The sequence below is a fragment of the Amycolatopsis japonica genome, from assembly GCF_000732925.1.
Lineage (GTDB): Bacteria > Actinomycetota > Actinomycetes > Mycobacteriales > Pseudonocardiaceae > Amycolatopsis > Amycolatopsis japonica.
In genome coordinates this window covers 1128664-1185159 of sequence record NZ_CP008953.1, presented here as the reverse complement: position 1 = coordinate 1185159, position 56496 = coordinate 1128664, and the positions used below count along the sequence as shown (strand labels likewise).

57 protein-coding genes and 1 pseudogene (2 of these 58 cut by a window edge) are annotated in these 56496 nt (G+C 68.6%); 34 read left to right on the top strand and 24 right to left on the bottom strand.

All coding sequences use genetic code 11. The features are described from left to right. The 7 genes from AJAP_RS05875 to AJAP_RS05845 all read left to right on the top strand — a co-directional run. Positions 1–236: the final stretch of a cation:proton antiporter domain-containing protein gene (locus AJAP_RS05875; protein WP_038508871.1), read on the top strand. It extends 1165 nt beyond the left edge of the window; the window shows 236 of its 1401 coding nt (coding positions 1166–1401); the start codon falls outside the window, past its left edge; it ends in the stop codon at positions 234–236. Between the two features lie 76 nt (positions 237–312). Then, complete coding sequence (locus AJAP_RS05870; protein WP_038508869.1) at positions 313–1482, top strand: acyl-CoA dehydrogenase family protein; 1170 nt, start codon at positions 313–315, stop codon at positions 1480–1482. A 12-nt stretch (positions 1483–1494) separates the two neighbouring features. After that, positions 1495–1932, top strand: a complete 438-nt coding sequence (locus tag AJAP_RS05865) for an SgcJ/EcaC family oxidoreductase (protein ID WP_038508868.1) — start codon at positions 1495–1497, stop codon at positions 1930–1932. Between the two features lie 125 nt (positions 1933–2057). Further along, the gene (locus tag AJAP_RS05860) at positions 2058–4367 is read left to right on the top strand and encodes an ATP-binding cassette domain-containing protein (RefSeq protein WP_228694867.1); all 2310 of its coding nucleotides are present in this window, start codon (positions 2058–2060) and stop codon (positions 4365–4367) included. Positions 4368–4459: 92 nt separating this feature from the next. Next, positions 4460–4741, top strand: coding sequence for a DUF6235 family protein (locus AJAP_RS05855; protein ID WP_038508866.1), 282 nt, complete (start codon positions 4460–4462; stop codon positions 4739–4741). Between the two features lie 153 nt (positions 4742–4894). Next, on the top strand, positions 4895–5503 hold the full coding sequence (locus AJAP_RS05850; RefSeq protein WP_267284135.1) for a response regulator transcription factor: 609 nt from the start codon (positions 4895–4897) through the stop codon (positions 5501–5503). 448 nt (positions 5504–5951) lie between these two features. Then, positions 5952–6569 carry an SRPBCC family protein gene (locus AJAP_RS05845; RefSeq protein WP_038508864.1) on the top strand — a complete coding sequence of 206 codons (618 nt, stop codon included), beginning with the start codon at positions 5952–5954 and terminating at the stop codon, positions 6567–6569. Between the two features lie 26 nt (positions 6570–6595). Here AJAP_RS05845 and AJAP_RS05840 read toward each other — a convergent pair whose 3' ends face one another. After that, the gene (locus AJAP_RS05840) at positions 6596–7057 is read right to left on the bottom strand and encodes a GNAT family N-acetyltransferase (protein ID WP_038508862.1); all 462 of its coding nucleotides are present in this window, start codon (positions 7055–7057) and stop codon (positions 6596–6598) included. Positions 7058–7208: 151 nt separating this feature from the next. Here AJAP_RS05840 and AJAP_RS05835 point away from each other — a divergent pair, with 151 nt between their 5' ends. Genes AJAP_RS05835 through AJAP_RS05820 form a run of 4 tightly spaced genes read left to right on the top strand, consistent with a single transcriptional unit; the run spans position 7209 to position 9805 of the window. After that, entirely contained in the window at positions 7209–7784 is a 576-nt protein-coding gene (locus AJAP_RS05835; RefSeq protein WP_038508860.1) for a YbaB/EbfC family nucleoid-associated protein, read from the top strand. Next, positions 7778–8113 carry a type VII secretion target gene (locus AJAP_RS05830; protein ID WP_037341293.1) on the top strand — a complete coding sequence of 112 codons (336 nt, stop codon included), beginning with the start codon at positions 7778–7780 and terminating at the stop codon, positions 8111–8113. The genes AJAP_RS05835 and AJAP_RS05830 overlap by 7 nt, the downstream gene beginning before the upstream one ends. Next, positions 8110–9369, top strand: a complete 1260-nt coding sequence (locus tag AJAP_RS05825; protein WP_038508859.1) for a hypothetical protein — start codon at positions 8110–8112, stop codon at positions 9367–9369. Before AJAP_RS05830 ends, AJAP_RS05825 begins: the two co-directional genes overlap by 4 nt. Positions 9370–9427: 58 nt before the next feature. Further along, entirely contained in the window at positions 9428–9805 is a 378-nt protein-coding gene (locus AJAP_RS05820; protein WP_037341290.1) for a RidA family protein, read from the top strand. Here the strand turns inward: AJAP_RS05820 and AJAP_RS05815 are convergent, their stop codons facing one another. Further along, positions 9806–10510, bottom strand: coding sequence for an SDR family NAD(P)-dependent oxidoreductase (locus AJAP_RS05815; protein ID WP_038508856.1), 705 nt, complete (start codon positions 10508–10510; stop codon positions 9806–9808). A gap of 90 nt (positions 10511–10600) precedes the next feature. Here AJAP_RS05815 and AJAP_RS05810 point away from each other — a divergent pair, with 90 nt between their 5' ends. Both AJAP_RS05810 and AJAP_RS05805 read left to right on the top strand, forming a co-directional pair. Further along, a complete protein-coding gene (locus tag AJAP_RS05810; RefSeq protein ID WP_038508854.1) occupies positions 10601–11218 on the top strand; it encodes a TetR/AcrR family transcriptional regulator in 618 nt (205 codons plus the stop codon). Positions 11219–11266: 48 nt separating this feature from the next. Beyond that, positions 11267–11845 (top strand): hypothetical protein, encoded by a 579-nt coding sequence (locus tag AJAP_RS05805; RefSeq protein ID WP_038508852.1) that lies wholly within the window; start codon positions 11267–11269, stop codon positions 11843–11845. Positions 11846–11918: 73 nt separating this feature from the next. Here AJAP_RS05805 and AJAP_RS05800 read toward each other — a convergent pair whose 3' ends face one another. The 7 genes from AJAP_RS05800 to AJAP_RS05770 form a co-directional block, all read right to left on the bottom strand. Next, positions 11919–13109 (bottom strand): ATP-grasp domain-containing protein, encoded by a 1191-nt coding sequence (locus AJAP_RS05800; RefSeq protein ID WP_038508851.1) that lies wholly within the window; start codon positions 13107–13109, stop codon positions 11919–11921. Then, positions 13106–14161 (bottom strand): cysteine synthase family protein, encoded by a 1056-nt coding sequence (locus tag AJAP_RS05795; protein ID WP_038508849.1) that lies wholly within the window; start codon positions 14159–14161, stop codon positions 13106–13108. The genes AJAP_RS05800 and AJAP_RS05795 overlap by 4 nt, the downstream gene beginning before the upstream one ends. Next, positions 14158–15141 carry an ABC transporter substrate-binding protein gene (locus AJAP_RS05790; protein ID WP_038508847.1) on the bottom strand — a complete coding sequence of 328 codons (984 nt, stop codon included), beginning with the start codon at positions 15139–15141 and terminating at the stop codon, positions 14158–14160. Before AJAP_RS05790 ends, AJAP_RS05795 begins: the two co-directional genes overlap by 4 nt. Beyond that, entirely contained in the window at positions 15138–15926 is a 789-nt protein-coding gene (locus AJAP_RS05785) for an ABC transporter ATP-binding protein (RefSeq protein ID WP_083650094.1), read from the bottom strand. The genes AJAP_RS05790 and AJAP_RS05785 overlap by 4 nt, the downstream gene beginning before the upstream one ends. Then, complete coding sequence (locus AJAP_RS05780) at positions 15926–17017, bottom strand: FecCD family ABC transporter permease (protein WP_038508845.1); 1092 nt, start codon at positions 17015–17017, stop codon at positions 15926–15928. Before AJAP_RS05780 ends, AJAP_RS05785 begins: the two co-directional genes overlap by 1 nt. Next, positions 17001–17738: a class I SAM-dependent methyltransferase gene (locus AJAP_RS05775; RefSeq protein ID WP_038522435.1), complete on the bottom strand. Its 738-nt coding sequence runs from the start codon at positions 17736–17738 to the stop codon at positions 17001–17003. The genes AJAP_RS05780 and AJAP_RS05775 overlap by 17 nt, the downstream gene beginning before the upstream one ends. Positions 17739–18103: 365 nt before the next feature. Beyond that, positions 18104–19099 carry an XRE family transcriptional regulator gene (locus AJAP_RS05770; protein WP_228694866.1) on the bottom strand — a complete coding sequence of 332 codons (996 nt, stop codon included), beginning with the start codon at positions 19097–19099 and terminating at the stop codon, positions 18104–18106. A 574-nt stretch (positions 19100–19673) separates the two neighbouring features. On the opposite strand from AJAP_RS05770, the gene AJAP_RS05765 reads away from it, so the two are divergent. The 8 genes from AJAP_RS05765 (at position 19674) to AJAP_RS05730 (ending at position 29196) form a co-directional block, all read left to right on the top strand. Continuing rightward, positions 19674–21116: an FAD-dependent oxidoreductase gene (locus tag AJAP_RS05765; RefSeq protein WP_073848308.1), complete on the top strand. Its 1443-nt coding sequence runs from the start codon at positions 19674–19676 to the stop codon at positions 21114–21116. After that, positions 21094–22191 (top strand): Gfo/Idh/MocA family oxidoreductase, encoded by a 1098-nt coding sequence (locus tag AJAP_RS05760; RefSeq protein WP_038508840.1) that lies wholly within the window; start codon positions 21094–21096, stop codon positions 22189–22191. Before AJAP_RS05765 ends, AJAP_RS05760 begins: the two co-directional genes overlap by 23 nt. Further along, complete coding sequence (locus AJAP_RS05755; RefSeq protein ID WP_038508838.1) at positions 22188–23378, top strand: hypothetical protein; 1191 nt, start codon at positions 22188–22190, stop codon at positions 23376–23378. The genes AJAP_RS05760 and AJAP_RS05755 overlap by 4 nt, the downstream gene beginning before the upstream one ends. Positions 23379–23479: 101 nt before the next feature. After that, positions 23480–24829: a UDP-glucose dehydrogenase family protein gene (locus AJAP_RS05750; RefSeq protein WP_038508836.1), complete on the top strand. Its 1350-nt coding sequence runs from the start codon at positions 23480–23482 to the stop codon at positions 24827–24829. Between the two features lie 69 nt (positions 24830–24898). Continuing rightward, positions 24899–26476, top strand: a complete 1578-nt coding sequence (locus AJAP_RS05745; protein WP_084098040.1) for an MDR family MFS transporter — start codon at positions 24899–24901, stop codon at positions 26474–26476. 31 nt (positions 26477–26507) lie between these two features. Next, positions 26508–27500 (top strand): isopenicillin N synthase family dioxygenase, encoded by a 993-nt coding sequence (locus AJAP_RS05740; protein ID WP_038508834.1) that lies wholly within the window; start codon positions 26508–26510, stop codon positions 27498–27500. 106 nt (positions 27501–27606) lie between these two features. Then, a complete protein-coding gene (locus tag AJAP_RS05735; RefSeq protein ID WP_228694994.1) occupies positions 27607–27999 on the top strand; it encodes a YciI family protein in 393 nt (130 codons plus the stop codon). Beyond that, a complete protein-coding gene (locus AJAP_RS05730; RefSeq protein ID WP_038508830.1) occupies positions 28000–29196 on the top strand; it encodes an RNA polymerase sigma factor in 1197 nt (398 codons plus the stop codon). A gap of 45 nt (positions 29197–29241) precedes the next feature. Here the strand turns inward: AJAP_RS05730 and AJAP_RS05725 are convergent, their stop codons facing one another. Together AJAP_RS05725 and AJAP_RS05720 are read right to left on the bottom strand one after the other, a co-directional pair. Then, positions 29242–30057 (bottom strand): DUF11 domain-containing protein, encoded by an 816-nt coding sequence (locus AJAP_RS05725; RefSeq protein ID WP_148311453.1) that lies wholly within the window; start codon positions 30055–30057, stop codon positions 29242–29244. A 154-nt stretch (positions 30058–30211) separates the two neighbouring features. Beyond that, the gene (locus tag AJAP_RS05720) at positions 30212–30883 is read right to left on the bottom strand and encodes a nitroreductase/quinone reductase family protein (protein WP_038508827.1); all 672 of its coding nucleotides are present in this window, start codon (positions 30881–30883) and stop codon (positions 30212–30214) included. 110 nt (positions 30884–30993) lie between these two features. Between AJAP_RS05720 and AJAP_RS05715 the strand changes: the two genes are divergently transcribed. Next, a complete protein-coding gene (locus tag AJAP_RS05715) occupies positions 30994–31428 on the top strand; it encodes a MarR family winged helix-turn-helix transcriptional regulator (protein ID WP_038508825.1) in 435 nt (144 codons plus the stop codon). An 8-nt stretch (positions 31429–31436) separates the two neighbouring features. Then, the gene (locus AJAP_RS05710; protein WP_038508823.1) at positions 31437–31763 is read left to right on the top strand and encodes a YciI family protein; all 327 of its coding nucleotides are present in this window, start codon (positions 31437–31439) and stop codon (positions 31761–31763) included. Here AJAP_RS05710 and AJAP_RS05705 read toward each other — a convergent pair. Next, positions 31760–32584, bottom strand: coding sequence for a class I SAM-dependent methyltransferase (locus AJAP_RS05705; protein ID WP_228694865.1), 825 nt, complete (start codon positions 32582–32584; stop codon positions 31760–31762). The two genes, AJAP_RS05710 and AJAP_RS05705, sit on opposite strands and share 4 nt — an antisense overlap. Before the next feature lie 141 nt (positions 32585–32725). Here AJAP_RS05705 and AJAP_RS05700 point away from each other — a divergent pair, with 141 nt between their 5' ends. Next, complete coding sequence (locus AJAP_RS05700; protein ID WP_083650097.1) at positions 32726–33379, top strand: NAD(P)-dependent oxidoreductase; 654 nt, start codon at positions 32726–32728, stop codon at positions 33377–33379. A 402-nt stretch (positions 33380–33781) separates the two neighbouring features. Here the strand turns inward: AJAP_RS05700 and AJAP_RS05695 are convergent, their stop codons facing one another. Further along, positions 33782–34702 (bottom strand): proteasome assembly chaperone family protein, encoded by a 921-nt coding sequence (locus AJAP_RS05695; protein ID WP_038508819.1) that lies wholly within the window; start codon positions 34700–34702, stop codon positions 33782–33784. A gap of 105 nt (positions 34703–34807) precedes the next feature. Between AJAP_RS05695 and AJAP_RS05690 the strand changes: the two are divergent. Further along, positions 34808–35339: pseudogene (locus AJAP_RS05690) on the top strand (PH domain-containing protein). After that, the gene (locus AJAP_RS05685; RefSeq protein ID WP_038508817.1) at positions 35336–36856 is read left to right on the top strand and encodes a PH domain-containing protein; all 1521 of its coding nucleotides are present in this window, start codon (positions 35336–35338) and stop codon (positions 36854–36856) included. Before AJAP_RS05690 ends, AJAP_RS05685 begins: the two are co-directional and overlap by 4 nt. On the opposite strand, the gene AJAP_RS05680 is transcribed toward AJAP_RS05685, so the two are convergent. Next, a complete protein-coding gene (locus tag AJAP_RS05680) occupies positions 36847–37755 on the bottom strand; it encodes an SDR family oxidoreductase (RefSeq protein WP_038508815.1) in 909 nt (302 codons plus the stop codon). The genes AJAP_RS05685 and AJAP_RS05680 overlap by 10 nt on opposite strands. Positions 37756–37866: 111 nt before the next feature. On the opposite strand from AJAP_RS05680, the gene AJAP_RS05675 reads away from it, so the two are divergent. The 4 genes from AJAP_RS05675 to AJAP_RS05660 all read left to right on the top strand — a co-directional run bounded on the left by AJAP_RS05675 (position 37867) and on the right by AJAP_RS05660 (position 39888). Next, positions 37867–38646, top strand: a complete 780-nt coding sequence (locus AJAP_RS05675; RefSeq protein WP_038508814.1) for an IclR family transcriptional regulator — start codon at positions 37867–37869, stop codon at positions 38644–38646. A 41-nt stretch (positions 38647–38687) separates the two neighbouring features. Next, complete coding sequence (locus AJAP_RS05670; RefSeq protein WP_038508812.1) at positions 38688–39182, top strand: GNAT family N-acetyltransferase; 495 nt, start codon at positions 38688–38690, stop codon at positions 39180–39182. 110 nt (positions 39183–39292) lie between these two features. Continuing rightward, positions 39293–39487, top strand: a complete 195-nt coding sequence (locus tag AJAP_RS05665) for a hypothetical protein (protein ID WP_007028443.1) — start codon at positions 39293–39295, stop codon at positions 39485–39487. After that, a complete protein-coding gene (locus tag AJAP_RS05660; RefSeq protein WP_038508810.1) occupies positions 39466–39888 on the top strand; it encodes a VOC family protein in 423 nt (140 codons plus the stop codon). The genes AJAP_RS05665 and AJAP_RS05660 overlap by 22 nt, the downstream gene beginning before the upstream one ends. A gap of 152 nt (positions 39889–40040) precedes the next feature. On the opposite strand, the gene AJAP_RS05655 is transcribed toward AJAP_RS05660, so the two are convergent. After that, on the bottom strand, positions 40041–41312 hold the full coding sequence (locus tag AJAP_RS05655) for an aminotransferase family protein (protein ID WP_038508808.1): 1272 nt from the start codon (positions 41310–41312) through the stop codon (positions 40041–40043). 216 nt (positions 41313–41528) lie between these two features. Between AJAP_RS05655 and AJAP_RS05650 the strand changes: the two genes are divergently transcribed. Then, entirely contained in the window at positions 41529–43481 is a 1953-nt protein-coding gene (locus AJAP_RS05650) for an NPCBM/NEW2 domain-containing protein (protein WP_038508807.1), read from the top strand. Positions 43482–43653: 172 nt separating this feature from the next. Here the strand turns inward: AJAP_RS05650 and AJAP_RS05645 are convergent, their stop codons facing one another. From AJAP_RS05645 to AJAP_RS05610, 8 genes are read right to left on the bottom strand one after another with little or no spacing between them, the layout of a single operon-like run. Then, positions 43654–44349, bottom strand: a complete 696-nt coding sequence (locus AJAP_RS05645; protein ID WP_038508806.1) for a GntR family transcriptional regulator — start codon at positions 44347–44349, stop codon at positions 43654–43656. Between the two features lie 4 nt (positions 44350–44353). Next, the gene (locus AJAP_RS05640; RefSeq protein ID WP_038508804.1) at positions 44354–45139 is read right to left on the bottom strand and encodes an SDR family NAD(P)-dependent oxidoreductase; all 786 of its coding nucleotides are present in this window, start codon (positions 45137–45139) and stop codon (positions 44354–44356) included. A 2-nt stretch (positions 45140–45141) separates the two neighbouring features. Further along, positions 45142–46839: a hydantoinase B/oxoprolinase family protein gene (locus AJAP_RS05635; protein WP_038508802.1), complete on the bottom strand. Its 1698-nt coding sequence runs from the start codon at positions 46837–46839 to the stop codon at positions 45142–45144. Next, positions 46836–48890 (bottom strand): hydantoinase/oxoprolinase family protein, encoded by a 2055-nt coding sequence (locus AJAP_RS05630; protein WP_038508800.1) that lies wholly within the window; start codon positions 48888–48890, stop codon positions 46836–46838. The genes AJAP_RS05635 and AJAP_RS05630 overlap by 4 nt, the downstream gene beginning before the upstream one ends. Further along, complete coding sequence (locus tag AJAP_RS05625) at positions 48887–50518, bottom strand: thiamine pyrophosphate-binding protein (protein ID WP_038508799.1); 1632 nt, start codon at positions 50516–50518, stop codon at positions 48887–48889. The genes AJAP_RS05630 and AJAP_RS05625 overlap by 4 nt, the downstream gene beginning before the upstream one ends. Before the next feature lie 51 nt (positions 50519–50569). Continuing rightward, positions 50570–51196 (bottom strand): pyridoxamine 5'-phosphate oxidase family protein, encoded by a 627-nt coding sequence (locus AJAP_RS05620; protein ID WP_038508797.1) that lies wholly within the window; start codon positions 51194–51196, stop codon positions 50570–50572. Further along, the gene (locus AJAP_RS05615; RefSeq protein ID WP_038508796.1) at positions 51186–52343 is read right to left on the bottom strand and encodes an NAD(P)/FAD-dependent oxidoreductase; all 1158 of its coding nucleotides are present in this window, start codon (positions 52341–52343) and stop codon (positions 51186–51188) included. The genes AJAP_RS05620 and AJAP_RS05615 overlap by 11 nt, the downstream gene beginning before the upstream one ends. Beyond that, positions 52327–53340, bottom strand: a complete 1014-nt coding sequence (locus tag AJAP_RS05610) for a glutathione S-transferase family protein (protein WP_038508794.1) — start codon at positions 53338–53340, stop codon at positions 52327–52329. The genes AJAP_RS05615 and AJAP_RS05610 overlap by 17 nt, the downstream gene beginning before the upstream one ends. 96 nt (positions 53341–53436) lie before the next feature. Between AJAP_RS05610 and AJAP_RS05605 the strand changes: the two genes are divergently transcribed. Continuing rightward, positions 53437–54813 (top strand): WS/DGAT/MGAT family O-acyltransferase, encoded by a 1377-nt coding sequence (locus AJAP_RS05605; RefSeq protein WP_038508792.1) that lies wholly within the window; start codon positions 53437–53439, stop codon positions 54811–54813. A 51-nt stretch (positions 54814–54864) separates the two neighbouring features. Here the strand turns inward: AJAP_RS05605 and AJAP_RS05600 are convergent, their stop codons facing one another. Then, positions 54865–55851, bottom strand: a complete 987-nt coding sequence (locus AJAP_RS05600) for a PQQ-dependent sugar dehydrogenase (RefSeq protein ID WP_038508791.1) — start codon at positions 55849–55851, stop codon at positions 54865–54867. Between the two features lie 254 nt (positions 55852–56105). Here AJAP_RS05600 and pqqA point away from each other — a divergent pair, with 254 nt between their 5' ends. Further along, a complete protein-coding gene (gene pqqA / locus AJAP_RS05595) occupies positions 56106–56201 on the top strand; it encodes a pyrroloquinoline quinone precursor peptide PqqA (RefSeq protein ID WP_007033797.1) in 96 nt (31 codons plus the stop codon). A gap of 76 nt (positions 56202–56277) precedes the next feature. Continuing rightward, on the top strand, positions 56278–56496 hold the start of the coding sequence (gene pqqC, locus AJAP_RS05590; RefSeq protein ID WP_038508790.1) for a pyrroloquinoline-quinone synthase PqqC. The gene runs 471 nt beyond the window's last position; 219 of the gene's 690 nt are visible here — the first part of the coding sequence; the start codon lies at positions 56278–56280; its stop codon lies beyond the right edge, outside the window.

Below are 56496 nucleotides of genomic sequence, written 5' to 3'. Positions count from 1 at the left end.
GGAATCGGTCGCTGCAGGTGGGCGCGCTGATGAACTGCCGCGGCCTGACCGAACTGGTGGTGCTCAACATCGGGCTCGATCTCGGCGTGCTCTCCCCGACGCTGTTCACCATGCTGGTGATCATGGCGCTGGTCTCGACCGCGATGGCGGCGCCGATGGCGACCTGGTTCGCCCGCCGCGACGGCCAGAACGTGGTGGATTTCCTCGGCCGCACCTCCGAACGTGCGGCAGCTTGACGCACCGGCAAGCGGGAAGACGTCTCGGCGTCCGTCCGCTGCGAAGCTGGACCAGTCGACGATCTAGGAGGTCAAGGTGTCGAGCACCGATGTTCCGACGCGGGAGGAACTGGTTCGCCGCGTGGCCGAACTGGCACCCGCACTGAAGAAGCACTCGGCCTGGCAGGAACAGAACCGGCGGGTGCACGAGGAATCCATCGAAGCACTGGCCGAGGCCGGAGTCTTCAAGCTGCGCCGCCCCAAGCGTTACGGCGGCTACGAGGCCGACACCCGCACCCTGGTCGACGTCGCCACCGAGATCGGCCGGGCCGACGGCTCGACCTCCTGGGTGGCCTCGGTGTACTGGATCCCGACCTGGATGGCCTGCCAGTTCCCGGAGGCGGTGCAGGACGAGGTGTTCGCCACCCCGGACGTGCGCGTCTGCGGCACGCTGAGCCCGTCCGCGATGGCCGCGCCGGTCGACGGCGGGGTCGTGGTGAACGGCAAATGGGGCTTCATCAGCGGGGCCCTGCACGCGCAGTGGCAGGAGATCATCGCGATCCTCGTGCCGCCGGAGGGCGAGCCGTACCCGATCATGGCGCTGGTGCCGATCTCGGATCTGCTGGTCGTGGACGACTGGGACACCTCGGGTCTGCGCGGCACCGGCAGCGTGTCCACGGTGGCGCAGGACGTCTTCATCCCGGCGGAGCGTGTGCTCCCACTGCCTGCGGTATTGGAAGGCCAGGGCGGGGCTTCGGCCTCGATCTACCGGGCGCCGCTGCTGCCGGTCGCCTCGGCGTCGTCGGTGGGCACGCTGGTCGGGATGGCGCGGGGCGCGCAGGAAACCTTCCTCAAGCGCCTGCCGGACCGCAAGATCACTTACACCGCCTACGAATCCCAGCGCGAGGCCCCGATCACGCACCACCAGGTGGCCGAAGCCGCGCTGAAGATCGACGAGGCCGGGTTCCACGCGCACCGTCTGTCCACTTTGGTCGACACGAAGACCGCGGACGGCAGCCCGTGGAAACTCGAGGAACGCGCGATCGCGCGGGCCGACCTCGGCGCCGTGGTCCGCCGGGCCAAGGAAGGCATCGACATCCTCGCGGCCGCCTCCGGTGGCTCGTCGATCTACCACGGCATCCCGATCCAGCGCATCGCCCGCGACGTCGCCGCGGTCAACCTCCACGCGCTGATGCACCCCAACACCAACACCGAGCTGTACGGCCGCGTGCTCTGCGGGCTCGAGCCCAACACCCTCTACATCTAGGAGGATCCTCCGATGACCACGACCGAAACCGGCACGGCAGCCGACCAGGCGGCGATCGCGGCGCTGACCCAGAAGGTGATCGCCGCGTGGGCGTACCACGACGCCGACGCCTTCGCCGGTGTCTTCACCGAGGACGGCACGATGATCCTCCCCGGTGTGTTCAGGAAGGGCCGCGACGACATCCGGGCGTTCCTCGTGGAATCGTTCGCGGGCAACTACAAGGGAACCCAGGTCACCGGCCGTCCGCTCGAGATCCGCTTCTTCACCCCGGACTCCGGTGTCCTGATCACCCAGGGCGGGGTGCTCGGCCCCGGCGAGACCGAGGTCGCGGACTCGCAGTCGATCCGTGCGTCGTGGACGGTCGTCAAACGGGACGGCGCCTGGCAGCTGGCGTCCTATCAGAACACGCCCGCCAAGCAGCAGCTGCCGAAGCCGGGCACGGCCGCCTGAACCCTCCACATCGGAACCCGGGCCTTCCCTCCTCAGGGCCCGGGTTCCGCCCTGCCTGTCCGCTTGACCTCTTCCGAAGTGCTCGATCCTTTGGAGCGTCGCGCGCGGAGGTGGGAAAGTGAATCATGCGCGAAATCGCCGCCGGATTGTTCATGTCCCTGGACGCCGCGGGTGGGGGAATCCGCGTCACCGGCGCTCACGAGAACAACCTGAAGGACATCTCGCTCGAGATCCCGAAGAACCAGATCACGGTTTTCGTCGGGGTTTCGGGTTCCGGGAAGTCCTCCGTGGTGTTCGACACGATCGCCGTCGAGGCGCAGCGCCAGCTGAACGCCACCTTCCCTTGGTTCATCCGCAACCAGTTGCCCAAGCACGAACGCCCGCACGTGGACGGCATCGAGAACCTGACCACCCCGGTCGTCGTCGACCAGCGCCCGCTCGGCGGGAACGCGCGCTCGACGGTCGGCACGGTCGCCGACATCCATCCGCTGCTGCGAGTGTTGTTCTCCCGGCAGGGAAAGCCCAGCGCGGGCAATCCATCGCTGTACTCGTTCAACGACCCCAACGGGATGTGCCCCGACTGCGAGGGCATCGGCCGCGCGCTGCGCCCGGACCCCGAGCTGATGCTCGACAGGACGAAATCGCTCGACGAGGGCGCGATCCTGGTGCCGGGCTACCCGGTCGGCAGCCCCGGCTGGCAGTTCTACGCCAACCACGACGCCATCGACCCGGCCAAGAAGCTCGGCAAGTACACCGCGAAGGAGATGGACACCCTTCTGCACGGAAAGGAGGGCAAGGTCCAGCTCACCTTCAAGAACGGCAAGACGCAGACGCTGACGTTCGAAGGCCTGGTCGCGAATTTCACCCGCCGCCACCTCAAACGCGACACCGGATCGATGAGCGAGAAGACCCGCGCCCAGGCGGAGAAGTTCATCACCGAGGGACCATGCCCGGCCTGCCGCGGCGGACGGCTGAGCGAAGCCGCGCTGGCGACCGAACTGGCGGGCAAGAACATCGCGCAGTGGTGCGAACTGCAGATCACCGATCTGATCGAGCTGATCAAGTCCGTCAAGGACGAGCAGACCGCCGCGATGGCGCAGGGCGTGCTGGCCGCGCTCGAACGCATCGAAGCGATCGGCCTCGGCTACCTTTCACTGGACCGGGCGACGACTTCGCTGTCCGGCGGTGAGGGACAGCGGCTCAAGCTGGTCAAGCACCTGGGCAGCGACCTGACCGGGCTGACCTACTTCTTCGACGAGCCCAACGTCGGCCTGCACCCCCGCGACGTCGGACGGCTCAACGAGCTGCTGCGGGCGTTGCGGGACAAGGGAAACACGATCCTCGTGGTCGAACACGACCCGGACGTCATCGAGATCGCCGACCATGTCGTCGAGATCGGGCCGCGTGCGGGCGTGCACGGCGGCGAGGTCGTCTTCCAGGGGACGTACCGGCAGCTGCGCGCCGGCAAGACGTTGACCGGGGCCGGGCTGGCACGCTCGGGTGCCGTCAAGGAGGATCCGCGTCAGGCCAAGGGAAAGCTTTCGATCAAGCGAGCCTCGCTGCACAACCTGAAGAACGTGTCGGTCGACATCCCGGCCGGTGTGCTCACCACCGTCACCGGTGTCGCGGGTTCGGGCAAGAGCTCGTTGATCTCCGGTGTCTTCCGCGAGGCGCATCCGGACGCGATCTTCGTGGACCAGACGCCGATCGCGGCGTCGTCCCGCTCGACTCCGGCGACGTACCTCGGCCTGATGGACCCGGTGCGCAAGCTCTTCGCGAAGGCGAGCGGCGCGAACGCGGCGTTGTTCAGCTTCAACTCCCAAGGCGCCTGCGAGGAATGCCAGGGCCGCGGCGTGCTGATCACCGAAGTGTCCTATATGGACCCGATCACGAAGCGCTGCGAGAGCTGCGACGGGCGCCGGTTCTCCGGCGAGGTGCTCGCGCACAAGCTGCGGGGCAAGTCGATCGCCGACGTGCTGGACCTGTCCGCGGAACAGGCGGCGGAGTACTTCACCGAGGCCCCGGTGCTGGCGAAGGTGAACGCGCTGATCGAGACCGGGCTCGGGTATCTCGGGCTGGGTCAGGCGCTGAGCACGCTGTCCGGCGGTGAACGTCAGCGGATCAAGCTGGCGGACCGGCTTTCGGGCGGCGGCGGCAACGTCTACATCCTCGACGAACCGACCACCGGTCTGCACCTGACCGACATCGACCTGTTGCTGGGCCTGCTCAACGGCATGGTCGACGCGGGCAACACGGTGGTGGTGATCGAGCACGACCTGGCGGTGATCGAACAGGCGGACTGGGTCATCGACCTCGGGCCCGGTGGCGGCAAGAACGGCGGCGAGATCGTCTTCACCGGCCCGCCCGAGAAGCTCCTGACCGCGGAAAGCTCGGTGACCGGCGAGTACCTCAAGCGCTACCGGCAGGCGGGCTGAGCAGTCCCCGCACCGCGTTCGGCGCAGGAGACGAGACGCCCCACGCCCTCGGTGGCGGCCATACTGTAAGCCGGTGCGGCGAGGAGGCACGGATGACGGTGCGGCTGGTGCTGACCGGCGGGATGGAATGGCTGGATTCGATTCCGGAAAGCGAACGCGCGACGGTTTTCACCGCGTTGTTCGCCGTCTGCGACGGATCCGCGTTCCTGACCTACGGGGTTTTCAAACTCGGCGGTGGTCCCGGCCGATTCCTGCTGACCGTGGCGCCCGCGCTGGCGATCCGGGTGCGGATCGATTGGGTGCGTTCGGAGTACGAGTTGCTGGGGCTCAGCAGGGAACCCGTCGAGTGGCCGCGAGAGCTGGACGTACTCTGAAGCGCTTTCCCTTGCGGCATCCGGCCGCGGGCGCTGGCGCGACCGGCCTATGCCGTTCGCATGATCGGAAAGCGTATTCTTCGATATCACCGCATGGGGTGAGAATCCCGTAGGATGACGGCGGAGCCACTGAACTGGGGTGCGAGGTGCTTCGTGGTGATCAAAGTGCTGCTTGCCGAAGATATGCACATGGTTCGCGGGGCGCTCGTCGCCCTGCTGAACATGGAATCCGATATAGAAGTGGTCGCCCAAGTCGCCGCGGGTGACCAGATCCTTCCGACGGCGAAATCCGTCCGGCCCGACGTCGCGGTCATCGACATCGATCTGCCGGGCAAAGACGGTCTGACCGCGGCCATGGAGCTCCGCGAAAGCCTGCCCGGCTGTCATACGCTGATCCTCACCAGCCTCGGCCGTCCCGGCACGGTCCGGCGCGCGCTGGACGCGAAGGTCAACGGCTTCATGCTCAAGGACGCGCCGTCGGACAGGCTGGCCAACGCGGTGCGGTCGGTCGCGATCGGACGACGGGTGATCGACAGCGAATTGGCGCTCGCCGCTTGGGAAACCGACGACTGCCCGCTGACCACACGCGAGGTCGAGATCCTGCGGGTGACCGCGCGCGGGCGCACCGTCGCCGACATCGCGGCCGAACTGTTCCTGTCGCCCGGCACGGTCCGGAACTATCTGGCCGCGATCGTCACGAAGCTCAACGCGCGCAACCGGGTGCACGCGATCCGCATCGCGACGGAGGCGGAATGGCTGTGACTTCTCGTTGAAGTAGCGAAGAGCCCACTGCGGCCAACCCTTACGCCGCGCCGATACCGTGGTCCGTGGTCCGTGGTCCCTCAAGGGGCCCTTCACGGACCTCTGCCCACGCGAGTTATTGAGGGGTAAGGCAAACGTGTCGCGGTGGCGGACGGGTCGATGATGGAGCGAAGGCTCCCTTCACCGCGTCTACTGCGGTGAAGGGAGCCTTCACCTCGGTCACTCACCCGCCGCGGCCACTTCGCCGCCGGCGCCTGTGTCGCGAAAGCCACTTCCGCGACGCTAGATGTCTCGAAAGTGGCTTTCGCGACACGTTCGACACGCGGAAAGCCGGCGAAGACTTACCCTCGTTAGACCTTCTCACTTCCGCTCTTGACGTTCACGGCAGCTTCGCTATAGCTTCTAACTATCGCGACAAGCGATAACAACTGGAGTGAAGGAGAAGCCCATGTCCGGCAAGCGCGCGGCCCTGCTCACGATCCCACTGGCCATCGCCGGCGTCCTCGGCGTCACAGCACCGGCCCAGGCCGCCCCCACCCACCACACCAAACCGGCTTCGCTTACCTGCCAAGGAAAAGGCATCGACCGGTCGGCCAAGGTGCACTACCGGACCGAGACCTTCGTCAAGGCGCCGCTGCGCACCATCTGGAACCTGCAGACCGACGTGGAGGCCTGGCCGTCCTGGCAGAACCCGGCCATCCCCGTCACCATGAAACGGCTGGACGACGGCCCGCTGCGCAAGCATTCCCGCTTCCAGTGGACCATCCCCGTCCCGCCCGGCATGCCGTACCCGCCCGGCGACGTGACCATCGTTTCGACCGTCCGCCAACTCCAGCCCGGCAAATGCCTCCGCTGGACCGGCCCGCTCGACGGTCCCGGCGGTATGCACATCGACGGCGTCCACGTCTGGAACTTCGTCAAGGTGCCCGGCGGGGTCATCGTCCGCACCGAAGAGAGCCACACCGGTCCGCAGGTCGACAAGGACGTGCCCGGCTCCACCGCGATGCTCGGGCAGGGCCTCGAAATCTGGCTGAAGGACCTCAAGAAGGCCGCCGAACACCGGTAACGGGGACGTCCGGGCGGGGGCCGGGCTCACCTTCCCCGGACCCGCCGGACGACGCCACTCGGCTCCACCCGCTCCACCGTGAAACCTTCGCGCTCGAAGTAGGCGCCCGCGCGTTCGTCCGCCACCAGATGCTCGGCGTACACCCGCCCGGCGTCTGCGGGCAACCGTCCGATGAGGACTTCGAGCAACCGCGAGCCCAACCCGCGATACCGAGGAAGCGTGTACAGCTTGCGGATCACGTGCTCGCCGCCGTCGAGACCACGCTGCCCGACACCGGCCGGCCGCCCGCCGTCCTCGGCGATCACGACCTCGCCGAGGGCGACGGCCCCGGCGATGTTCGCCGTGTTCCACCACATCCGCACTTGCCGGGCAGCCTCTTCGTCGCCGATCAACGGCGCGTAGTGGGCCCGGACGTGCTCTTCGCCGAAACGGCAGATGGCCATGACGTCGTCGCGATCCGCGTCCCGCACGATCGGTCCGCTTTCCATGGCCTGCCCCGATCCGCCACCCCTGAGGCACTTTCGGGCACTCTCTGATCATCGGGCTTGTCCGACCGTCCGCCCGGTGGTAACGATACGGGCGATCCACCTCGCGACCTCTCGCATTTTCGTGCCCATCCCCCTCGAGCCAAGGCGACGCATGCAACCCAATTTCGACGCAGGTGAGGACTTCGCACTCCTTCTGGAGCGAGAGGCCAAGAAACTCGAGGAAAAAGCCCAGGCCCTGACGGCCGCGTTCACCGCCTCGGCGTCCACGGTGACCTCTCCCGACGGCTCGGTGACGGTGACGGTCGAGGCCAACGGCTCGCTGAGCGCCATCGAGTTCGGCAACCGGGCCACCTCGCTGGGACCGGCGCGGCTCTCCTCTCTGGTCATGCAGACGGTGCGCCAGGCCCAGCGCAAGACCGTCGAGAAGGTCACGGAGTCCTACACCGAGATCAACGGCGAAGACGAAGCCGCGCAGTTGGTCCGCACGTTCCTGCCGAAGGTGGAGGACGAGGAAGGCGCCCCGGAGAACCCGGAGCAGGACAAGTGGGCCCCCGAGGCGCACAACGAGCCGCCGCGTCCTCAGGCTGGGTACCGGCCGCCGCCACCTCCGCAGGCGGGTCCCCCGATGCCGCCGCAGCCCGGCCGTCCCGTGCGGCCCCCGAACCCCCCGGCGCCGCGAACCCGGCGACCGGCCTCCCCCGACGACGACGAAATGAGCCCGTGGTGACCGGATTCGGTGTCAAGACGGAGACCATGACCGAGTTCGCCGGTCACCTCGACAGACTCGAGGACGAGCTGCGCAAGAGCGCCGACATGGTGGGCAGTTGCGTGGCGGATCCCGGCATCTTCGGCATCTTCGGCGGCCAGATCTACGGCGCCGGCGCGAGCATGCACTGCGGGAAGGCGCGGGACCAGCTGAACAAGTACTCGGAGAACGTGCAGGAGTTCTCGGACAGGTTGCGTGAGGCGGCGAAGCAGTACAACGCCAACGAGCAGGAGACCGAGAGGCTGATCACCGAAGCCGGCAAGGGGATCGACGAGGTGAAGGTCAAGTGAGCGACGAGTACCACCGCGGCGATTTCGGGAACAACACCGGCACCAAGGCCAGCGACTTCAAGGACGAGAAGAACAACTTCCTCGCGGGCAGTGGCGACACCACGGGCGCGGGGTTCTTCGATTCCGCGTTCTCGCTGAAGAAGGCCGTCGACGAAGGGGACAGCCTCAGCATCGGACTGGCCTCGGCGGGGATGGCGATCGAGATCCTCGGCATGGTCGCCGATCCGATCGGATCGCTGCTCACCGCCGGGATCGGCTGGCTGATCGAGCACATCGTCATCTTCCGCTGGCCGTTGGACTTCCTGCTGGGAGACCCGAAGGGCATCGAGGCGGCCAAGACGGCGATCTACAAAGAGGCCGCCGAAGTGCGGGAGTGGTCGAAGGAACACGGGGCCGCCACCACCAAGTTCATGGAGAAGTGGGACGGCGAGGCCGCCGACACCTTTCGCGCCGACATGGAGGGCGTCGCCGCCCAGATCGACGCGCTCGCCGGATACATCGAATTCGCGGGCAAGCAGATGGGGATCGCCGGTGCCGTCATCGGCGCGGTCCGTGGCATCGTCCGCGACATCATCGCCATGACGCTGGCGGGCATCCTCAAGGCGGCGATCGTGGCGGTGGCACTGGCGCCGGTCACCTTCGGCGGTTCGATCATCGCGGCGATCACCTCCATCATGACCACGGTCGGGGTGGCGATCGCCAAGATCGCCAAGCAGATCGCCGACGTCGCCAAGAAGCTCGCCGAGATGCTCAAGATCCTGGCGAAGACCCGCGGCGCGGCCGACGACGTCGTCAAGTTGACGCTCGGCGGCGGCAAAATCAAGCTGCCCAAGCCGAAACCCGCCGGCGGTACCCCGATGCCCGGTGGCAAGAAGCCGATCGAAGGCCCGCCCCCGAAGCCGGGCGACAACACTCCGGACGCGACGCCCGACGCTCCGAAGCCCAAACCGGAGAAGCTCGGCGACATCCCCCCGAGGGTGGTGCGCGAGAAGCTGGCGAAGGAGCTGGAGGGGCACCCCGACGCCAAGAAGATCTTGGAGCGGTACGACTACTGGAACAGCTTCCCGATCGGCGACCTGAAAACGAGGTTCCCCAAGGCGGCGGACGCGCTCGACAAGCTCGAAAAGGGGCTCAAGATCCTCAGCGACCCGACCTACGGCGCGTCGGGCATGGCGGGGAAGACCGTCGTCGAGCTGACGAAGGCCATCCCGCCCGCCGCGAACGAGAAGCCACCGGAGGACAAGGAAGAGAAGTGAAAGCAGGCGGTCCCGTCCCGGTGTTCCGGCGCGGGACCGCCTGTGCTTTCGTTCGGTCATGACTGAACGGGTGAACATCTCCTCCGGCGGGGACTACGAGCCGGTCTTCGGCTACAGCCGGGCGGTGCGCGTCGGCGAGCACATCCACGTTTCCGGGACGACGGCGCGCGAGCCGGAACGCTCGGGCGACGCGTACGAGCAGGCTTCGGCCGTGCTGTCGCTCATCGAGACGGCGTTGAAAGAGGCCGGTTCGAGCCTCGCCGCGGTGGTGCGCACGGTCACCTACGTCACCGACATCAAGGACGCCGACCTGGTCGCGCGGGCGCACCGCGAAGCCTTCGCCGACGTGCTGCCCGCGGCCACCATGGTCGAGGTGTCGGCGTTGCTCGACCCGAAGATGAAGGTCGAGATCGAGGCTTACGCCGTCGAGAAGTAATCACCTCCCGAAAGACCCGACGAGCGCTTCAGGCGCTTCGCGCGTCTCGTAAAGCTTCCAGAAGGCGTCGGCGAAGACATCCGGATGGATCACCTCGGGCTCGAAGTCCAGCGGGCTCGAGGTGATCGCCCGATGCGGCACGCTGCCCTCGATCAGCGCGCCGACGTTGACGGCCCCGGCGTAGATCCCCTTCTCCGCGAGCACCGCGTGCAGGTTGAGGAAGTAGTTCCGCAGCCCGGCCTGCGCCATGCCCACGTTGCCGAGGAAGGGCGCCGGGTACAGGCCGGATTGCCCGGCGGTGAACAGGATCGCGCCGTCGCCGCGCTCGGTCATGGCGGGCAGCACGGCCCGCACCAGCGCCACCGCGGACACCAGGAACCGGTCCAGGATGAGCCGCAGGTTCTCCGGATCCACGTCGAGCACCGGCACGATGCCCTCCCCCATGGTCCCGCCGCCGGGATTGAACGCGACCGCGTCGATCCGGCCGATGGCGGTGACGGCGGCGGCGATCCGAGCCGGCTCGTAGACATCGGCGACGAACCCGCTCGCCTCGATGCCGTCGCGGGCGAGTTCGGCGACGAGCGCGTCGAGGTTCTCCGTGGTACGCGCGACGAGGGCGATCCGGAAGCCCTCGCGGCCGAACCGGCGGGCGAGCGAAAGTCCCAGCACCGGCCCGGCGCCGAAGATCGCGAGCGTCTTGGTCATCTGTCCTCCCAGGTTAAGTTGAGGGTTTCCTCAACTTCTTCGAAGGTACACACAACTTGAGGCCACCTTCAACTTGGCTACGATGCGGTCATGACCAAACCCCTGCGGAAGGACGCCCGGCGCAACCGCGACCTGCTGATCGAGGCGGCCAGGGGGCTCTACGCGGCACGCGGCCTCGACGTCGCGCTCGAAGAGATCGCCAAGACCGCCGGCGTCAGCATCGGCACGCTGTACAACCACTTCCCGCAGCGGGCGGATCTGGTGAACGCCGTGTTCGCCGACCGGACCGAGACCGTCGCGAAGCTGGCCGAACACGCGCTCTCCCTCGACGACCCGTGGATAGGTTTGACGTCGTTCGTCGAACGGGTCTGCGAACTGCAGGCCGCCGACCGCGGCTACAACGAACTCGCCTCGACGCGGCCACCGCAGGCCGAAGACCTCGAACGCGGTTACGAACTCATGACCCGGATCGTCGAACGCGCCCAGGAGAGCGGCGCCCTGCGCGAAGACTTCACCCTCGAGGACATGGCCTTCGTGACCTGGGGGATCGCGCGCACCGTGGAGGCGACCGCGACCGTCCGGCCGGAGGTCTGGCGACGTCATCTCGCGCTGCTGTTCGACGGGATGCGGGCACCTGCCGCGAACCCGTTGCCGGAGCCCCCGCTGGAGCCCGCCGAACTGGCCCGCATCATGGGTGGCTGCGGCTGAAGGCAACCCTCGGCCCCTCCGGCGCGTGTTCATCCCGGAGGGGATTCCATGAAGACGAAAATTCTGCTCATCGCCCTGGCGCTGTTCGTGACGACGGCCTGTTCCGGGGAGCCGGCGCCGGCTCCCGCGACGGTCACCGCCACCCCGTCGTCCTCGGCGCCGAAAGCGCCCGCCGGGCCGGACGCCAAGACCGTCGCCTGGCTCGACGGGATGTGCGGCGCGATATACGGCTACATGAAGGCTTCCAACGATTACGCGAGCAAGCAGCGATCGGGGACCGAAGTGACCCGCAACGCGCTGAAGGAAGAACTCGGGATCCGCGCGGGCTTCGCGGGCAAGGCGGTCGACGAACTGACCGCGCTGCCCCCGTCGCCGATTCCCGGCGGCGACACGGTGCGGAAGTCCCTTGTGGACCAGTACACCGCCGCGAGGGACGCGGCGAACGCGGGCAAGCAGCGGCTGGAGAAGTCCGGGAACAGTGCGGCCATGGACGCGGGCATCAAGGCGATGGACGCCACCCAGAAGCCGATCACGGAAACCCCCGACCTCATGCCGGCGCTCAAAATCGACACGCAGGAACTGATGGCCGCCGCCGCGGAGGCCAAGAAGTGCGCGGCTCCGAGCTAAGGCGTCTTCCGCTCCTGGCGTCCGCGCGCGTTGCGAAAGTGGCTTTCACAACGCGCCACCCTTTGAGGAACTCTCAAGAATCGATCTCCGGCGTGATCCCGCCCGCCGCCGCGAGCGCGCGATGCAGCGCGAGTTCCGCCGTCGGTCCTTCGGCGAGGACGATCCCGGTGCACGACCGCTGATCCACGAGATGCCGGATCTCGTCGCCAGGGCTCGCCGTCGGATACCACTCCGGCGCGCCGGGCAGCCCGGGCAACCTGTCGAGCCCCGACCAGCCCTTCAGCACGCCCGCCACGGCCGGATACGCCAGGACGAACCCGATTCCCGGCCCTCCCCCGATCTTCTGGGTGAGCAGAGCGGGTTCCTCGCCCAGTGCCATGGCGATCATCGCGGAATAGACGTTGGTGCCCAGCGACCGGCACAACGCCTCGCCGAGCATCGCCCCGCCGATCCGGATGTTGATCTCGACGACCTCCGGGCCGTCGGCGGTGAGCACGAATTCGGTGTGCGCGAAACCCTGCTCGTGTCCGGCCGCCTTGAGCACCCGGCCGATCCAGTCGGCCAACTCGGCGTACTCGGCCTCGGGGAACGCCACCGGGAACGCCGCCGCTTCCTCCCGCCGCACGGGTTCCGGCGAAAGCTGGCGGGAGAGGATCCCGAGCAGCCGGGTCCTTCCCTGCCAGGTGACGGTTTCCGCGCTGTAGAGCGGCCCGGCGAAATACGGCTCGGCGATCAGATGCCCCTTGAGCGGCGTTTCCTTCGCCTCCAGCCTCGCCCGGTCGAGTTCGTCCTGATCGCGGACGAGCCACACCCCACGGGACGACGTTCCCGAAGAGTCCTTGACCACCAATGGAAATCCGAGTTCTTCGGCGACCATGACGGGTACCGGCCTGCCGCGGGTGAGCCCGTGTTCGTACAGCAGGTCACGCACGGCGCCCTTGTCCCTCAGCACCCGGACGGCGGCCGCGTCCGGACCGGGCAGGCCGAGCCGGGCGGTGAGTTCCGCGCCCGGCAGCGCCCAGGTGTCCGTCGAATTGATGATCCCGGCGAGGTCCGGGATGGCGCGCAACGCGGTTTCGCAGGCCTCGATGTCGGTGGTGTCGATGTCGACGACCTCGACCCTGTCCGGCCCCAGCGTGCCGAGTTCATAGCGGTAGATGTCGCGGTTTCCGGTGAACAGCACCAGTTTCCGCCCGGAATCCGCCGCCGCGTCGGCCAGCCTGCCCAGGCCGAAGGTGAGTGCTTCCAACAGGACGACGGTCACGACGCCCGCTCCTTCCGGTACAACGGCAGTGAGGGTTTCCCGAAGCGGCGGCGCCGCCAGTCCATGGCCGCCCACGGCAGGGCGAGGTCGTCCAGCGACGCGATCTCACGCGGCGCGAGCGTAGCCGGGTCGACGGCCTCCCGATGCCGGGAGAAAACCCTTGCCGTGTAACGATGACCGGTGTCGGCGCCGATCACGACATGTGTGCGGTCCGGATGCCGCGCCGCCTCCCAGCCCGCGACGAGGTACGCGGCGCCGGTGGACAGCCCCGCGAACACGGCGTGCTCGCGCATCAGGCCGACGGTCGCGGCCATGGCGTGCACGAAGTCCAGCCAGTGGATCCGGTCGTACAGCTCGTGATCGACGTTGTCGAACGGGATGGCCGAGCCGATGCCCGCGATGATCGCGTCCGGATCGGTGAACCGTTCGCTGCCGAAGGTGACACTGCCGAAGGGCTGGACGCCGGTCAGCCGGACGTCCGGATCGCGTTCGCGCAACGAGCGCGCGATCCCGCCGGTCGACGCGCCGGTGCCCACGCTGCCGACGACGGTCAGCGGCCCGGACGGCAGGGCGCGGGCGACGAGGTCGGCGACCTCGGCATACCCGAGGTAATGCACGGGATCGTGGTACTGGCGCATCCAATGCATGTCCGGATGCCGGTCCAGCAGTTCGCGTACGCGCGCGACCCGGCGCCGCTGGTCGAGGCGGAGGTCGTCCGACGGCGGCATCTGATCCACCGTCGCACCGAGGATCTCCAGCTGCGAACGCATGGTGAGATCGACGGTGGTGGACGCGACGATATGGCAGCGCAGGCCGTAGCGGTGGCAGGCCATCGCCAGCGCGAGCGCGTAGATCCCGCTGGAGCTGTCGATCAGCGTCTGTCCTTTTCGGACGGATCCGCCGGCGAGCAGCGACCGGACCGCGCCGAGCGCGGCGTAGACCTTCAAGGTTTCGAAGCGGATCAGCACGACGTTCGGTTCGAGCCGGATCAACGACGGCGTCTTGATCGCGTCGGTGACATGTTCGTGGACCAGCGCGGACATCGCGGTCACCGGCCGATCGAGCGCAGGTACGCGGCCAGCGACTCGGCGCCCGCGGCGTTACGCGGACCGCTCACGAGATCGCCGTAGGAGATGACGTGGAACCGGTTGTCGCGCACGGCGGGCGTGTTCTTCAGCTGTGGCGAGGATTTCACGAACGCGATCTTTTCCTGCGCGGGCCGGTCGGCGTAATCCACGACGACGATCACCTCGGGTTCGGCCTTCACCACCGCTTCCCAGCCCACACTGCCCCAGCCGTCCTGCAGGTCGCGGAAGACGTTCGTCCCGCCCGCGGCGTCGATGATGTCGTTGGGAGCGGCGTGTTTCCCGGCGGTGAACGGCTGATCGGTGCCGGAATCGTAGACGAACACCTTGGCGGGCGGCGACTTCGGCGCTCCGGCACGGACCTTGTCGAAGCGCCCCTTGAGTTCCGCGACCAGTTCGTCGGCCCGCTGACGGACGCCGAAGATGTCACCGAGGTTGCGCAGATCGGTGTAGAGCGCTTCGAGCGGCGTCACCTCCGACTTCGCGGTGGGATACTCCCAGCAGGTCTCGGTGTGCAGATAACTGCGGATACCGACCTGCTCCAGCAGTTTCGGCGTGATACCGCGCTCCTCGCTGAATCCGGAGTTCCAGCCCGCGATCACCCAATCCGCCTTGGCGTTCACCAGGATCTCGCGGGTGACCCGCGAGGTGCCGAGCCGTTCGACCTTGGCGTAGTCGTCCTTCCACGGCGAACCGGCGATCGACGGGTCGCCGAGCGAATTCATCACGTAGCCGCGCATCCGGCCGGCGAGCCCGAGCGCGAACAGCTTTTCGGCACCGGAAACGTCGTACGCCACCGGACGTTGCGGCGCCGGGAAGGTGACCTGCGCGCCGCAGTTGGTCACCGTGGCCTGTGCCGGCGCGCTCGGCCCTGCCTCGACCTGGGCACCGCAGGCGCTCAGGAGCAGTGCCGCGGCGAAGAGCGCGGTCACCCTGGACGGCTTCATCGTGAGATCCCCTCGGTTTCGTCGGCGGGAAGGTCGTAGAGCAGTTGGAGCGCGCCGGTCACGGGATGGGTCACCTGGGTGACCTCGACACCGAAGACGGCGTGGATCGTTTCCGGCGTGAGCACTTCGGACGGCGTGCCGCAGGCGGCGAGCGATCCCGCGCGCAGCAACGCGATCCGGTGACAAACGGCGGAGGCGAGGTTGAGATCGTGCAGCGCGACGAGCACGGTGAGCCCGCAGTCACGCAGGAACTTCAGCAGTTCCACCTGGTGGCGGACGTCGAGATGATTGGTCGGCTCGTCGAGGACCAGCACCTCCGGTTCCTGCACGAGCGCCCTCGCCACCAGGACCCGCTGCCGTTCGCCGCCCGAAAGCGTCAGCACACCGCGCTGCGCGAGATGAGTGATGTCCATGCGCCGCAACGCTTCCCGGCACAGCGCGCGTTCACGGGCCGAGAGCCGGAGGTTGCCGCGCTGATGCGGCGACCGGCCGAGCGCGACGACCTCCTCGACGGTGAAGTCGAGATCCGCCCGGCTGTCCTGGGTGAGCGCGGCGATCCGGCGGGCGGTGTCGCGCAGACCCTGCTCCGCGATGTCGGTCCCGTCGAGCAGGACCGCGCCCCCGGACGGGGCCAACGCGCGGTAGACGCAGCGCAACGCCGTCGACTTGCCGCTCCCGTTGGGGCCGAGGAGGCCGACGACCTCGCCCTCGCCGACGTCCAAACGCAGCTCGCGGATCAACGTCGTCCCGGCCACCTCGACCGAAAGTTCGCGCAACGACAGCATCAGCGGCCTCCGAACGTGTAGCCGCGGCGCCGCATCACGACGAGGAACACCGGAACGCCGATCAACGCGGTGATCACGCCGAGCGGCAGTTCCTCGGGGGCGACGAGTGTGCGGGCCAGCAGATCGACCCACACCAGGAAGACCGCGCCCACCAGCGGCGCGAGCGCCAGCACCCGGCGGTGCCCAGAACCGGCGATCATCCGCACCACATGCGGCAGGACCAGCCCGACGAAGCCGATCGAACCGCTGACCGCCACGAGCAATCCGGTGACGACCGCGGTGAGCAGGAAGAGCCAGCGTCGCAAGGCGGCCGCGTCGGTGCCGAGGCTCATCGCGGTCTCGTCGCCCATGGACAGGACGTCGAGCGCGGTGCCGTAGCGCAGCAGGACCACGACCGCGACGGCCACGCCGAGCGCGGCCAGCGGCAGTGACGCCCACGTCGCCGAGCCGAGGCTGCCGAGCAGCCAGAACAGCACGGTCTGCGCGGCCTGGCCGTTCGGCGAGAGGTAGACGAGCACGCTCATCACGGCCTGGAAGGCGTACGTGAGCGCGACTCCGGTGAGCACGAGCCGCAACGGCGTCAGCCCGAATTTGCCGCGGGCGGCCAGATACACCAGCGCGGTCGCACCGAGCGCGCCGAGGAACGCGGCCGTCGACAGCGCCAGCACGCCGAGCCCGGCGAACAGGCCGAACACGACCACGGCGGCGGCACCGACCGAGGCGCCCGAGGAGATCCCCAGCACGAACGGATCGGCGAGGGCGTTGCGGACCAGCGCCTGCACGGCCACCCCGACCACCGCGAGCCCGGCGCCGACCACGGCCGCCAGCAGCACCCGCGGCGTGCGGACCTGCCAGACGATCGAGTACCCGGTGACCTCGTCGCCGGTGATGGTGCCGCCGGTGATCGCCTTTCCCAGGTAGCGCAGGACATCCGCGAGCGCGACGGTGGACGGGCCGAGCGCGATGCCCGCGATCAGCGAGAGCACGAGCGCGGCCGAGAGCAGAAGCACCGGGCCGGTGAGCCGGAGCGGGCGTGAGGTCTCGTCGTCCGGTTCCGCGAAGAGGCGGAGCGGCTCAGGCACGTTCACCACGCACGATCAGGCGGCGCGCGTGGTTGTCGTACGGCGAGCCGTCGAAGTCGCCGAAGCATTCGACGCCGGTGAAGCCCGCGGTCTCGAACAGCGCCTTCAGTTCCGCGGCGCTGTACAAGAAGGAGAGGATCGACGCCCGCTTCGCCTCGCCACCGCGCACCAGGGTCCATTCGGTTTCGAGGCGGGTCCAGTCGTCGAGGATGGTGTCGCGCATGAACACCGTCCCGCCGTCGATGTCGACCGCTTTCGGTCGCCCGACCCAGCCGGCCAGCACTTCCTTGCCGAGCACGTCCACCAGCAGCCTGCCGCCGGGCGCGAGGCTGGCGTGGGCGTTTCGCAGCACTGTGAGGTTGTCGCCGGGCTCGGTGAAGTAGCCGAACGACGTGTACATGTTGATGATCAGGTCGTACGCGCCGGGCTCGGTGTACTCGAGCATGTCGGCCTGGATCAGCTTCGCGGCGACTCCCGCGTTTTCGCAGGCCTCGCGGGCGCGTTCGAGCATCGCCGGGCTGAGGTCGACGCCGGTCACGTCGGCGCCCCTCCTGGCCAGCGGCACGACGTGGATCGCCGGGCCGCACGCCAGATCGAGCACCTTCGTGCCGTCGGCGACTTCGAGCAGCGGTGACGTGGCCGTCAGGCGTTCGGCCTCTTCGGCCCGGCTGGGCGGGAACATCACGTCCGCGAAGCCGACCCACAGGTCGTCGTCCTCGTACCAGTGCATCTCTCTCCGCTCGCCGGGCCGCACGATTCAGCCCCACAAGTCGTCGAAAGGTCGTCTTCGGTTCCCGGCGTCGCCAAATCCTCGTGAGTGAGAAGGACGGTTGGAACCTGTCGCTGCGGGGGCCGGTAGTGGGCTGAAGGCTCCCTTCGCCGAGTCCGATGCGACGAAAGGAGCCTTCGACCTAGCCGGAAACGGGCCTCCCGTGACTGGTCGGACGTCACGTGTGATCCGACGGACGACACACGTGACCAGATGGACGACACATCCACGACCAAGCTCCGCCGCGTGTCGTCCGTCCAGACACACGTGTCGTCCGTCGGATCACACGTGTCGTCCGTCGGATCACACGGGACCGCACCAGGCACTCACGGAGGCGGGATCAGATCGATCAAGAACGTCTGGTCCGGCGCCCCCGAACAGCGTTCCCGCACCACCTCGGTCCCCGCCACGGTGTCCAGGTCGCGCAGGCCGAGACACTGGCTGGTGCCGACGGGCCGGATGACGAACCGCCCCGGTTCCGCCGGGCCGGCCGCGCCGATGGTGAAGAGCTGGTCCATACCATCGTCGTCACAGTCGTCGCGGGGTTCGAGCAGGTCGTGCCCCAGCCCTTCGTTCACGACCGTGAGACAGCCGACCCCGGTGTCCGGATGGTGCCACTGGATCTGCACGGCGTTCTCTTCCCCGACGGGATCGAGGAACAGGTGCGGCGACGCGTCACCGCCGCAGGTCTGCTGGGCGACGATGGTGCCGGGGTAGAGCCGGGTCCGGTCCGTCCCCTCGGCCAGGCAGAACTCGGGTGAGCGCGCGGGCCGGATCCGCGCCCAGCTGCCCACCTCGCGCACGTCGAGGCCCGGCACCACGGCCACGGTGTCCTTGGGTTTGGAGGACGCCCCGAAGGAGCGCGTCAGATAACCGAGCGTCCCGACGAGGACGACGCTCATGAACGCGGCCACGATCATCGGTGTCCGCCAGCGCCGACGGCGCCGCGGTTCCGGTTCCGGCGGCGCGACGGCTTCCGACTTCGGTTCGTCGGCGGGCCGCGGCGGAGCCCCCATCGCGATCCGCGTCCGGGCGTCGAGCCACCGCCGCACTTCTTCGTCGGTCAATCCGCACGCGCGCGTGAACGTCTCGACGAACGATTCGCGCGGCAGTGTGGTGCGGCCGAGGGTGGTCGCGACCGTACTCGCCGGAAGTGTTCCGCCGAGTTCTTTGGCTCTTCCGGCCAGCTGCCGATAAGTCAATCCGGACCACGTTCTCAATACACGCAGTGCTGCCGTGAACTCAGCCGGTGAAGCCGTGGAGTCCGGTGGGTGAACCGTCGTCGGCGACTCCCCGTCGCCGTCCCCCTCGTCAACGATCATCGCTCTAGATTGACTGAGCCGATCTGAGCCGCGATACCGCCATTCAGCGGCGCCGGAATCTGCTGTTCGGACCACTCGAACGATTTCGAACAAGGCCGAACTACCCGAAGGTTGCCCCTGCGCTGGTCAGGAAGTCAGGCTGACCTCGGTCGGCCCCCACGCCGGCCACGACTGGGGAGGCTCGGGAATACCGAGCCGAAGAAAATGAGCAAACCAGAGGAATCCGTACGACCATCGTCAAGGGCGACGGTGAACCCGGCGGAAACAGCTGGTTCATCTCGGAAGGCGTCCACTGAAATCTCCGTACTGAACACCGGATGACGTCTGCCGTCGCCTGAATGCGGCGTCGGCCGCCGATTCCGAAGAATAGTCCTCGTGCGCCGCCGGTCTGAGCACACACGAGGGAATAGGGCTGCGAATCCAGTAGCAGACCACTTGTTCACAGATTCGACCTGTATTCGCCCGGTGACCGTGCGTCGATATAAGCATTCGCACCGTTCTCCGGCGATATGGCTCGGTCTTGTTCGAACTCGGTCGTCCTGAATGGCGAACACCGGATTGTGGAGCGTTGTCGATGCATAACGGGCAAAATGATGCGGCCGAATGGCAGGTAGCCGTCGTCGGCGGGGGTAATGCGGGGCTCTGCGCGGGGATAGCCGCGGTGCAGGCCGGCGCGACCTCCGTCAGCGTCTTCGAAGCCGCGCCGAAAGAACTGCGCGGCGGGAACAGCTCCCTGACCAGGACCATGCGTTTCTCCTGGCAGGGAAGCCCTTTCATCGCCGCCCTGTTGCGGGAGGCGGACAAGGAGCGGGTCGAAGAGATCCTGGCCGGCCGCTCCGGCTATGGCGACGAGCAGTACCTCGAAGACTGGTTGCGGGTCTCCGGCGATCAGGTGGACGTCGCGCTCATCGAGTCGATCATCCGCCGTTCGACGGACACGATCGCCTGGATGCGCGACTTCGGTCAGCGCTGGGCCCCGAGACCGACCCCGCTTCCCGGTGACGTGCCGATCGTCCTCGACGGCGGCGGCCAGAGCCTGCAGGACCGGAACTTCGACCGGTTCGAACGGCTCGGCGGAACGGTCTTCTACGACAGCGCGGTCACCGGCTTCGAGAAGACCGCCGACGGCCGGTACCTGCTCCACGGTTCCGGGCCCGCGTTCCCGGTGATCGCCGACGCGCTGGTGCTGGCGTCGGCGGGCTTCGAAGCGAACGACCGGCTGCGTGAACGTCATCTCGGCGAGGCGTGGCGGGACGTGAAGCTGCGAGGCGTCCCGTTCAACGAAGGCGCTCCCCTGACGGCCGCCGTCGAGCTCGGCGCCGACACCGCGGGCAACTGGGAGAAGTGCCACACCACACCGCAGGGCATCGAGCTGCCCGACCACATGCTGCCGGGGCAGATGCACAAGTCCCACGGTCTCGCCCGGTACGCCTATCCGCTGGGCGTCGTGGTCAACCGGGAGGGACGCCGGTTCTTCGACGAATCCGGCGGCTACAGCAACCTCACCTACGTCACGCTGGGCCAGAAGATCCAGGAGCAGCCGGGGAGGACGGCCTTCCAGATCTTCGACGACAAGGTCGTCTCGGCGGGCGCGCTCCCCAAGGGCTATGTCGGCGACCCCGCGTCGGTGACCGTCTCCTCGATCGAGGAAGGCGCCCGGCGGCTCGGGATCGACGCCGCGAACCTGACCGCCGAAATCGAGCGGCTGCACGCGGATCAGGACGAGAAGCGGCTCGACACCCCGCCGTACCTGTTCGTCCCGGTGGTGTGCGGGTTGACGTTCACCTACGGCGGGCTCTCCGTGACCCCCGACGCCGAAGTGCGCGGCGGTGGCGAGCCGATCAGCGGCCTTTACGCGGCAGGCGTGATCGTCGGCGGCCTTTACGACCAGGGCTATCCGGGTGGCACCGGCCTGATGGCGGGTGCCGTGCTCGGCCGGGCCGCCGGTACGTCCGCCGCCCGCCACGCCATCCGAGCACGGGGAGGGGAAGCCCGTGTCGGCACCGTCGCCGGTTGAGAAGACGATCGTCATCGTCGGGCTCGGCAAGATCGGGTCGCTGTACGCCGCTTGTTACGGCCAGGCGGGACACCGTATCCGCACGGTGGACATCGGCGACGGGGCCGACTGGGAGCGGGTCGCCCAGGTGCCGGATCCGGCGTCGGTCGACGCCTGGGTGGTCGCCACCCCGACGGCGACCCATCTCGCGGTCGTCGACGAGATCCTGCGGCGGCAGCCCGATGCCCGTGTCCTGCTGGAGAAACCGGCCTGCTACCCGGAGGACCTCGACGGCCTCGGTCGCACGGTCCGGCGTCATCCCCGCGCCAGGATCATCGTCAACGACGTGTATTCGCACAGCGAAGCCGTGCAGCGTTTCGCGGCCTCCGTGCGGGAGCTCGGCGCGTCCGATCCGATCAGGAAGATCACCGTCGAATTCACCAAGAACCGGGAATTCGACGTCGCGAACGGCAGGTTCGTCGACACGCAGTACGGCGAAGCCGGCTACGAGGGCTTCCACATGTTGAGCATCCTGCGCGCGATCCTCCCTGCCGAGCAGTACCGGTCCTATCTGCGCACGGTGCCCTCTTCGGTGACGGCGGAAATGCGGGTGCGGACCGCGGCCCCCGACCTGCCCGACGTCGAGCTGTACACGTCGTCGACCGGTGCCATCGCCTTCCCCGAACTGGCCGGATTCGCTTTCCCCGACAAAGTCTTGAAGGACTTCATCGTCCCGTCGAGCATCCCGTACGGCTCCGAGTTCCGGTACCGCTTCGCGGACGTCGAGCTGCTGTCCGGGAAGCACGTCACCTTGGTCTTCGAGCCCTTCTTCGGCGCGGATCCCGGCCACAAGAACATCCACGCGGTCCACGTCCGGGACGCGGTGCCGGAGGGCCATTTCCTCATCGCCGTCAATCATTTCAAGGAGGCACTTCTGACGCAGCTGGACCTTTTGCGGCACCTCGACGAGGGCACCACCGTGGTCCGCCCGGCGGAGCACCGGTTCCTCGCCGCGCTGGGTTCGGCGATGTTCACCGGAACCTTCCCGCAGACAACGGAAAACGAGAAGTACGCACGGATTGGGAGCGAAGCATGACGCGAAGCATCGAGGACCTTTCGACACTGTTGCGGCCGGCCAAGGACATGCTGCCCGAGGTCGCGGACCGCGACGTGGCGCTGGCCGAGGTCACCGGCCAGGTCAAGAACGACGACGACGCCCGCGCGTTGTTCGCGAAGGCGTGCCGGTTCGAGGCGCCCTACACCGCGAGCTGGATCCACGGCCCCGGCGACGAATCCCCTTACCTGTCCTTGGAACTGGCCGCGTCCTCTTTGGACGACGACCGCTATCGCGCCCTGCTCGCCGACGTCGTGCTCTCGACGTCGACCTCGATCCCGTTCGATTACCGCGCGCTGGCCGCGGAAAGGCTCGTCCAGGTCGGGGCGGGCGAGTTCACCGGCGCCTTCCAGGAGGTCGTCGATTCCTACGAGCCGCTGCCCAAACGCGGCTTGCAGGCCAAGATCGCCGTCCCCACCGACGGTATCGACCACCTCTTCGACATCCCGGAAACGGTGACCGGCAGGCTCAACCTGCTGATCGCGGCCAGCAGGGCGAAGACGCTGGAGAGCAGGCACCTGCTCGCCGTGCGCGTCCTGGCGAACGGAGTCGTGCCGTCGGAGGAGGTCGGCGAGGCGGAACGGCTGATCCTGGAAGACGTCGGGACCACGATGGTGGCGCCGTCGGACTACCTGGTGCCGTGGGACCAGGAGTTCCCCGGGGAGCACGGCTCCGGCCTCACGCTCGCGGAACTGGTGCGCATCACCTTGATGTGCGGGGAATTCTCGCTTCCGGACACGACCGTCCGGCCGATCCTGGTCGACTTCTACCGGTCGGTGCTGCGCACCTGCGGCCGCTCGATCATCGGTCTCTCGGCGGGTGTGTTCCATGTGGAGCACGGCACGCTCGCCACGCCTTCGTACTACTACCAGGGCCGCGACGCGATCCTCGGCAAGGGCTGCGTGATCGACTGCGTCGGCGGGGCGGTCCTGCAGTCGGGTTCGTTCCTCGGCGGCGGCTACATGCCGATCCTGATCCACACCCACAAGCACATCCGCAAGGGCGGCCAGGCCGCCGCCTCCGAGCGGAAGCAGATCCTTCCCTGCGTCTTCGCGGCGGAAGCGGGCGCACGGTACCCGATGCACGCGATCGGCCTGTTCGAAACGGTGGACTACCTAGGCAAGGAGACCCCGTACGAGGGGATCCGCGCGATCCCGCACGCCAAGTGACACCAGGCTTTTCCGACTGAACACGAAATCCGTATCTCGCGATGCCGCCGGGCGGGGCGACTCCGCGCCGCCCGGCGGCATCGAAACTGGAGGGTAAGAGAATGGGTGCAACATCGGGGGTCAAGGTCGCCGTGATCGGCGCGGGCTACGTGGGGCTGACCACGGCCGCGTGCCTTTCGTCCTTGGGACACCGCGTCGTCTGCGCGGACGTGGACCAGGAAAAGCTCGACGCGTTGCGGCGCGGTGAAGCGACCATCAGGGAACCCGGGATCTGCGAACTCGTGGTGGACGGGCTGGCGTCCGGGCGGCTGGACTTCGTGCTCGGCGCGAGCGCGGCGGTGGCGGGCGCGGACATCGTGATCCTCTGCGTGCCGACGCCGATGGGCGCGACCGGCGCGGCGGATCTGACCGCGCTGGAATCCGTCGTGACCGAGGTGCGGGATCTGCTGCCGCACGGCTGCGTCGTGGTGAACAAGTCGACGGTCCCCGTCGGCACGGCGGCCCACGTCGCGCACCTGATCGACCGGGCCGACGTCGCCGTCGTGTCCAATCCCGAATTCCTGCGCGAAGGGTTCGCCGTCCACGACTTCCTGAATCCCGACCGGATCGTGGTCGGCTCGGCGGACCGCGACCCGGTCCCCGCCAGGCGGGTCGCGGCGCTGTACGAGCACCTCGACACCGCGGTCCTGGTGACCGATTCCTCGAGCGCGGAGCTGATCAAGTACGCGTCCAACTGCTATCTCGCGACGCGTCTGTCCTTTGTGAACACGGTCGCCGAACTGTGCGAATACCTCGACGCGAGTATCGACGACGTGACGGCCGGGATGGGTTACGACGACCGCATCGGCAAGGCGTTCCTGCGGCCCGGGCCGGGCTGGGGCGGTTCCTGCCTGCCGAAGGACACTTTCGCGCTGCTGCGCACCGCGGAATCGGCAGGCAGCGATTTCGCCCTGCTGCGCGCGGCGATCGACACCAACGTCAAACAGCAGGAACTGGTGGTCGGCAAGGTGCGCAAGGCCGTCGGCGGCGACCTCGCCGGAGTCCGGATCGGCCTGCTCGGTCTGACGTTCAAGGCCGGGACGGACGACCTGCGGGATTCCCCCTCGCTGGCGATCGCGGCCCGGCTGGCCGCCGAAGGCGCGGAGCTGTCCGGCTACGACCCCAGCGTCCACGCGCCGGTGCCGGGCGTGACCGACGACGTGCGGATCGCCGGGACCGCCTACCACGCGGCGAAGGGCGCGGCGGCGATCGTGCTGCTGACCGAATGGCCGGAGTTCCGCGACCTCGACTGGGGGCGGATCGCCGACCGGCTCCACGGCCGGTCCGTCATCGACACCCGGAACCTGCTCGACCCGCTCACCGTGGCCAGGACGGGACTCTCCTATCAGGGCATCGGCCGTCCGGGCGGACCCCGCGTGCCCGCCGTCGCAATGGCCGCGCGAGCAGGATGACCCCCGGGGTGGACGGCGAGTGGTCGCGCTCGTCGTCCCACCCTTCCGGCGCCGGGAACAGGAGGACGGATGCCGAAGCGAACCCGGCCCTGGTCCGCGCTTTTCGCGCTGTGCCTGGGTTTCTTCATGGTCATGCTGGACATCAGCATCGTGAACATCGCGGTGCCGTCGATGGTGCGCGAACTCGGCACCGAGCTGACCGCGGTGATCTGGGTGACCAGCGTGTACCTGCTCGCCTACGCCGTCCCGATCCTGCCGGCCGGCAGACTCGGCGACCGGTTCGGGCCGAAGCGCGTCTTCGTCGCCGGGCTGCTGGTGTTCACCGGGGCGTCGCTGTGGTGCGGGCTTTCCGGTGACGTGGAAACGCTGATCGTCGCCAGGGCGGTGCAGGGTTTCGGCGCCGCGTTGATGACCCCGCAGACCACGGCCTTCATCACGCATCTGTTCCCGCCGGACGAACGCGGCCCGGCGATGGGCGCGTGGGGCGGTGTCGCGGGTCTCGCCATGATCGCCGGTCCGGTGCTGGGCGGCGTGCTCGTCGATCACCTCGGCTGGGAGTGGATCTTCTTCGCGAACGTCCCGGTCGGGCTGATCGCGCTGGCGCTCACCGTCGTCCTCGTCCCCGACTGGCGGCCGGGGAACTCGCACCGTTTCGACGTTCCCGGGATCCTGCTCTTCGGCGCCGGTCTCGTCTGCGTCGTCTTCGGTATCCAAAATGGACAGACGTACGGCTGGGGCACGGCCTTCGACATCATCGGGGCCGGTGTGCTGCTGCTGGGCGGTTTCGTGCTATGGCAGCGGGCCAACCGTCGCGAACCGCTGCTGCCGTTGCGGATCTTCCGCCATCGCGACTTCTCCCTCGGTACCGCGTCCGCGGTGATGGTCGGCTTCGCGATGACCAGCCTGCTCCTGGTGTTCGTCATCTACCTCCAGTCCGTGCTCGGCCTGTCCCCGGCCGACGCCGGTCTGCTCATCGCGCCGCTCGCCGTGGTGTCCGGCGGTGTCGCGCCGTTCGCGGGCAGGCTGTCGGACCGGGTGAACCCCAAGTACCTGCTGATGTCGGGGATGCTCGCCCTGAGCGGCGGCCTCTGCGTCGTCTCGCTCGTGCTCATCCCGGTGAGTGAGCCGTTGGCCCTGCTCCCCGGGCTGCTGCTCTGCGGTCTCGGCGTCGGGTTCACCTTCTCCCCGATGAACAACGTGACCATCAACTCCGTCGAGCGGTCGCTGGTCGGCAGCGCGTCGGGCATCTTCAACACCGCGCGCCAAGTGGGCGGAGTCCTCGGCAGCGCGGCCGTCGGAGTCCTGCTGGAGGCGCAGACCAGGGCCTCGATGGCGGTCCGGGCGAACGAGGCCGCGGCCATGCTGCCCGCCGGGATCCGGCAGCGTTTCGTGGACGGATTCGCCGGAGAGGCCGGTTCGGCGGTCGCGGCGGGCGAGTTCGGCGGCGTCCCCGAGGTCGCCGCGGATCTGCCCGTCCAGGCACGGGAACTCCTCGCCCAGGTCACCGGCGCCGCGCTCACGGACGCCGTCAAGGCCGCTTTCCTGCTTCCTGTAGGCGCGCTGCTCGTCGGCGTGGTGTGCGCGGCGAGCCTGCGCGGGCCGATCGGGCAGGACAGATCGCCCGATCGGATGACCGTGACCCGGTGATCACCGGCACCACCCTGGTTACCGTCACGTCATGACACTCGTACCGACGGTCGATCTGAGCATCTGGGACGACGGCGACCGCGCGAAGCTCGCGCACACCGTCGACGAGGCGTTGACGCGGGTGGGGTTCCTGCAGGTCGTCGGACACGGCATCCCGCGAGCGACGATCGACGCCATGTGCGAAGCCACCGCGGCCTTCTTCGCGCTCCCCGTCGAGGAGAAGCTCCGTTCCGCGCCCGCCGACCGCGCCTCGGATCGCGGGTACGCCGCCGAAGGCACCGAAGGGCTGGCGTACAGCCTCGGTGAGACGACGCCGCCCGACCTGTCGGAATCGTTCGTCATCGGCGCGGAGCACATCGACGGCGAAGACCCGTACGGCTTCTTCGTCCCCAACATCTGGCCTGAGCTGCCCGAAAACCTGCGTCCCGCGCTGACCGAGTACACCGACGAAGCGCACCGCGTCGCGCGAGTCCTGCTGGAGATCTTCGAGACGGCGCTCGGCCTCCCCGACGGTTACCTCGGCGCGTACACCCGGCACCCGACACGCACCTTGCGGGTGAATCACTTCGAGCGCCGCGCCGGAGCGCCCGAACCCCTGCCCGGACAGATGCGGCTCGGCGCGCACACCGACTACGGCATCGTCACCGTGCTCTACGCCGATCCCGTCCCCGGCCTGCAGATCCACGGCCCCGATGGCGCCTGGCACGACGTGATCCCCGCCGAAGACGCGCTCGTCGTGAACCTCGGGGACCTCACCGCGCAGTGGACCAACGACCGCTGGCGCTCGACCCTGCACCGGGTCGTGCCGCCGTCCGGGCCGGGACCGTCGCGGCGGCGCAGCGTGGCGTTCTTCTTCGACGGCGACCACGACGCGCGATTCGAATGCCTCCCGACCTGCCAGTCCGCCGGGAACCCGCCGAAATATCCGCCGGTCCTCGGCGGCGCGCACCTCTACGCCAAGATCACCGGCGGGCGAACCCTGGCACCGGCCGACGCGATGAACACGGCGGCCGACCGCGGTTGAGGGAGAATTCCCGGCGAACGATGTCCGGTCCTCCTCCGGCGGCTTCGACGTCTCCGGCAGAAGGCACCGCGACGGTGCCCGCCGAGAGGAGACAACCGTGAAGTACATGATCATGATGTTCGGTTCGCAGAAGGACCTCGACGGCATCGGCACCTGGAACGCCGACGACGTCAAGGCCCTGCACGAGTTCATGACCGAGTGGAACAACGACCTGGTCGAGTCCGGCGAGTTCGTCGACGCGCAGGGCCTCTCCCAGCCGGCGCACGCCCGCCGCGTCTCCCTGCGCGACGGGGCCCCCGTGGTGACGGACGGACCGTATGCCGAGACGCAGGAGGTCCTGGTCGGGTACACGACCGTCGACTGCGTGAGCTACGACCGTGCGACCGAGATCGCGGCCCGGCTGGCCGACATCCCGCATCCGGAGGACAGCGACCTCGGCCGCGAGTGGTACGTCGACATCCGGCCGTGCGCCGACGGCTTCGAAGACCTGGAGCTCTAGATGCCGGAAAGCGGCATCGAGGACCTGCTGCGCACACTGTCGCCGCAGGTCCTCGGCGCCGTCGTCCGTCGCTACGGTCACTTCGACCTGGCGGAGGACGCGACGCAGGAGGCGCTTCTCGCGGCCGCGACGCAATGGCCCGCCGAAGGGCGGCCCGAGAATCCACGCGCGTGGCTCGTCACGGTCGCCTCACGGCGATTGACCGATCTGCTCCGCGCCGAGCAGGCGCGGCGCCGTCGCGAGGACACCGTCTTCCAGTGGAGGCTGCCGGAGGAACACGTCACGTCCGCGGACGACACGCTCGTCCTGCTCTTCCTGTGCTGTCACCCGTCTCTTTCGCCCGCGTCGCAGATCGCGCTGACCCTGCGGGCGGTCGGCGGTCTCACGACGGCGGAGATCGCGCGCGCGTTCCTGGTCCCCGAGGCGACGATGACCCGGCGGATCAGCCGCGCGAAGGCGGGTATCAAGGCGAGCGGCGTCCCGTTCGCCCTGCCGGCGGAACCGGGACGGCTCGACGCGGTGCTCCACGTGCTGTACCTGATCTTCAACGAGGGCTACGCCAGCACGTCCGGCCCCGATCTGGTGCGGAGTGACCTTTCCGCCGAAGCCATCCGGCTGGCCAGGATCGTCCATCGGCTGGTGCCGGACGACGGCGAGGCCACCGGCCTGCTCGCGCTGATGCTGCTCACCGACGCGCGCCGTCCGGCGAGGGCGGGGCCGGACGGCGCGCCGATCCCGATGTCCGAACAGGACCGGGGCCGGTGGAACGCCGGGTACGTCGCCGAGGGCATCGCGCTGCTGTCCGAAGCGCTGCCGAACGGGCCGACCGGGCAGTTCCAGATCCAGGCGGCGATCGCCGCCCTGCACGACGAGGCGCCGAGCGCCGAGGAGACCGACTGGCCGCAGATCGAGGCACTGTACGAAGTTCTGCTGCGGCTCTCCGACAATCCCGTGGTGGCGCTGAATCACGCCGTGGCCGTCGGGATGGCCCGTGGGCCACGAGAAGGGTTGGCGGCGTTGGAAGAACTCGGTGACCGGATCTCCGGCGACCATCGGTTCCACGCCGCCCGCGCACATCTGCTCGAGATGGCCGGGGACATCGCCGAAGCCATCGAGTCCTATGTGGACGCGGCGCGCCTGGCGACCGGCCTGCCGCACCGGCGTTATCTCCACGCTCGCGCCGAACGCCTGCGCTGACCACCGTTCGGCACCCGCTCGCGAGCGGGTGCCGAACGGCGTGACTCAGCAGGTGAGCAGAAGACCGGTGATCGCCGTGCAGGTCGCCGACGCGGTGTCGTTGGCCGCGTTCGGGTCGGCGACGGAACTCTGCGTGATCCTCGCGGTCGTCTTGACCGGCCCGATGCTCAACAGACCCGCGGCCACCGAGAACTTCGCCGTCGTACTGGCTCCGGACGCGAGCGACGAGAAGTCGCAATTGACGACCTTCGTACCGCTCGGGTTCGAGCAGACGGACGAGCCGGTGAAGCGCAGCCCGTTGCCGAGGGTCGACACCACCCGGATCCCGGACGCCGCGGCCGGGCCCGCGTTCGTGACCTTGACCGTGTAGTCGATCGACGAGGTCAGGATCCCGCGCGGAGACGCGGTCAGCGTGACCCCGAGGTCGGCCGCGCTCGGCGTGTCGGTGATGGTCAGCACGGGGCCGTCGAGGATCTCGAAGCTGTAGTTGTCGCCGACGAACTGGTGCTGCAGCGTGACAGGGCCCAGCGGGGCGTCGTCCTTGACCCGGAAGGTGAACACCACGGTCTTGCTCTGCCCGGGGGTCACGGTGCCGACGCCGCCGCGGATGCTGCCGCCGAGCATGTCGCAGGCGAACGCGCCGGGGCAGGACACCAGGTCGACGATCCCCGGCAACGAGGATTCCTTGCCGTAGAGCGTCGCCTTGCCGCCCTCGATCGTCGACGTCGCGTCGGCGTTGTAGACGGTCTGCGTCACGGTGAACGTCTGTCCACGTTGGACGGTTGTCGGCGAGACCTCCACCGCACTGGTCGGCGGGGCGGCGAAAGCGGAGGTGGGCGCCACGAGCATGATCGTGGCCACTGCGGCCACGAGAGACAGAAGTGAGGCTCTTCGAAGCTTCATTCGGTTCTCACTATTCCGGTCGGGGGCGTCGCGCCGATCGGTGCGGACAACGATCAGTCGCCCAGGAACGGACATTCGTTACCGCTGTCCCCCGCCAAGTGGCTCGCCCGCCTCACCCTATCGGAGTAACCGGGTCCTTCCCGCGAAGCGCCGGAAGCAGATTCGCTTCCTCGTAGGCGAAATGTTCCTCCAGCCCGGCGGCGACCCGGTCGAACTTCTCGCGCACGGCGCCACGGTCTCCCCCACCCTGAAGCAACGCGTCGAGATCGAGCAGCGCGCGGGACACCGTTTCGTGCTCCTGGCGCAGCCGTTTCAGCGCCGGCGCGAGCCCGGGATGGGCCTTCTCGATCGCGGTGAAAGCGCCGTCCTCGCGAAGGTGGTGCATGCGCAGGTCGTTGCAGAAGGTCACGCAATGGCCGAACAGCTCGCGCCGCAGGCCCGACCGGTCCACGACCGGTCCGCCGTCGAGTTCGGCTCGCGCGGCCGCCAAGGTCTTCCTGAGTTCGCCGTGATGGACGAGCAGCTGATCCGCGATCGCGCGGCCACGGGCGGCATCGACTTCCAGCAGGTGCAACGCGAACCCGCGTTCCCCGCCGTCGAGCGGCACGGCACGCGCGGCCTGCGGCACCCCGTCGATTTCGAGTGTCGCTTGTGGACTGACGAGGAGGTCGCGATACCAAGGCGAAGCGTCGTCGGGCGCGTAAACCAGATACCGGCTTCCGGAAGGGCGGCAAGCGACGCGCGTGGTGCGGGGACGCCCCGATTCGGCGTCCGCGGTGGTCATCAGCAACGGAACTCCCCAGGTAGCATCAGCGTGAAAGCTATTTTGCTTTGCAAGCAAAGCCTCTTTGCTTGCAAAGGTATCCAGGAGGGTGGCCGGTGTCAACCGAGGACATGGAAGTCGACGACGCCGTGCGGGCCTTGCTGCTGCTCATGCCCCGGATGGTCGGGCGGGCGAAGCGGATCAAGATCCCCGAAGAACTCCAGTCTCTGTCGCTGGCTCCGCGGCACCTGTCGCTCTTGTCGTACCTGCTCTTCGACGGGCCGATGACGGTGAACGAGCTGGCCGAACGGCTCGAGGTCGCCCCGACCACGGTGAGCCTGATGGTCGGCGAACTGAGCAAGAAGGACGTGCTCGACCGGCGCGAGGACGAGGCGGACCGGCGTCGCCGGATCGTCGCCATCACCGAACGGATGCGGCCGGCGATCGACGGCTGGCTCGCGCAGGGTGCCCGCGCCTGGCAGAAGGCGCTCGCGCCGCTGAGCCCGGCCGAGCGCCGGACGTTCATCGACACCCTGCGCGCGTACGAAGACGGACTCACGGACTAGGAGGTCCAGTGCGCTACCTGCTCATGCTCGGCGGAACCGCCGGCGACGAAGGGCTCGACACGGACATCACCGAACCCTGCCGCGCCTGGTCCGGGGAGCTGACGCGGCGCGGTCTGCGCGTCGAAGGGATGGGCCTGCACCCGCCCGAGTCGGCGACGACCGTCCGCGTCCGGGGCGGCGAGGCACTGCTCACCGACGGCCCCTTCGCCGAGACGAAGGAGCAGATCGGCGGCATCGCCATCCTCGAATGCGAGAGCCGTGAACAAGCCGTCGAGGCGGCGAAGACCCACCCGTGGGCCGCGATCGGGACGATCGAAGTGCGCGAGCTGCTTTAGGTGATCCGCACGGTGACCTGATTGTCGGCATAGGTGTAGGCCACGTATTCGAATTCGACACCGGTGCGCTCGACGTATTCCAGCCACGCCTGATGCTCGTGCCGCTGCCAGCCGGGGTAATTGAAGAACTCGTCGAAGTGCACGATGCTGCCGGAGCGCAGACGCGGTCCCGCCAGGTCGAGCACGGTTTTCGCCGAGCTGTACAGATCACCGTCCACATGCAGGAAATCGACGACGCCTTCATGCCGCTCGAGAAAGCCTGGAAGCGTGTCGGCGAAAAGGCCGACGACGAGTTCGGCGCCGGGGACGTCCGGCAGATCGTCGCGCGCGAACGAACCGGCGGGCATGCCATTGAGCCAGTTCTCGGGCAGGCCCTGGAACCAGTCGAACCCGTAGGTCTCGACACCGCCACGCGCCTTGGCGATCACGCGCAGCGTGTTCCCGCTCGCGACGCCGAATTCGAGGGCCATTCCCCCTGACGGGGCAAGGGAAAGCGCGTACGCGAGAGTCTCCTGTGGACGTGCGAAGTGTTTGGTCCCGGTCAAATGCTCGCGGGCGAACCGATTGCTGTCGCGGGCCGCGTCCTGATCGCCCGCGTAGATGATGTCGCGACGGCTCCGGATTTCGAACTCGACGATCCGGTCGAAACAGCGGTCCCCCTGCCGGACGATCTCTGCCCGCAATTCCGCGGCGACCCGTTCCAGTTCCGCCGTATAAGGATCATGGAATCGCCGGGCGAGCCGGTGCAGGCCCCGGCCGAACGTTCCGCGGGCCGAGCGGCCCAAGGTCTTCAGTGCTGAATGGGGTACCAGGTGACGCATTCCGGGACGATACACCAGGACCGTTCGAGTGAACGGGACCAGAACATCCCGGGCCCGGTTTCGTTGCGGTAACCGAGGGGTCCGCTCCTAGCATCGCGTTCGCCGCCGGTACTCGGGTACCGGCACGAGAAAAGGAGCGCGATGAGCAGCATCGTCATCTTCGGGGCGGGCGGACGCGGAGGGCGCCGTGCCGTCGCCGAAGCCGTGAGCCGCGGGCACCTGGTCACCGCCGCCGTCCGGGATCCCCGCCGCCACGCGGATCTCGCCGGGGACAACGTCACCCTGATCGCCGCCGACGTCACCGTCGCGGACGACGTCGCGAAGGCCGCCGCCGGACACGACGCCGCGATCAGTTCCGTCTACCGCGCGGATCTCCCGTCACGCGAGTACTACCCGGCCGCCGCGCACGCGCTGATCGACGGCCTCGGGCGCGCCGGGGTCGCGAGACTGGTCGTCGTCGGTATCGGAACGGCGCTGGAGATCGAGCCGGGCGTCGCCCTGCACGATCAGCCGGGTGTGCCGCCCGAGCACCGCGAGTTCTCGCTCGGGCACACGGCGGGACTGGAGGTCTTCCGTACGTCCGGCGGCGGGCTCGACTGGGTGATCGTCGCGCCGCCGCCGGTGTTCCTCGACGAACACGCCGAGCGCACGGGCGTGTACCGCAGCGGAGACCACCGGGTACTGCCGCGCGCGGAGGACGCGAAGCCGTTCTCGTACGCGGATCTCGCGGTGGCGCTGGTCGACGAGGTCGAACGGCCGGCGCATTCGAGGGCGATGGTGGCCGTCGACTACTGACCCGGCTCCGGCCTCGTGAGTCAAACGTGGCGTAGGGGTCATCGCGGGCTTCGCCTGTCGAACGTGTCGCGAAAGCCACTTTCGGGACATCAGGCGTCGCGAAAGTGGCTTTCGCGACACGGGCGCCGGCGGCGAGGTGGTCGGCGCGGGTGAGTGACCGGGGCTGCCTTGGTTACCTACTGAACGTTGGGTGGCGGTTGGCCGCAGGTCCGTGAAGGCCTCCTTCCCTACCCTGAAGGTAGGCAAGGAGGCCTTCACGGACTACACGATCGCCACCCACGGCTCCGCAACACCACCAGCCGCAGCAGACGCGCGTGAAGGACCCTTCCCCAAGTACATGAAGGCCCCCTTCCTTGCGTCTAGCGCAAGGAAGGGGGCCTTCATGTACTTCACGAGCGTGACTCAGCGCTCCGGCGAGTCCCCGCCGTTCTGCTCGGCCAGGAACCGCTCGAACTGGTTGCCCAGCTCCTCGGCGGTCGGCATGTGCTCGACCGACTCCGCGAGCAGGCTTTCCTTGCCCGACGCCTCCATGAACGTGTCGTACTGCTGCTCCAGCGCCCGCACGACGTCGGCGACCTTCTCCGAGCCGGCGACCTGGCGGGCGATCTCGGCCTCCGCCTCGTGCGAGGCCTCCCGCAGCTCCCCGTCCGGCAGGTTCAGCCCGGTCGCCGCGGCGACGGCGCCGAGCAGGTTCAGCGCGGCGCTCGGGTACGTCGAGTCCGCCAGGTAGTGCGGCACGTGCGCCGCGAACCCGGAAGCGTCGTGCCCCCACTCGCCGAAGCGGAACTCCAGCAGCCCGGCGATGCTGCCCGGCACCTGCATCCGGTTGGGCAGCGGGCGGTGTTCGCCGACCAGCTCGTTCCGCGTCGCGTGCGCGGTCACGCCGAGCGGACGGGTGTGCGGCGCGCCCATCGGGATGCCGTGGAAACCGGTGGTGAGCCGGACGTCCCAGCGCTCGACCAGCCCACGCACGGCCGCGCAGAACCGCTCCCAGTCGTGGTCCGGTTCCGGCCCGGTGAGCAGCAGGAACGGCACGCCGTCGGCGTCGTGCAGGAGGTGGACGACCAGCTCGGGGGCGTCGTAGTCCTCCCAGTGGTCGATGGAGTAGGTCATCGCCGGGCGCCGCGAGCGGTAGTCGATGAGCCGGTCGACGTCGAACCGCGCGATCACGCGGTGCTCGGAGGAGTTCAGGAGCTGCTCGGCGACGAGTTTGCCCGCCGAGCCCGCGTCCATGAAGCCGTCGAAGTAGTGCAGGAGCACGGCCCCGCCGAGGTCAGGGACGTCCGAGTCCACCTCGTACAGGTCTTCCGGGTCCAGCGCCACCAGATCCTCCAGGTTTCGTGCGTGCAACCGTCTACGGGTGGCAACGCCCCGATAGGGGGTATCCATTCCGCCGGCCGTGGCCGAAATCCTATCGGTCCGTGACAGGTGTCGTGGGCGGTCCGCGTCGAGGTGGTGCAGGGTGGAGGGGTGACGGAAGAGATCCTCGGCCTGCGCCCGCCCGCCAATCGGGTGAGCAGGCGCGCCATCGGCTACTGGACGGTGTGGGCCGCGGTCGGCTGGGTGATCCTCGTCGCGGCGCAAGCCGTGTTCGTGTTCACGAGCGCCGACGTGGCTCACGGTGACGCTGACGATCTCGTGCGTGCTCGCACCCCTGCATCTGCTGGTCATGCCGCAGTGGCGGTACCGGATCCACCGCTGGGAGGTCACCGGCGAGGCCGTGTACACCCAGGAGGGCTGGCTCAAACAGGACTGGCGGATCGCGCCGATCTCGAGGATCCAGACCGTCGACATCGAACGCGACCCGGTCGAGCAGCTGTTCCGGCTGGCGAAGATCACCGTGACGACGGCGTCGGCCGCGGGCCCGGTCAAGATCTCCGGTCTCGACCATACCCAGGCACTCGCGCTGGCCGCGGAGCTCACCAGGACCACGCAGGCCACGCCGGGTGACGCGACATGAGCACGGAGGCACCACCGGACACCGACGTCGGCCAGTGGCATCGGCTCGACCGGCGAATGCTGCTGATCCGCCCCGTCCTCGATGTCGTCAAATCGCTACCGGTGCTGATCGGGACGGTGATCCTCGGCCGGGGCAACGGCTGGGAATGGTTCGGGCTGGGTGTCACCGCGCTGACCGTGTTCGTCGGTGTCTCGCATGTGCTCACGTCGCGGTACCGCGTCGCGGACGGCCAGGTGGAATGGACCACGGGGCTCTTGCTGCGCAAGCATCGCGCGATCCCGCTGGACCGGATCCGCACGGTCGACGTCACGTCGGAACCGAAGCACCGTTTGTTCTCCCTCAGCGCCGTGCGCATCGGCACCGGACGGCATTCCGTGGCACAGGGCTCGGGCGACGACCAGCTGGTGCTCGACGCCGTCAGCCAGACCGAGGCGCACCGGCTGCGCACGATTCTGTTGCACCGCAAGGAGATCTCTCCGGAAGCCGAGGCGGCACCCCAGGAGCAGGTCGTGGCGGAGGTCGACCGGAAGTGGGTGCGGTACGCGCCGTTCACGCTGTCCGGGCTCGCCGTGGTGGGCGCGGTGTTCGCCGCGGTCTGGCATTTCGCGCACCAGCTGGACATCGCCCCGGAGAACGTCGGACCGCTGCGGGATCTCCTGGACGGTCTGGCGAACACGGCGCTGTGGCTGATCGTGGTCGTCGCGGCGGTCGGCCTGCTCGTGGTCGTCTCGCTGCTGTCCGTCGGCGGCTACGTGCTCTCGTTCTGGAACTTCAAGCTCACCAGGGAATCCGAGGGCACCCTGCACGTCCGGCGCGGGCTGATCACCACGCGTTCCGTGTCCATCGAAGAAGAACGGCTTCGCGGCGTCGAGGTGAAGGAGCCGCTGCCGTTGCGGATCGCGGGCGGCGCGCGGCTCACCGCGATCGCGGGCGGGCTGCGCGAAGGCAAGGGCGGGGACAAGGGTGGTGGCCTCCTGCTGCCACCCGCGCCCGTCGGCCGGGTCCACGAGGTCGCCGCCGAGGTGCTGCGCGAGAACTTCGACCCGGCCACCGTGCCGCTGAACCGGCATCCGCGACGGGCGCTGACGAGGCGGCTCACCCGCGCGATCGGCGGCGTGCTGCTGCTCGCGGCGGCGTTGTTCGGGCTGGCGTGGATCGATTTCCTGCCGTCGTGGATGTGGCAGGTCGCGCTCGGCCTGGTGCCGTTCGCCGCGCTGGTGGGCTGGGACCGCTACCGCAACCTCGGCCACGCGATCGTCGGGAGGTATCTGGTCAGCCGGTCCGGTTCGCTCGCGCGGGCGACGGTGGCGATCCGGCGTGAAGGCCTCACCGGCATCGTCGTCAGCCGCTCGTTCTTCCAGCGCCGCGCCGGATTGATCACCGTGACGGCCCCGATCGCGGCGGGCAGGGGTGCCTACCAGGTGGTCGACGTCGGCGAATCGGCCGGGCTGGCGATGGCGGAGCGCGCCGCGCCCGGCCTGCTCACGCCTTTCCTTCGCCGTGATGCTCAGCGATAGCCGGTGACGTCCGCGGGCAGACCGGGGTCCTGGACTTCGACGAGATAGCGCCAGCAGTCGGGCCTGCTGCCGTCGAGGTCGGTGAATCCGTATTCCTTCGCCAATTCGCCACTGGACATCGATTTCCCGTTCCAGCGGGCGACTTCCGCGTCACCGGCCAGCGCCGCGACCGCCCTGCCGACGAACGCGGGGCTTTCAGAAATGGCGAAGTGCGGTTGCACCTTCGTCGCGTCACGCCAATTCTCTTCCGTCACCCGATAAGCGTCGAGCATCGCTTCGGAACGCAACCAGCCCGGCGTGACGGCCACCGCGGTACCGCCATGCGGTGCCAATTCGTGCCCGAGTGCGAACGCCATCCGGTTCACCGCGGTCTTGGCGAGATCGTAGAAGAACGAAACGCGGTAGTTCTCCGAGTTGTACTCGGTGGTGCCGTCGTTGACCTCGACGACCAGCGCGCCGGATTCGGCGATCATGAGCGGAAGCGCGAAATGACTGGTGATCGCATGCGTGTCGACGGCGAGCCGCAGCGTCCGCAGCCCGACGTCCAAAGTGGACTCCCAGACCGTCTTGCCCCATTCGATGGGCGCGCCGTAGATATCGTTCACCAGCACATGCAACGCGCCCTGTTCGGCGTCGATCCGTTCCACCAGTTCGCGGACCTGGTCCGCCTCCAAATGGTCCACACCGATCGCGATCCCGCGCCCGCCCGCCTCGTCGACGAGCGCCGCCGTCTCCTCGATCGTCTCCGGGCGATTCATTTCCGATCGCCGGGAACCGGTACTGCGGCCGGTCACGTAAACGGTCGCGCCCGCGGCACCCAGCTGGACCGCTATTCCCCGACCGGCCCCGCGAGTCGCCCCGGCGACCAACGCGATCTTGCCCGCCAATGGCTTTTCCATGGTCCGAACCTAGCAAGAAGTCCGCTTGTTCGTGGACCAAAGTCCCTGGTCCGCAATTCACACAATGTGCTACTTTCTTGACTCTTCGTGATTCTCCGGCGAGAGGTCGAGATGACGCCTGCCGCACGATCCCTGGACAGCACCGCCCCGCCGAAACGCACCCCCGGCGCCAGCAGTTCACGCAAGGTACTGCAGCTGCTGCTCTCCTTTTCCGAACGCCGCTGGGACGCGAGCGTCGCCGAACTGGCCGCGAGGATCGGCACCCCGGTCGCCACGACGTACCGCTATGTGGCGCTACTCAAGGAACTCCAGCTCTTGGAAGAAGGCAAGACGGGGCGCTATCACGTGACGAGCCAGGTGATGCCGCTCGCGCGGGCCGCGCAACTGGCCAACGATCTCGCCCGCCTCGCCCGGCCGTCGATGGAGGAGGCGGCCCGCGACCTCGGCGAGACGGTGCTGCTGTTCCAGCATTTCGGCGATTCCGCGGTCTGCGCGGACCGGGTCGAATGCGAACGCGCGATGCGGTTCACCTTCCAGCCGGGGCATTCCGTCCCGCTCGGCACCGGCGCGTCGGGCAAGATGCTGCTCGCCATGCTGCCGGAGGGCGAACGCGAAAGACGGCTTTCGTCGATCGTCCAGCGCCGCGGCCCGAGCGTACGGGAAGAGGTCAAACGCGCCGGGGCGAACCGGTATTCGGTGAGCTGGGGCGAACTGGACGACGGCGTCTGGTCGTGTTCGGTGCCGATCCCGAGCACCGGGCACCGGCCCGCGGTGCTCACCTTGGCCGCCCCCGCGACCCGGATCGGCGACGACGCGAAACGGGCCGCCATCGTCGCGCTCCAGTCGTACGCGAGCCGGATCCATCGCGCCGTTTCGTCGTTCTCGCTGTAAATGACAGGCGGCCGCTCACCCCGGCGGGTACAACTCGATCCGTGATCCGACTCGCCACAACCGAAGACCTGCCCGCCCTCCAGGACATCGAACGCGCCGCGGGCGAACCGTTCCGCGCGCTCGGCATGGCCGCGATCGCCGACGACGATCCGCCGTCGATCGCGGACCTCACGGCCTTCCAGCGCGACGGCCGGGCCTGGGTCTGGGACGCCGGCGACGGCCCGGTGGCGTACCTGCTCGCCGAGGTCGTCGACGGCCACGGTCACATCGAGCAGGTGTCCGTCCATCCCGATCACGCGCGCCGGGGTCTCGGGCGGCGGCTGATCGAGCACGCCGCGGAGTGGGCCTCGCGAGAAGGCCTCGCCGGACTGACGCTGACGACGTACGCCGAGGTGCCGTGGAACGCGCCGTACTACGCCCGGCTCGGCTTCACGACACTCGACGAAGAGAGCCTCACGGAGGGCCTTCGGGCCGTCCGCGCCCACGAAATCGCCCGCGGCCTGGACGCGTGGCCGCGGGTGACCATGCGGCGCTGACCCGCGCGGGGGGTTGGGTTGGCGACGACTGTCGAACATGTGTTCTACTGTCCGCGCCGGTCCCGGAGGGGGAAGCTCCGCGGGCCGGCACCGGACTTCAGGAGGCATGGATGGCGGTCAAGATCACCCATCTCACCAACGGGCAGCAAGTGCGCTTCGCGAACGCGGACGGCGCCCGTCGCTACGCCGAGATCATCGGCGGCGGGGTCGACAAATGGCGGTTCACCGTGGTCAGCGGGCATGAGCGCCCGGAATTGTCGGGGCGGGTCGTTAATGTGCCGGTATGGCGTATGACTTCCAGGTGACCGTGGACTCCGCTCGACCGCACGACCTCGCCGACTGGTGGGCCGAGATGCTCGGCTGGCAGGTCGAGGGGAGCAACGAGGAGTTCATCCGCGAGATGGTCGCCAAGGGGTATGCCCCGGAAGAGGCGACGACCACGCACAACGGTGTCCTGGTGTGGAAGGACGGCGCGGCGATCGTCCATCCCGAGACGAAGCAGCGGTTCCTCTTCCAGCTGGTGCCGGAGGGGAAGACGGTCAAGAACCGCCTGCACCTCGACATCCGGATGGGGGCGGACAAGATCGAGGCCGAGCTCGAGCGGCTGACCGCGCGCGGTGCGACGTTCCTGCACCGCGGCAAGCAGGGTCCCGCCGAGTGGATCACGATCGCCGACCCGGAAGGCAACGAACTCTGCCTCTCCTGAGGCGGGCCCACGAGGGCCCGCCACTGGGGGTGTCATGAAGGGACCTGGTCCCGTCGGCTGTGCCCTTCATGACCGAGCGCGCGGCCCTCGTGCGCGGCTCGTGAGTGGTAAGGACGGATTCCAACCGTCCTTACCACTCACGAGGCTTTCGCTTAGGCGAGCTTGTCCAGTGCGCGCGGCAAGGCCGTCGCGAGCAGGTCGAGTTCGGTCTCCCCGGCGATCAGCGGCGGCGACACCGCGATCCCCTTGGCCAGGTTCCGCACGAGGACGCCTTCGTCCCGCGCCAGCCGCTGCAGCCGGTTCGCCGCGCCGGGGTTCGCCGCGACGACGTCCGCTTTCAGTTCGACCGCGCCGAGGAAGCCCAGCCCGGCCCGCACTTCTTCGACCAGCGGATGCGAGGCCAGCCCGGAAAGCGCGTCCGCCAGCGGCTTCTCCAGTTCCCGCCCGCGCGGGATGAGCCCGTCGCGCTCGTAGAGGTCCAGCGTCGCGTTCCCCGCGGCGCAGGCCACCGGATGGCCTGCGTAGGTCGCGCCGTGCCGCAGCACCGGCGCACCCGGCGCGCCGGTGAAGAACGGCTCGGCCACCCGGGGCGCGACGACCAGCGCGCCCAGCGGGATCGTCCCGCCGGTGATGCCCTTCGCAGTCGTGATCATGTCCGGTTTCACCGCCCACCGGTCGATCCCGAACCAGGTGCCCAGCCGCCCGAACGCGGCGATCACGCAGTCCGCGACGAACAGCACGTCGTGTTCGCGGCAGATCTCGGCGACCGTCTCGATGTACCCGTCCGGCGGAAGCAGGACGCCGCCCGCGCCGATCACCGGTTCGCAGAAGAAGGCCGCGACCCGCTCCGCGCCGACCCGCAGGATCTCCGCTTCGAGCGCTTCGGCGCTGTCGTAGGGCACGTGCGAGATGTCGCCGGGCAGCGGCCCGAAGCCCGCCGCGTTGGCCGCGATGCCGCCGACGGCCGTGCCGAAACCGTGGGTGCCGTGGTACCCCTGCACCCGGCCGATGACGTGCACCTTCTCCGGCCGCCCGGTATGGGCGAAGTACGAACGGGCGATCTTGACCGCGGTGTCGATGACGTCACCGCCGCCCGATCCGAAGAAGACCTTCGAACCCGGTTCGGGCGCGAGCGCGGACACGCGCTCGGCGAGCTTCAGCGCGGGTTCATTGGCGTTGTAGCCGAACAGGTTGTACGAATCGAGCGTCCGCAACTGGTCCGCGACGGCCTGCGCGATCTCCTCGCGCCCGTGCCCGAAGTTCGCGTACCAGAGTGACGCCGTCGCGTCGAAATACCGCTTGCCCTCGTCGTCCCAGACGTAGGAACCCTCACCGCGGGTGATGACGAGCCGGTCGCCGTCGACCGCTCCCATGTCCGCGAAGGGGTGCCACAGCGGATTGCGCGCGGACGCCGACGAAACCATGATCTTCCTCCTCGTGCTCGTGCCCCCATCCTCACCCGGATCCGGCCGGGACGCGAACACTCCATCGTGCACAGTTCGCGCTCCGGACCTGTCCGGCTTGTCGCGGCGGCCGCCGGTGAATCTCCAACACCATCCCTTCGGCCCTTGACCGGCGGCGAGCGATCCTGTTGTTTGATGAGTGAGTTTGTTCAAAGTTGAGCATTCTGGGAGGAACTTATGCGTCGTCTCGCCGGCACGCTCGTCGCCGCCTGCACGCTCACCGCCCTCTGCGTCGTTCCTGCGGCGGCCGCCGCCGAGAGCCCGCCACCGGTCGCGACCCCGCCGATGGGATGGAACAGCTGGAACAAGTTCGGCTGCGACATCACCGAAGAGCTGATCCGGGAGACCGCGGACGCGATGGTCTCGTCCGGGATGAAGGCGGCGGGCTACCAGTACGTCAACATCGACGATTGCTGGGCCGAGAAGAACCGCACCGCCGACGGGAAGTACGCACCACACCGGACGCGCTTTCCCAGTGGTATCAAGGCATTGGCCGACTACGTGCACGGGAAGGGCCTGAAACTCGGCATCTACACCAGCGCCGGCACGGAAACCTGCGCGCGGACCATGCCCGGTTCGCTCGACCACGAAGAGGTCGACGCGCAGACGTTCGCGGACTGGGGAGTCGACTACCTCAAATACGACAACTGCCACAATCAGGGCCGCCCCGCGCTGGAGCGGTACACGAAAATGGGCGAGGCACTGAAGAAGACCGGCCGCCCGATCGTCTACGCCCTGTGCGAATGGGGCGAGAACAAGCCGTGGGAGTGGGGCAAGAGCGCGGGCGCGCAGTTGTGGCGCACCACTGGCGACATCAGCGACTCCTGGTCGAGTATGACCAACCTCCTAGACCAGCAGGTCGGCTTGGAAGGCTACGCCGGGCCGGGCGGTTGGAACGATCCGGACATGCTCGAAGTCGGCAACGGCGGCATGACCGACACGGAATACCGCTCCCACTTCGCGCTCTGGTCGTTGCTCAACGCGCCGCTGCTGGCGGGCAACGACCTGCGCTCGATGTCCGAGGCGACCAAGAAGATCTTGATGAACAAGGATCTTCTCGCGGTCGACCAGGACTGGGGCGGCAAGCAGGGCCGCAAGATCCGCGACGGCGGTGACACCGAGGTCTGGGCCAAACCGATGTCCGACGGCTCGAACGTCGTCGTGCTGTTCAACCGCGGCGGCGCCCCGGCGACCCTGTCCGCCACCGCCGCCGAGATCGGCGCCCCCTCGGCGTCGGGCTACCGAGTCCGGGATCTGTGGACCGGCGCGGAAACCGAATCCGCCGGTACCTTGCGTGCCGGGCTGCCGAGCCACGGCTCCGCGGTGTTCCGCGTCTGGCCGTCGAACCAGCCGAATGCCGCGCCGCATACGACGCTTTCCTTGGCCTCACCCGAATACGCGGCCGTCGACAAGCCGTTCACCACGACACTGCGGGTGTTCAACGACGGTCGGACCCCGGTCCGGTCGGGCGTGGTGAAGCTGGCGGTCGGCGCGGGCTGGAAGCCCGACGGTGCCACCGAAGCACGCGTTCCCGCTGTCGCGCCGGGGAAGTCGTGGGAACGGACGTGGACGGTGCGGCCGTCGTCCCCCGGCGGCGACCGGGTCGAGGTCTCCGGCCGGTTCGGCTACCGGACGTCCTGGGGCACGCGATCGTTGTCCGCGGACGGAAGCGCTCCCGTCGTGAAACCGCCCGCCGCCGGGACGAACGCGCTGTCGAAGGCGGTGTTCATGACGGCGGACAACGGCTATGGCCCGGTGGAACGCGGGACCAGCAACGGTGAATCGAAAGCGGGCGACGGCCATCGCATGAGCATCGGCGGGGTGACCTACGACGACGGGCTGGGCGTCCACGCGCCGTCGAAGGTCCGGGTCTACCTCGGCGGCGGATGCGCGTCGTTCACGTCGTCCGTCGGGGTCGACGACGAGAAGGCCGGCGGCAGTGTGGCTTTCGAGGTCGTCGGCGACGGCAAGCGGCTAGCGAACACCGGCGTGCTCAAGCGCGGTCAGGCAGCCGAGAAGCTTTCCGTGCCGCTGAACGGGGTTCAGGTGCTCGATCTGGTCGTCACGGACGGCGGCGACGGGGTCGACTCCGACCACGCGGACTGGGCGGGCGCCACTTTGCGCTGCTAAAGCTCGCTCCTGCGGTACATGAAGGACCCCTTCATTGCGCTAGACGCAGTGAAGGGGTCCTTCATGTACTTGGGGAAGGCGTGAAGGCAGCCTTGGCCCCCTCCGCGTGCTAGGAAAGGACCGTTCCTTGCAAAATTTGCAAGGAACGGTCCTTTCCTAGCGTTCCTGCCGCTCACGCCTCCCGGCGCTCATAAGCGGCCAGAAGCTGCTTCTCCGCCTCTCGCAAGTACTTCTCCAGCGCGGTCTCAGCGGGCCCGAAGCGTCCTCGCTCCAAGTCCCGCAGGATCCGTTCGTGCCGCTCCAGGAACGGCTCGAAGAACGCGCGCGTGTTCTCGGCCAGCACGAAGAACAGTCGCGTCTCCGCCAGCACCTGACGCATCGTCGTGCTGACCCGCTCGCTGCCCGCCAGATCGCCCACCGCCTGGTGGAACGCGATGCTCGCGGTCCCGACGGCCTGCCAGTCGCCTTCGTCGGCCGCGGCACGGCCGTCCCGCACGGCGGCCGCGACGGCCGACAGATCCACAGTGGACAGTTCCGACGCGCGCCGCAGCGCACCGCATTCGGTGACCCGCCGCATCACGTACAGATCCGAGATGTCCTGCGCGGTCAGCTCACGGACGAACACGCCGCGGTTGAGCTCGTGCACCGCGAGCCGTTCGTGCGCCAGCAGCTGGAAAGACTCGCGCAGGGTGTTGCGCGAGACGCCCAGCGCGGCGCTGATCGACGGTTCGGAAAGCCTCGACCCCGGCGGGAAGACACCTTCGGTGATGCGCTGACGCAGGATCTCGGCGACCCGTTCCGCGGTCCCGCTTCGTTCGAGCAAGGGTCTGTCGCGGGCCAGCGTCTCCTCGGCGGCAGATGTGGACACGGCGTTACCTGACGCCGAGTTCGAAGTCGAGACTGTACCGGTTGCCCGGCATGGCACCGGCGGCCTTCGCGCCGTCGATCGGGAGCGCGACCCCGTTGACGAACCGGGATTCGTCGCTCGCCAGAAAGACCACGGCCTTCGCGACCTCCCATGCCTCGCCGACCCGGCCCGCGGGCGTGCTCGCGACCAGCTGGTGTTGCCTGGCCTCGAAGTCCTCCGGCGACGCGAGCGTGCCGCGCAGCATGTCCGTGTCGATCGCGCCCGGGTTGACCGTGTTCGCCCGGATCCCCTGGTGCGCGTGCGCGACCGCGATCGATTTCATCATGCCGACCAGCGCGTGCTTGGTGGCGTTGTACACCGGGTCGCCGGGGCGGCCCATCACGCCGCCGTTGGACGACGTCGTGACGATGCTGCCCGCCTTGTTCGCGATCATCTGCGGCAGCACCGCCCGCGTGCCGAGGAAGGCGGCCCGCACGTTCAGCGCGAAGATGTTGTCGAATTCCGCCAACGTCGTGTCGGCCAACGGCTTCCCGAGGTGGATGCCGACGTTGTTGAACAGCACGTCGACCCTACCGGTTTCGGCGACCACGCCGCGCACGAACTCGTCGACCTGTCCTTCGTCGGTCGCGTCCACAAGGGAGTGTCGCGCCCCTTCGACGGATTCCGCGGGCTCGCGGATGTCGCTGGAGAACACGGTCGCGCCCTCGGCGACGAACTCCTTCACGGTGGCGAGCCCGATACCCCTCGCTCCCCCGAAGACCACCGCGACCTTGCCTGCCAGCCGACCCATGCTCATTTCCTCCCTCGCGACGAAACCGCTGTGTAATCCTCCGGAAGGCGCACCAGCGCCTCAGGATCTCCGTGATAGGTGACCTCGACGCCGTACAGTTCGCGCGCCGCTTCCACCGAGATGTAGCCGTCGACGACGTCGGCGAGCACGGCCCCCGGATCCCGTTCGAAGGGATCGCCGTAACCGCCGCCGCCCGGCAGGTCCACGTTCACCACGTCGTCCGGCCGCAGGTTCACCCGGCTCTTCGACGGCAGGGCGCCGCGGTCCAGCTCGAACCGGCCGGCCGCCCCGTCGTGTCCGGAGTCCACACCGGACGCCGGACGACGCACCCGGTCGACGTTCCCGTTGACACTCCACGAGATCTCGCCACGGGCGGCCATGGTCGTGCACTGGCCGAGGCCGCCGCGCCACTTCCCGGCGCCGCCCGAGTCCATGCGCAGCACCCGTTCCCGCTGGATCAGCGGAGCCATCGTCTCGATGACCTCCGTCGGCGTCGAGCGCAGGCCGCTCGGGAATCCCGTGGTGTTCAGTCCATCCTTTGTGGACCGAGCGCCGATCCCGCCGGTCTGGAAGACGTTGAGCATGAACTCGCGGCCTTCGGCGTCGATACCGCGCCAGATCGTCATCCACAACGCGTCCGCGCTGTGCGCCAAGGCGTTGCCGGGCAAGGCGGTCATCAGCAGCGACGGCAGGAAATGCCCGATCAGATGGCGGGACGCGACCGGCGCGGGAGGCGTGCAGTTGAGCACCGATCCCTCCGGCGCGGTGACGTGCACCGGCCGGAACGAGCCCGCGTTGTGCGGCACTTCCGGTGAAATGGCCGCCTTGACCGCGAACGAAGCGTACGCCCTGGTGTAGTTCAAAACGACGTTGATCCCGCGGCGGCTCTGCGGTGACGATCCCGCGAAGTCGAGGTGGATGTCCTCACCGTCGATGGTCACCGCGACCTTCAGGACGACTTCCTCGTCATCGAAGCCGTCTGTCGCCAATTCGCTGGTGTACGTGCCGTCCGGCAGTTTCGCCAGCGCGTCGCGCAGTGCGCGTTCGGAGCGGTTCATGATCTCCGCGGCGACTTCGTCCAGCGAATCGAGGCCGAATTCCTCCAGCAGCCGCACCAGGCTGGCGGCGCCGACCTCGTTCCCGGTGACCTGGGCGTACAGATCGCCGATGGTCTCCTCCGGGGTACGGACGTTCGCGCGGATCAGCAGTTCGAGATCCGCGTTGACCTCGCCCGCGCGGAGGAACTTCATGATCGGCAGGCGCAGTCCCTCTTCGAAGACCTCGTGCGCCTCCGCGGAGACCAGCCGACCGCCGATGTCCGGGGCGTGGCAACAGGATGCGAACCAGGCGACCAGCCTGCCCCGCAGGAACACCGGCGTCGCGACGGTGATGTCGTTGATCTGCCCGGCGGTCTGCCACGGATCGTTGGTGAGCAGGACGTCGCCCGGCACCAAGGTCTCCGGCGGGTACGCGGCGACGAAGTGGTGCATCCCGGTCGCCATCGCGTTGATGTGGCCGGGGGTGCCGCCGACGGACTGGCCGATCATCTCGCCGCGCGAGTCGAACACCGCACAGGCGAGGTCGAGCGACTCCCGCACCACGGAGGAGAACGCCGTGTTGACGAGCGCGTTCTGCTGTTCGGCCAGGATGGAGTGCAGCCGGTTTCCCAGCAATCCCACCAGAATCGGGTCGACGCTCATACCGTCACCGCCAGACTGGCGTCTTCGCCGACGACACAGCGAGCCCCGGGCGGAACGACCACAGTGGACTCTCGTTCCTCCACGATGGCCGGGCCGTCGACACGATCGCCCGGCTTGAGCCGGTACCGGTCGAACACCGCCGTGTCGACAAATCCACCTTCGGCGGGAAAGTAGGCCGGACGGCTTCCCTTGCGCGCGTCGCCCTCGACCTCGGCGCCCGCGAGTTTCAGTGTGACCTCGGGCGCCGGCCCGCTGGAGACGACCCGCCAGTTGAGCACCTCGATGGCGACGTCCGGCCCGGTCCGCCGGTACAACGTCCGATAGGTCTCGGTGAACGCGCCGATGAGCGACTCCGGCCAGTTCCCTTGCTCGACCGGCACGCGGATCTCGTAGCCCTGCCCGGAGTACCGCATCTCGGCGATCCGGCGATGCGTCACACTGTCCACACCGGACTTCTCCAGTAGTTCCGCACCCTCGGCCTCCATCTCGGCGAACAACGCGTCGACCTGCTCCCAGGAGAGATCGAGCACCGCCGAACGCGCCGAACGGACGAAGTCGAACGCCAGCGGCGCGGTGAGGAATCCCGCCGCGCTCAGCACCCCGGCGGCGGGCGGCGCGACCACCTCGGGTGCGCCGAGCGCCCGCGCCACGCCGACACCGTGCACCGGTCCGGCGCCGCCGAAGGTGAACATCGGCAGTTTCGCCGGATCCTTGCCGCGCTCGACGGCGTGGACGCGCGCGGCGTTGGCCATGTCCTCGTTGACGCTGGTGTGGATGCCCCAAGCGGCCTCCTCGACGCTGACGCCGAGCGGTTCCGCGATCTTCGAGCGGATCGCCTCGCGTGCGCCCTCGGCGTCCAGAGTCATTCCGCCACCGAGGAAGTATCCCGGGTCCAGGTAGCCGAGCACGAGGTCGGCGTCGGTCACGGTCGGCTCGGTGCCGCCTCGGCCGTAGCAGACCGGGCCGGGCTCGGACCCCGCCGAATCCGGGCCGACGGTGAGCAGGCCGAGCGTGTCGATACGCGCGATCGAGCCGCCGCCGACGCCGATCTCGATCATGTCGGTGACCGGCACCTTGACCGGCAGCCCGGATCCCGGCAGCAGCCGGTACTTCCGGTCCACTTCGAACTCGTGCGTCACCAGCGGGGCGCCGCCGGAGATCATGCACAGTTTCGCCGTCGTGCCACCCATGTCGAAGGCCAGCAGATCCTCGACACCGGCCGCGGCGCCGATCGCGGACGCGGCCAGCGCGCCACCCGCCGGGCCGGATTCGAGGATGCGGATCGGATAGCGGGCGGCGGTGTCGACGGTCGCGATCCCACCGTTGGACAGCATGATGTGCGGCGACGGCCGCACCCCTGCCTCGTGCAGACGCCGTTCCAGGTCACGCAGATAGCGCTCGGTGAGGTCCTGGACATAGACGTTCGCGACCGTGGTGGACGCGCGTTCGAACTCACGGATCTCGGGAACGACTTCGCTCGACAGCGCGACGCGCAACCGGGGCGCCACCTCCTTGAGCACCTCGGCGGCGCGGCGTTCGTGCGCGGGATTCGTGAAGGCGTGCAGAAAACAGATCGCCACCGCGTCGATGCCACGGGCGTCGAGCTCTCGGCCGAGCCGCGCGACGTACCCCTCATCCAGTCCTGTGTGGACGGTTCCGTCGGCGAGGATCCGCTCGGGGACGTCGAACCGCAGATGACGCGGGACCAACGGGGCGGGGAGTTCGATGAGCAGGTCGTACAACTCGTAGCGGTGCTCGCGGCGCATCTCCAGTCCGTCACGGAAACCGGCGGTCGCGAGCAACGCGGTGCGCGCTCCCTTGCGCTCGATCAGCGCGTTCGTGACCAGCGTGGTGCCGTGCACGAACTGCTCGACGTCGCGCGCGGCCAACCCGGCGTCCGCGAGTGTCCTTTTGAGACCTTCCTCGACCGCGCGGGCGGGCTCGTCGTGGGTGGTCAGCACTTTGCCGACGGCGACGACCCCGGTTTCGTCGAGCACGCAGAGATCGGTGAACGTACCGCCGATGTCCACGCCGACCCGGAGCCCGGTCACGGGGATTCCTTGCGGTACCAGCGAGGCGAGGTGTTGAGCGGCGGCGCCATCTTCGCGCGGACGACCAGCACGTTCGGCTCGTCGGACTCGACGAACTCGCCGAGCAGCCGCCGGAACGCCCGCCCGAACCCGGAGACGCGATCCGCGTGCACGCCGAAAGACCTCGCCAGGCCGACGAAATCAGGGCTGTCCCAGTCGACGCCACGCCGCGGCAGCCCGGCACGATCCTGGTCATAACGAAGCATCCCGTACCCGCCGTCGTCGACGACGATCGTCGTGACCGGCAACTGTTCCTGCGCCAGCGTGTGGAGATCACCGCAGCCGAAGAGGAAGCCGCCGTCACCGGTGACACAGATCGCGCGGCCGCCACCCGCGGCGGCGGCACCGAGCGCCGCGGGGAAACCGTAGCCGAGCGTGCCCCAGCCCATCGGATACGCGAGCTTGCGCGGCGCGCGGACCCGGTGGAACCCGCCGATCCAATACCCGGCCACGCACATGTCCGCGACCACGACCGCGTCGGCCGGCAGCACTTCGTCCAAAGTGGACAGAAGGTCGGCGGCCTGCGGCTCTTCTTCCTTGATCCGCTGCCGGACCCGGGCGGAGACCTTGGCGAGCCTGCCGACGAGCGCCGCGATCCCGGACCGTTCCTCGACCTTCAGCGCCTCGACGAGCACGCGGGCGTCGCCGACCAGCGTGATGTCCGGCTGGTAGTTCTTGGCCGCGTCGTCGGGGTCGACGTTGATCGCGATGAGCTTCTTCGGCTTCGGCATCAGCCAGTTCTGGGTCATCAGCCCGTCGAAGTCGGTGCCGATGGCGAGGACGACGTCGGCCTCGTCCCACAGCGCGCCGACCTCGGGCGCGTGCACCGGGTTCGGGGCGAGACAAGGATGGTCGACCGACAGGAGCCCGCGGGCGCCGAACGTGGTGAGCACCGGCGCGGCCAGCCGTTCGGCGAGTTTCCCGATCGCCTCACCCGCCTCGGCGCGCAACGCGCCGCCGCCCGCCCAGATCAGCGGCCGGTCGGCGGCGGCGAGCTGGGCCTCAGCCTCGCTGAGATCCGGGATCTCGGATGGCCGGGCGTGCGAACGCGGCGGACGGCGCGCGGGCGTCCGCTCGGACAGGAAGTCGGTGGGGATGCCGAGGTAGACCGGCCCGCTCTGCGGCTGGAGCGCGAGCCGGGCCGCGCGGTGGAGGGTGGCGGCGACCTGGTCGGCACTCGTGACGGTGAACCCGGCCTTGGTGACCGGCGCGAACATCGCCTGCTGATCCGACGTCTCGTGCAGGACGCCGCGGACCACGCCGGGCCGCCGCAGCGTGGAGGGGATGTCGGTCGCGATGATCAGCACCGGCGCCGCCGACGCCATGGCCTCGCCGACCGCGGCGAGCGTGTTCGCCGCGCCCGGTCCGGTGGTCACCAGCGCGACCCCGAGCTTGCCCGTGGCGCGGGCGTACCCGTCGGCCGCGTACCCGGCCGTCTGCTCGTGCCGGACCCCGACGAGCCGGATGTCCGTGTCGGCCAGCGCCTCCCATAACGGCAGGTTGTGCACCCCGGGGAGACCGAAGACGACTTCGGTCCCCAGAGCGGTCAGCGCGTCGACGAGATGCTGGGCTCCGGTAGGTGCAGGCACCCCGCCGATAGTGCCAGATCGTTCAACGATCCAGCAACCAACGCGCGGGCCTCAGTACAGGCCCGCCGCGTATCGCCCCGGCTCGTAGTACGCCTCGAGGTCGGCCATGCTCTCCTCCGGCCGCTCGAAGGTCTTCGCGATCGCCGCCCGCGACGGCATCGCGTCGGGCGTCCAGGTCTCCGGCGACCACAGCTTCGACCGCATGAACGCCTTCTGGCAGTGGTGGAAGATCTCGTCGATGTCGACGACCAGCGCGAGCTTCGGCCTGCTGCCCTTCACGATCATGTCGTCGAAGAACGGCGCCTCCCGCACGAGCCGCGCGCGGCCGTTGATCCGTAGCGTGTCGCCACGGCCCGGGATGAGATAGATCAGCCCGACGTGCGGATTCGACAGCACGTTGTGGAACCCGTCGGCGCGCCGGTTGCCCGGCCGCTCCGGGATGGCGATCCGCGTGTCGTCCAGCACCAGCGTGAATCCGGCCGGGTCGCCCTTCGGCGAAACGTCGCAGGTGCCGTCGGCCGCCGAGGTCGCGATCAGCACGAACGGCGACTCCGCGAGCCACTGCCGGTCCATCTCGTGCAGCTTCGGGCGCGCCTTGTTCGCGGTCCGCTCCAGCGGCGGCGGCAGGATCTCGCGCAGCTCGGCCTCGGTGGTGACTTCGACGAACTCAGACAATATTGTGCTCCCTCGTCACGGCCCGGTCGCCGGCGAACCGGCGGACGTCGAGCCCGGTGATGTCGATGGCCGGGACCCGCCCCAGGTAGAGGTCCCGCACCAGCTCCCCCACGGCCGGGCCCATCTGGAACCCGTGTCCCGAAAACCCCGTCGCGTAGAAGAACCGTGACAGGTGGACGCTTTCCCCCACGATCTGGTTGCGGTCGGGGGTCACCTCGTACAGCCCGGCCCAGCCGCCGCGGATCCCGGCGCCGAGCGCGGCGGGCACCCGGCGCGCGGCGATTTCGGCGAGTTTCGGCAGCCACTCGCCCGGCTGATAACGGGTGTCGAAGCCGGGGTCACCGTCACCGTCGCAGAAGGACATCGCCAGGCCGAGGCCCTCGCGGTGGAAGTAGAACGCCAAGGGCATCTCGATGGTCAGCGGCACTCGCCCGGGCAGATCCGCGACCGGGCCGGTGAACACGACCTGCCGCCGGTATGGCCGCACCGGGAGGTCGACACCGGCCAGCTCGCCGATCCGTCCCGACCACGCGCCCGCGGCGCAGACCACCGCGTCCGTCCGCACGAAACCGGCCGAGGTCCGGACACCAGTGATCTCGTCGCCGTCGCGTTCGATCCCGACGACCTCGACGCCGGTCTTCAGCACCGCGCCGTGCCCGCGGGCCGCCCGCGCGTAGCCCTGGACCGCGGAGTCCGGAGTCGCCTTGGCGTCGTCCGGCGACCACAGCGCCGCGACCACGCCCTCGGTGTCGATCAGTGGGGAGAACCGCCGCGCTTCGGCGGGCTCGACGAGACGGCTGCGGACGCCGTAGGAGTTCTGCAGTTCGGCGCAGCGCTCGAACTCGGGCAGGTCGGCGGGGTCGGTGACCAGGTACAGGTAGCCGTCGCGGCGGAAGTCGATCTCGGTCCCGTACGTCTCGGCGAAGGACGCGTACTCGGCCAGTCCGCGCAGCCCGATCTCGATGTTGACCCGGGTGGTGAACGACGACCGGATCCCGCCCGCCGCCTTCGCCGTCGAGCCCGCACCGAGGGTGTGGCGTTCGAGCAGCAGCACCGAGACCCCGGCGGCGGCGAGCCGGTACGCGCAGGCGACCCCGATGATGCCGCCGCCGATCACGACGACGTCGGTGCGTTCAGGCAGTGACTCCATCCGTGTCCCCGATCCGTTCGTCCTCGGGCGGCGGTCCCGGCGGCGTGCCGTCACCGAACGGGCGCCCGCCCAGCTGCTCCCGGTGATGCGGCGTCGTCCAGCCGGACAGGTCCGGTCCCAAGGGGACGATCCGCGTCGGGTTCACCTGCTCGTGCACCGCGTAGTAGTGCCGCTTGATGTGGTCGAAGTCGACGGTGTCACCGAAGCCCGGCGTTTGGAAGAGGTCGCGGGCGTAGGCCCACAGCACCGGCAGCTCGGCCAGCTTGCTCCGGTTGCATTTGAAGTGCCCGTGGTAGACGGCGTCGAAGCGGACGAGCGTGGTGAACAACCGGATGTCCGCTTCGGTGATCGTGTCACCGACGAGGTAGCGCTGCTTTTCGAGCCGTTCGGAAAGCACGTCCAGCATGGTGAAGAGGCGGGTGTAGGCGTCCTCGTACGCGGCCTGCTTGGTCGCGAAACCGGCTTGGTACACGGCCGCGTTGACGTCGGCGTAGACCCCTGCGTTGACGTCGTCGATCTCGCCGCGCAGTCGCTCTGGGTAGAGGTCGGGCGCGCCGGGCCGGTGGAGGCTGGTCCATTCGGTGGACAGATCGAGGGTGATTTGGGGATAGTCGTTACTCACCAGCCGTTTGCTCGGAATGTCCACAATGGCCGGAACGCTGATCCCGCCCATGTAGTGCGGATCGGCCGCGTGATAGGCCTCGGCGAGGTACTTGATCCCGAGTACCGGATCCCGGTCGCCGGGATCGAGGGTGAACCGCCAGCTCTTCTCGTCCTGGATCGGGTCGGCCACGGCCACGCTCAGCGCGGATTCGAGACCGAGCAACCGCCGGACGACCAGCCCGCGGCTCGCCCAGGGACAGGCCCGGCTGACCACCAGCCGGTATCTCCCCGCCTCCACCGGCCAGCCGTCGCGGCCGTCGGCGGTGACACGCGCGTCGAAATGGTTGGCGGACCGACGGAACTCACCCGTCTGCGGATCGGTCGGGATCGTCATGTGAGCCACCCTAAAGCGTGAGATGGTGGTTTCGGTGTGCGTAGACTCTGGCACCCGGCGTGTTCGCACGCCGCCGCGCGGAAGGTGGTCCCGACGATGCCGTTCATGCCCGTGACCGATTCGATGTTCCTTCTCGTGGAGACTCGCGAACATCCGATGCACGTCGGCGGTCTGCAGTTGTTCAAGAAACCCGAGGGCGCCGGTCCCGACTATCTTCGCGACATCCGCAAGAGCATGCTCGAGTCCGACAACATGCGCTCGGTGTTCCGGCGCCGTCCCGCCCGGCCGGTCAACACCGCCGGCCACCTCGCCTGGTCGACCGACACCGAACTCGAACTCGACTACCACTTCCGCCATTCCGCGCTGCCCCAGCCCGGCCGCGTCCGCGAACTGCTGGAGCTGACCGGACGCTGGCACAGCACCCTGCTCGACCGGCACCGCCCGCTGTGGGAGATCCACCTGGTCGAGGGTCTGCAGGACGGCCGGTTCGCGATCTACAGCAAGATCCACCACGCGCTGATGGACGGTGTCTCGGCGCTGCGGCATCTGCAGGGCACGCTGTCGGACGACCCGGCCGACCTCGACTGCCCGCCGCCGTGGGGGCGGCGCGCCAAACCGGACGGCGGCCGCAACGGCAAGGCGTCGCCCTCGATGCTGAGCACCTTCGGCAAGACGGTCAACCAGCTCGCCGGGATCGCGCCCGCCGCGATGAAGGTGGCGCGGGAAGCGTTCCAGGAACACACGCTCACGCTGCCGGCGCAGGCGCCGAAGACGATGCTGAACGTGCCGATCGGCGGGGCCCGGCGGTTCGCCGCGCAGTCGTGGTCGCTGGACCGGGTGCGCAAGGTGGCGACCGCCGCCGGGGTCTCGCGCAACGACGTCGTCCTCGCGATGTGCTCGGGCGCGCTGCGGGACTACCTGATCGAACAGAACGCGCTCCCCGACGCGCCGCTCACCGCGATGGTCCCGGTTTCCTTGCGGCGCAAGGACAGTGGGGACGCGGCGGGGAACAACATCGGCGCGCTGCTGTGCAACCTCGCCACCCATCTGACCGATCCGGCCGCGCGGCTCGCGACGATCAACGCGTCCATGCGGAACGGCAAGAAGCTCTTCTCGGAGCTGACCCCGCTGCAGACGCTGCTGCTGTCCGGGATCAACGTCGCCCAGCTCGGCGTGTCCCCGATCCCCGGCTTCGTGAACAACACGAAACCGCCGTTCAACCTGGTGATCTCCAACGTGCCGGGGCCGCGCAAGCAGATGTACTGGAACGGCGCGTCGCTCGACGGCATCTATCCGGCGTCGGTACTGCTGGACGGGCAGGCGCTGAACATCACGCTGACCAGCAACGGCGACAACCTGGACTTCGGCGTCACCGGTTGCCGCCGCAGCGTCCCGCATCTGCAGCGCATCCTGACCCATCTGGACACCGCGCTCGCCGAACTGGAACACGCGGTCTCCCTGCCCCGCGTTTAGTCCTCTGGATGCGGTGGACCACCGCATCCAGAGGGCTGAACGCGCCGGGGGCTAGCTGCCGTCGGAGACGTACAGGCCGCCCGGGGTGATCGTGTACAGCTGGCCGTCCGGGCCGGCGGTCGCGTCACGCGTGCGGCCGAGGTTGGTCCAGAGCTTTCCGCCGTTGCCGTTCAGGTCGAGCTTGTACGTGCCGCCCTTGAGCGACGCCATGTACAGCGAGCCCTTGTAGGCCGCGAGCCCGCTCGGCGTCGCCGAGGACGTCGGCCAGGACTTGACCGGGTTGGTCATCCCCGCCGTGTTGCACGGGCCTTCGCAGGTCGGCCAGCCGTAGTTCTTGCCCGGCTCGATCTTGTTCAGCTCGTCGAGCTTGTTCGCGCCGATGTCGGAGACGTACAGCTGCCCGTTCGCCCAGGTCAGCCCCTGGACGTTGCGGTGGCCGTAGGAGTAGACGCGGCTGTTGAACGGGTTGCCGGGCGCGGCGGCGCCGTCGGTGGTGACGCGCAGGACCTTGCCGCCGAGGGAGTTCTTGTTCTGCGCGTTGGCGCCGTTCTGGCCGTCGCCGGTCCCCGCGTAGAGGTAGCCGTCCGGCCCGAACCGGATCCGCCCGCCGTGGTGGTACTGCGAACCACGCGGGATGCCGGTGACGATCGGCGTCGGCGGCTGGCCCAGCTTCAGCTTGGCGATGCGGTTGTCGGAACTGGTCGTGTAGTAGATGAAGACCGTCTCGTCGGTGGCGTACTTCGGCGAGACGGCGATGCCGAGCAGGCCCGCCTCCGCGGTGACGCTCACGCCGGGGATGGTCTGGACCGTGGTGACCTTGCCCGCCTTGTCGATCTTGCTGATCGTCTTGGCGTCCTTCTGCGTGAAAAGGCCGGTGCCGTCGGGCAGGAAGTCGATCGACCAGGCTTGGTTCAGGCCACTCGCGAGCTGTCTGATCGCCTGGACGGACGGCGCTTCGGCGGCCGTGGCCGGGACGGCCGCGATCGACACGGCCGTCGCCGCGGCGAACGTGGCGGCGAGAGTACGACGTAAGGACATGGGACGCCTCCTTCAACTACCCCTGGAGCCCCGTTGAGTTGGATAGAAACACACAACATAACGAAACGGACACCACTGGACGGGCTATCGGGCACGCGGGCTGTTAACCGTTGTGTGCGCCGAGCGTGACGAATCGGGCGGCACGATCCGCCATAGGTAGGAAACTTTACAAAATAGCTCCGGAAATCGGCGGCGCGCTTCTAGGGTGGCGGGGCTCGGCCCGGTTCGATCCCATGTGGACGTTAGGAGCGGAAATGATCGAAACCATCGAGGTATGGACCACGCCCGACTTCGTCGAGTACGAAACCCCCATGGAGGTCACCGCTTACGCGGCCCGCATGGAGGACTGAATCCGCATCCGGTGGTGGGGGCCGTCCCCCACCACCGCGCCGCCGTCCCGATCAGCGAGCCGTTGGAGGCAGCCCGATGTCCGTCATGTCGTCGTCGGAGTTCATCGCGGCTCTGCGCGGGCTTTCGCATCGCTACTGGGGAACGCACCCGTTCCACGTGCGGATGCACGAAGGCGACCTGTCCGAGTACGAACTGAAGATCTGGGCCGCGAACCGCTGGTACTACCAATGTGTGCTCCCGCAGAAGGACGCGGCCATCATCAGCAACTGCCCGCTGCCGGAGATCCGCCGCGAA

Coding starts and splice junctions, on each gene's coding strand:
- AJAP_RS05785 (WP_083650094.1), bottom strand. CDS start 15,926: ATGCTGTCGTTGCGCGAACTTTCGGTCGAGGTGGCCGGGACGACGTTG.
- AJAP_RS05750 (WP_038508836.1), top strand. CDS start 23,480: ATGGGTGCAACATCGGGGGTCAAGGTCGCCGTGATCGGCGCGGGCTAC.
- AJAP_RS05615 (WP_038508796.1), bottom strand. CDS start 52,343: ATGGAGTCACTGCCTGAACGCACCGACGTCGTCGTGATCGGCGGCGGC.
- AJAP_RS05815 (WP_038508856.1), bottom strand. CDS start 10,510: ATGACCAAGACGCTCGCGATCTTCGGCGCCGGGCCGGTGCTGGGACTT.
- AJAP_RS05715 (WP_038508825.1), top strand. CDS start 30,994: ATGGAAGTCGACGACGCCGTGCGGGCCTTGCTGCTGCTCATGCCCCGG.
- AJAP_RS05735 (WP_228694994.1), top strand. CDS start 27,607: ATGATCATGATGTTCGGTTCGCAGAAGGACCTCGACGGCATCGGCACC.
- pqqA (WP_007033797.1), top strand. CDS start 56,106: ATGATCGAAACCATCGAGGTATGGACCACGCCCGACTTCGTCGAGTAC.
- AJAP_RS05600 (WP_038508791.1), bottom strand. CDS start 55,851: ATGTCCTTACGTCGTACTCTCGCCGCCACGTTCGCCGCGGCGACGGCC.
- AJAP_RS05810 (WP_038508854.1), top strand. CDS start 10,601: ATGACCAAACCCCTGCGGAAGGACGCCCGGCGCAACCGCGACCTGCTG.
- AJAP_RS05640 (WP_038508804.1), bottom strand. CDS start 45,139: ATGGGTCGGCTGGCAGGCAAGGTCGCGGTGGTCTTCGGGGGAGCGAGG.
- AJAP_RS05680 (WP_038508815.1), bottom strand. CDS start 37,755: ATGGAAAAGCCATTGGCGGGCAAGATCGCGTTGGTCGCCGGGGCGACT.
- AJAP_RS05705 (WP_228694865.1), bottom strand. CDS start 32,584: ATGCGTCACCTGGTACCCCATTCAGCACTGAAGACCTTGGGCCGCTCG.
- AJAP_RS05635 (WP_038508802.1), bottom strand. CDS start 46,839: ATGAGCGTCGACCCGATTCTGGTGGGATTGCTGGGAAACCGGCTGCAC.
- AJAP_RS05685 (WP_038508817.1), top strand. CDS start 35,336: ATGAGCACGGAGGCACCACCGGACACCGACGTCGGCCAGTGGCATCGG.
- AJAP_RS05660 (WP_038508810.1), top strand. CDS start 39,466: ATGGCGTATGACTTCCAGGTGACCGTGGACTCCGCTCGACCGCACGAC.
- AJAP_RS05835 (WP_038508860.1), top strand. CDS start 7,209: ATGCAACCCAATTTCGACGCAGGTGAGGACTTCGCACTCCTTCTGGAG.
- AJAP_RS05855 (WP_038508866.1), top strand. CDS start 4,460: ATGACGGTGCGGCTGGTGCTGACCGGCGGGATGGAATGGCTGGATTCG.
- AJAP_RS05730 (WP_038508830.1), top strand. CDS start 28,000: ATGCCGGAAAGCGGCATCGAGGACCTGCTGCGCACACTGTCGCCGCAG.
- AJAP_RS05790 (WP_038508847.1), bottom strand. CDS start 15,141: ATGAAGCCGTCCAGGGTGACCGCGCTCTTCGCCGCGGCACTGCTCCTG.
- AJAP_RS05650 (WP_038508807.1), top strand. CDS start 41,529: ATGCGTCGTCTCGCCGGCACGCTCGTCGCCGCCTGCACGCTCACCGCC.
- AJAP_RS05740 (WP_038508834.1), top strand. CDS start 26,508: ATGACACTCGTACCGACGGTCGATCTGAGCATCTGGGACGACGGCGAC.
- AJAP_RS05770 (WP_228694866.1), bottom strand. CDS start 19,099: ATGATCGTTGACGAGGGGGACGGCGACGGGGAGTCGCCGACGACGGTT.
- AJAP_RS05665 (WP_007028443.1), top strand. CDS start 39,293: ATGGCGGTCAAGATCACCCATCTCACCAACGGGCAGCAAGTGCGCTTC.
- AJAP_RS05865 (WP_038508868.1), top strand. CDS start 1,495: ATGACCACGACCGAAACCGGCACGGCAGCCGACCAGGCGGCGATCGCG.
- AJAP_RS05860 (WP_228694867.1), top strand. CDS start 2,058: ATGCGCGAAATCGCCGCCGGATTGTTCATGTCCCTGGACGCCGCGGGT.
- AJAP_RS05720 (WP_038508827.1), bottom strand. CDS start 30,883: ATGACCACCGCGGACGCCGAATCGGGGCGTCCCCGCACCACGCGCGTC.
- AJAP_RS05675 (WP_038508814.1), top strand. CDS start 37,867: ATGACGCCTGCCGCACGATCCCTGGACAGCACCGCCCCGCCGAAACGC.
- AJAP_RS05655 (WP_038508808.1), bottom strand. CDS start 41,312: ATGGTTTCGTCGGCGTCCGCGCGCAATCCGCTGTGGCACCCCTTCGCG.
- AJAP_RS05605 (WP_038508792.1), top strand. CDS start 53,437: ATGCCGTTCATGCCCGTGACCGATTCGATGTTCCTTCTCGTGGAGACT.
- AJAP_RS05765 (WP_073848308.1), top strand. CDS start 19,674: ATGCATAACGGGCAAAATGATGCGGCCGAATGGCAGGTAGCCGTCGTC.
- AJAP_RS05805 (WP_038508852.1), top strand. CDS start 11,267: ATGAAGACGAAAATTCTGCTCATCGCCCTGGCGCTGTTCGTGACGACG.
- AJAP_RS05700 (WP_083650097.1), top strand. CDS start 32,726: ATGAGCAGCATCGTCATCTTCGGGGCGGGCGGACGCGGAGGGCGCCGT.
- AJAP_RS05820 (WP_037341290.1), top strand. CDS start 9,428: ATGACTGAACGGGTGAACATCTCCTCCGGCGGGGACTACGAGCCGGTC.
- AJAP_RS05755 (WP_038508838.1), top strand. CDS start 22,188: ATGACGCGAAGCATCGAGGACCTTTCGACACTGTTGCGGCCGGCCAAG.
- AJAP_RS05745 (WP_084098040.1), top strand. CDS start 24,899: ATGCCGAAGCGAACCCGGCCCTGGTCCGCGCTTTTCGCGCTGTGCCTG.
- AJAP_RS05845 (WP_038508864.1), top strand. CDS start 5,952: ATGTCCGGCAAGCGCGCGGCCCTGCTCACGATCCCACTGGCCATCGCC.
- AJAP_RS05610 (WP_038508794.1), bottom strand. CDS start 53,340: ATGACGATCCCGACCGATCCGCAGACGGGTGAGTTCCGTCGGTCCGCC.
- AJAP_RS05775 (WP_038522435.1), bottom strand. CDS start 17,738: ATGCACTGGTACGAGGACGACGACCTGTGGGTCGGCTTCGCGGACGTG.
- AJAP_RS05840 (WP_038508862.1), bottom strand. CDS start 7,057: ATGGAAAGCGGACCGATCGTGCGGGACGCGGATCGCGACGACGTCATG.